Annotated in this window: 55 protein-coding genes (2 of these 55 cut by a window edge); 18 read left to right on the forward strand and 37 right to left on the reverse strand. The window is 63.4% G+C overall.

The features are described from left to right. From mltA to ypfJ, 3 genes are all read left to right on the forward strand, one after another. Positions 1–406 carry the 3' end of a murein transglycosylase A gene (gene mltA, locus A5892_RS02075; RefSeq protein ID WP_064121381.1) on the forward strand. It extends 785 nt beyond the left edge of the window, so the window shows 406 of its 1191 coding nt (coding positions 786–1191); the start codon falls outside the window, past its left edge; its stop codon occupies positions 404–406. Positions 407–749: 343 nt separating this feature from the next. Next, entirely contained in the window at positions 750–1391 is a 642-nt protein-coding gene (locus tag A5892_RS02080) for a YitT family protein (protein ID WP_064121382.1), read from the forward strand. Positions 1392–1472: 81 nt separating this feature from the next. Then, positions 1473–2351: a KPN_02809 family neutral zinc metallopeptidase gene (gene ypfJ, locus A5892_RS02085; RefSeq protein ID WP_064121383.1), complete on the forward strand. Its 879-nt coding sequence runs from the start codon at positions 1473–1475 to the stop codon at positions 2349–2351. Between the two features lie 61 nt (positions 2352–2412). On the opposite strand, the gene A5892_RS02090 is transcribed toward ypfJ, so the two are convergent. Then, on the reverse strand, positions 2413–3417 hold the full coding sequence (locus tag A5892_RS02090) for an ornithine carbamoyltransferase (protein WP_027350942.1): 1005 nt from the start codon (positions 3415–3417) through the stop codon (positions 2413–2415). 254 nt (positions 3418–3671) lie between these two features. Here A5892_RS02090 and A5892_RS20105 point away from each other — a divergent pair, with 254 nt between their 5' ends. After that, a complete protein-coding gene (locus A5892_RS20105) occupies positions 3672–4286 on the forward strand; it encodes a hypothetical protein (RefSeq protein ID WP_150123455.1) in 615 nt (204 codons plus the stop codon). Here A5892_RS20105 and A5892_RS19700 read toward each other — a convergent pair. The 19 genes from A5892_RS19700 to erpA form a co-directional block, all read right to left on the reverse strand. Next, positions 4266–4967: a biosynthetic peptidoglycan transglycosylase gene (locus tag A5892_RS19700; RefSeq protein WP_082890222.1), complete on the reverse strand. Its 702-nt coding sequence runs from the start codon at positions 4965–4967 to the stop codon at positions 4266–4268. The two genes, A5892_RS20105 and A5892_RS19700, sit on opposite strands and share 21 nt — an antisense overlap. Positions 4968–5428: 461 nt before the next feature. Beyond that, entirely contained in the window at positions 5429–7267 is a 1839-nt protein-coding gene (gene glmS / locus A5892_RS02095; protein WP_064121384.1) for a glutamine--fructose-6-phosphate transaminase (isomerizing), read from the reverse strand. Positions 7268–7344: 77 nt separating this feature from the next. Beyond that, complete coding sequence (locus A5892_RS02100) at positions 7345–8115, reverse strand: DeoR/GlpR family DNA-binding transcription regulator (RefSeq protein WP_027350940.1); 771 nt, start codon at positions 8113–8115, stop codon at positions 7345–7347. Between the two features lie 86 nt (positions 8116–8201). Then, the gene (gene glmU, locus A5892_RS02105) at positions 8202–9560 is read right to left on the reverse strand and encodes a bifunctional UDP-N-acetylglucosamine diphosphorylase/glucosamine-1-phosphate N-acetyltransferase GlmU (protein ID WP_064121385.1); all 1359 of its coding nucleotides are present in this window, start codon (positions 9558–9560) and stop codon (positions 8202–8204) included. A gap of 173 nt (positions 9561–9733) precedes the next feature. Beyond that, positions 9734–10156 (reverse strand): F0F1 ATP synthase subunit epsilon, encoded by a 423-nt coding sequence (locus tag A5892_RS02110; RefSeq protein WP_064121386.1) that lies wholly within the window; start codon positions 10154–10156, stop codon positions 9734–9736. Positions 10157–10206: 50 nt separating this feature from the next. Further along, a complete protein-coding gene (gene atpD / locus A5892_RS02115) occupies positions 10207–11583 on the reverse strand; it encodes a F0F1 ATP synthase subunit beta (RefSeq protein ID WP_064121387.1) in 1377 nt (458 codons plus the stop codon). A gap of 77 nt (positions 11584–11660) precedes the next feature. Next, positions 11661–12533: a F0F1 ATP synthase subunit gamma gene (gene atpG / locus A5892_RS02120; protein WP_064121388.1), complete on the reverse strand. Its 873-nt coding sequence runs from the start codon at positions 12531–12533 to the stop codon at positions 11661–11663. Positions 12534–12671: 138 nt separating this feature from the next. After that, on the reverse strand, positions 12672–14213 hold the full coding sequence (gene atpA / locus A5892_RS02125; protein ID WP_064121389.1) for a F0F1 ATP synthase subunit alpha: 1542 nt from the start codon (positions 14211–14213) through the stop codon (positions 12672–12674). A 16-nt stretch (positions 14214–14229) separates the two neighbouring features. Continuing rightward, positions 14230–14772 carry a F0F1 ATP synthase subunit delta gene (locus A5892_RS02130; RefSeq protein WP_064121390.1) on the reverse strand — a complete coding sequence of 181 codons (543 nt, stop codon included), beginning with the start codon at positions 14770–14772 and terminating at the stop codon, positions 14230–14232. Positions 14773–14783: 11 nt separating this feature from the next. Further along, positions 14784–15254, reverse strand: a complete 471-nt coding sequence (locus tag A5892_RS02135) for a F0F1 ATP synthase subunit B (RefSeq protein ID WP_027350933.1) — start codon at positions 15252–15254, stop codon at positions 14784–14786. 82 nt (positions 15255–15336) lie between these two features. Then, a complete protein-coding gene (atpE, locus tag A5892_RS02140) occupies positions 15337–15564 on the reverse strand; it encodes a F0F1 ATP synthase subunit C (protein WP_027350932.1) in 228 nt (75 codons plus the stop codon). A 170-nt stretch (positions 15565–15734) separates the two neighbouring features. Then, positions 15735–16562: a F0F1 ATP synthase subunit A gene (gene atpB, locus A5892_RS02145; protein WP_064121391.1), complete on the reverse strand. Its 828-nt coding sequence runs from the start codon at positions 16560–16562 to the stop codon at positions 15735–15737. A 9-nt stretch (positions 16563–16571) separates the two neighbouring features. Next, positions 16572–16991, reverse strand: a complete 420-nt coding sequence (locus A5892_RS02150; RefSeq protein WP_064121392.1) for an ATP synthase subunit I — start codon at positions 16989–16991, stop codon at positions 16572–16574. A gap of 228 nt (positions 16992–17219) precedes the next feature. Then, positions 17220–18155 (reverse strand): ParB/RepB/Spo0J family partition protein, encoded by a 936-nt coding sequence (locus A5892_RS02155; protein WP_064121393.1) that lies wholly within the window; start codon positions 18153–18155, stop codon positions 17220–17222. Positions 18156–18210: 55 nt separating this feature from the next. Then, positions 18211–18981: a ParA family protein gene (locus tag A5892_RS02160; protein ID WP_064121394.1), complete on the reverse strand. Its 771-nt coding sequence runs from the start codon at positions 18979–18981 to the stop codon at positions 18211–18213. Further along, on the reverse strand, positions 18978–19649 hold the full coding sequence (rsmG, locus tag A5892_RS02165; protein WP_064121395.1) for a 16S rRNA (guanine(527)-N(7))-methyltransferase RsmG: 672 nt from the start codon (positions 19647–19649) through the stop codon (positions 18978–18980). The genes A5892_RS02160 and rsmG overlap by 4 nt, the downstream gene beginning before the upstream one ends. Further along, complete coding sequence (gene mnmG, locus A5892_RS02170) at positions 19649–21553, reverse strand: tRNA uridine-5-carboxymethylaminomethyl(34) synthesis enzyme MnmG (RefSeq protein ID WP_064121396.1); 1905 nt, start codon at positions 21551–21553, stop codon at positions 19649–19651. The genes rsmG and mnmG overlap by 1 nt, the downstream gene beginning before the upstream one ends. 298 nt (positions 21554–21851) lie before the next feature. Further along, a complete protein-coding gene (locus A5892_RS02175) occupies positions 21852–22070 on the reverse strand; it encodes a hypothetical protein (RefSeq protein ID WP_064121397.1) in 219 nt (72 codons plus the stop codon). Between the two features lie 146 nt (positions 22071–22216). After that, positions 22217–22570: an iron-sulfur cluster insertion protein ErpA gene (gene erpA / locus A5892_RS02180; RefSeq protein ID WP_027350924.1), complete on the reverse strand. Its 354-nt coding sequence runs from the start codon at positions 22568–22570 to the stop codon at positions 22217–22219. A 289-nt stretch (positions 22571–22859) separates the two neighbouring features. On the opposite strand from erpA, the gene A5892_RS02185 reads away from it, so the two are divergent. The 8 genes from A5892_RS02185 to A5892_RS02220 all read left to right on the forward strand — a co-directional run bounded on the left by A5892_RS02185 (position 22860) and on the right by A5892_RS02220 (position 31687). Beyond that, the gene (locus A5892_RS02185) at positions 22860–23291 is read left to right on the forward strand and encodes a CopD family protein (protein ID WP_064121398.1); all 432 of its coding nucleotides are present in this window, start codon (positions 22860–22862) and stop codon (positions 23289–23291) included. A 35-nt stretch (positions 23292–23326) separates the two neighbouring features. Further along, positions 23327–24109: a bifunctional hydroxymethylpyrimidine kinase/phosphomethylpyrimidine kinase gene (gene thiD, locus A5892_RS02190; RefSeq protein ID WP_223302772.1), complete on the forward strand. Its 783-nt coding sequence runs from the start codon at positions 23327–23329 to the stop codon at positions 24107–24109. Further along, on the forward strand, positions 24106–24747 hold the full coding sequence (gene thiE / locus A5892_RS02195) for a thiamine phosphate synthase (protein WP_064121400.1): 642 nt from the start codon (positions 24106–24108) through the stop codon (positions 24745–24747). The genes thiD and thiE overlap by 4 nt, the downstream gene beginning before the upstream one ends. Positions 24748–24919: 172 nt before the next feature. Then, entirely contained in the window at positions 24920–26200 is a 1281-nt protein-coding gene (gene hemL, locus A5892_RS02200; RefSeq protein WP_064121401.1) for a glutamate-1-semialdehyde 2,1-aminomutase, read from the forward strand. 172 nt (positions 26201–26372) lie between these two features. Next, on the forward strand, positions 26373–27533 hold the full coding sequence (locus tag A5892_RS02205; RefSeq protein ID WP_064121402.1) for an AAA family ATPase: 1161 nt from the start codon (positions 26373–26375) through the stop codon (positions 27531–27533). A 455-nt stretch (positions 27534–27988) separates the two neighbouring features. Next, on the forward strand, positions 27989–28630 hold the full coding sequence (locus tag A5892_RS02210) for a carbonic anhydrase (RefSeq protein WP_064121403.1): 642 nt from the start codon (positions 27989–27991) through the stop codon (positions 28628–28630). 52 nt (positions 28631–28682) lie between these two features. Further along, the gene (locus A5892_RS02215) at positions 28683–30284 is read left to right on the forward strand and encodes a SulP family inorganic anion transporter (RefSeq protein WP_064121404.1); all 1602 of its coding nucleotides are present in this window, start codon (positions 28683–28685) and stop codon (positions 30282–30284) included. 224 nt (positions 30285–30508) lie between these two features. Further along, positions 30509–31687: an acetyl-CoA C-acetyltransferase gene (locus tag A5892_RS02220; protein ID WP_064121405.1), complete on the forward strand. Its 1179-nt coding sequence runs from the start codon at positions 30509–30511 to the stop codon at positions 31685–31687. A 21-nt stretch (positions 31688–31708) separates the two neighbouring features. Here A5892_RS02220 and A5892_RS02225 read toward each other — a convergent pair whose 3' ends face one another. From A5892_RS02225 to A5892_RS02245, 5 genes are all read right to left on the reverse strand, one after another. Beyond that, positions 31709–33241, reverse strand: a complete 1533-nt coding sequence (locus tag A5892_RS02225) for an amino acid ABC transporter permease/ATP-binding protein (protein WP_064121406.1) — start codon at positions 33239–33241, stop codon at positions 31709–31711. Positions 33242–33333: 92 nt separating this feature from the next. Continuing rightward, a complete protein-coding gene (locus A5892_RS02230) occupies positions 33334–34155 on the reverse strand; it encodes an ABC transporter substrate-binding protein (protein WP_064121407.1) in 822 nt (273 codons plus the stop codon). A 72-nt stretch (positions 34156–34227) separates the two neighbouring features. Beyond that, a complete protein-coding gene (locus tag A5892_RS02235) occupies positions 34228–35274 on the reverse strand; it encodes an isopenicillin N synthase family dioxygenase (RefSeq protein ID WP_064121408.1) in 1047 nt (348 codons plus the stop codon). Between the two features lie 25 nt (positions 35275–35299). Next, the gene (locus A5892_RS02240; protein WP_064121409.1) at positions 35300–36142 is read right to left on the reverse strand and encodes a sugar phosphate isomerase/epimerase family protein; all 843 of its coding nucleotides are present in this window, start codon (positions 36140–36142) and stop codon (positions 35300–35302) included. Positions 36143–36246: 104 nt separating this feature from the next. Further along, positions 36247–37173, reverse strand: a complete 927-nt coding sequence (locus A5892_RS02245) for a LysR substrate-binding domain-containing protein (RefSeq protein WP_064121410.1) — start codon at positions 37171–37173, stop codon at positions 36247–36249. 852 nt (positions 37174–38025) lie between these two features. Between A5892_RS02245 and A5892_RS02250 the strand changes: the two genes are divergently transcribed. Next, on the forward strand, positions 38026–39354 hold the full coding sequence (locus tag A5892_RS02250) for an IS110 family transposase (RefSeq protein ID WP_064121411.1): 1329 nt from the start codon (positions 38026–38028) through the stop codon (positions 39352–39354). Positions 39355–40193: 839 nt separating this feature from the next. Here A5892_RS02250 and A5892_RS02255 read toward each other — a convergent pair. The 3 genes from A5892_RS02255 to A5892_RS02265 all read right to left on the reverse strand — a co-directional run bounded on the left by A5892_RS02255 (position 40194) and on the right by A5892_RS02265 (position 42153). Next, a complete protein-coding gene (locus tag A5892_RS02255; protein ID WP_064121412.1) occupies positions 40194–40460 on the reverse strand; it encodes a type II toxin-antitoxin system RelE family toxin in 267 nt (88 codons plus the stop codon). Then, entirely contained in the window at positions 40444–40695 is a 252-nt protein-coding gene (gene relB, locus A5892_RS02260; protein ID WP_223302773.1) for a type II toxin-antitoxin system RelB family antitoxin, read from the reverse strand. Before relB ends, A5892_RS02255 begins: the two co-directional genes overlap by 17 nt. A gap of 75 nt (positions 40696–40770) precedes the next feature. Further along, positions 40771–42153 (reverse strand): sigma-54 interaction domain-containing protein, encoded by a 1383-nt coding sequence (locus A5892_RS02265; RefSeq protein WP_064121413.1) that lies wholly within the window; start codon positions 42151–42153, stop codon positions 40771–40773. A 179-nt stretch (positions 42154–42332) separates the two neighbouring features. Here A5892_RS02265 and speB point away from each other — a divergent pair, with 179 nt between their 5' ends. The 3 genes from speB (at position 42333) to A5892_RS02280 (ending at position 45215) form a co-directional block, all read left to right on the forward strand. Beyond that, positions 42333–43295, forward strand: coding sequence for an agmatinase (gene speB, locus A5892_RS02270; protein WP_064121414.1), 963 nt, complete (start codon positions 42333–42335; stop codon positions 43293–43295). A gap of 202 nt (positions 43296–43497) precedes the next feature. Beyond that, a complete protein-coding gene (locus A5892_RS02275; protein WP_082890223.1) occupies positions 43498–44286 on the forward strand; it encodes a class II aldolase/adducin family protein in 789 nt (262 codons plus the stop codon). Next, on the forward strand, positions 44283–45215 hold the full coding sequence (locus A5892_RS02280) for a 2-hydroxyacid dehydrogenase (RefSeq protein ID WP_064121415.1): 933 nt from the start codon (positions 44283–44285) through the stop codon (positions 45213–45215). Before A5892_RS02275 ends, A5892_RS02280 begins: the two co-directional genes overlap by 4 nt. 15 nt (positions 45216–45230) lie before the next feature. Here A5892_RS02280 and A5892_RS02285 read toward each other — a convergent pair whose 3' ends face one another. The 9 genes from A5892_RS02285 to A5892_RS02325 form a co-directional block, all read right to left on the reverse strand. Next, positions 45231–45410, reverse strand: coding sequence for a hypothetical protein (locus A5892_RS02285; RefSeq protein WP_064121416.1), 180 nt, complete (start codon positions 45408–45410; stop codon positions 45231–45233). After that, complete coding sequence (locus tag A5892_RS02290; RefSeq protein WP_150123456.1) at positions 45407–45856, reverse strand: M20 family metallo-hydrolase; 450 nt, start codon at positions 45854–45856, stop codon at positions 45407–45409. Before A5892_RS02290 ends, A5892_RS02285 begins: the two co-directional genes overlap by 4 nt. A 4-nt stretch (positions 45857–45860) precedes the next feature. After that, entirely contained in the window at positions 45861–46943 is a 1083-nt protein-coding gene (locus tag A5892_RS02295; RefSeq protein WP_064121418.1) for an arginase family protein, read from the reverse strand. A gap of 37 nt (positions 46944–46980) precedes the next feature. After that, the gene (locus A5892_RS02300; RefSeq protein ID WP_064121419.1) at positions 46981–47817 is read right to left on the reverse strand and encodes a substrate-binding periplasmic protein; all 837 of its coding nucleotides are present in this window, start codon (positions 47815–47817) and stop codon (positions 46981–46983) included. Further along, on the reverse strand, positions 47818–48606 hold the full coding sequence (locus tag A5892_RS02305; protein ID WP_064121420.1) for an amino acid ABC transporter ATP-binding protein: 789 nt from the start codon (positions 48604–48606) through the stop codon (positions 47818–47820). An 18-nt stretch (positions 48607–48624) separates the two neighbouring features. Beyond that, a complete protein-coding gene (locus A5892_RS02310) occupies positions 48625–49290 on the reverse strand; it encodes an amino acid ABC transporter permease (RefSeq protein ID WP_064121421.1) in 666 nt (221 codons plus the stop codon). Between the two features lie 94 nt (positions 49291–49384). Further along, positions 49385–49975 carry a helix-turn-helix domain-containing protein gene (locus A5892_RS02315; RefSeq protein WP_064121422.1) on the reverse strand — a complete coding sequence of 197 codons (591 nt, stop codon included), beginning with the start codon at positions 49973–49975 and terminating at the stop codon, positions 49385–49387. 244 nt (positions 49976–50219) lie between these two features. Then, complete coding sequence (gene astA, locus A5892_RS02320) at positions 50220–51239, reverse strand: arginine N-succinyltransferase (RefSeq protein WP_064121423.1); 1020 nt, start codon at positions 51237–51239, stop codon at positions 50220–50222. A 37-nt stretch (positions 51240–51276) separates the two neighbouring features. Next, positions 51277–52296 (reverse strand): arginine N-succinyltransferase, encoded by a 1020-nt coding sequence (locus A5892_RS02325; protein ID WP_064121424.1) that lies wholly within the window; start codon positions 52294–52296, stop codon positions 51277–51279. Between the two features lie 335 nt (positions 52297–52631). Here A5892_RS02325 and A5892_RS02330 point away from each other — a divergent pair, with 335 nt between their 5' ends. Continuing rightward, positions 52632–54305: a ShlB/FhaC/HecB family hemolysin secretion/activation protein gene (locus tag A5892_RS02330; RefSeq protein WP_082890224.1), complete on the forward strand. Its 1674-nt coding sequence runs from the start codon at positions 52632–52634 to the stop codon at positions 54303–54305. 70 nt (positions 54306–54375) lie between these two features. Beyond that, on the forward strand, positions 54376–56514 hold the beginning of the coding sequence (locus A5892_RS02335; protein WP_064121425.1) for a two-partner secretion domain-containing protein. Its footprint extends 3210 nt past the window's final position; 2139 of the gene's 5349 nt are visible here — the first part of the coding sequence; the start codon lies at positions 54376–54378; the stop codon falls past the right edge of the window.

The following is a 56514-nucleotide window of genomic DNA, read 5'->3' on the forward strand; positions in this document are numbered from 1 at the left end:
GGCGACGATGCCGGGCATCCGTACCTGGGCCAAGTCGCATCCCCAGCAGGTCGAGCAGATGCTCAACGTCAATCCTCGCTACATCTATTTCCGCGAACTGCCGCCTGAGTTCGCCGATCCTCAGCTCGGGCCTATCGGTGCGCTGGGCGTGCCGCTGACCGCGGAGCGCAGCATCGCAGTCGACCCGAGCAAGATCCCCCTGGGCGCGCCGGTATTCCTCTCCACGACTCGTCCCTATAGCAGCGAGCCGCTGCAGCGGCTGATGGTGGCCCAGGACACCGGTAGCGCGATCAAGGGCGCGGTGCGTGCCGACTTCTTCTGGGGACGCGGCGACACCGCCGGCGAAAGCGCTGGGCGGATGAAACAAAATGGCCAGCTGTGGGTGCTCATGCCCAACGCTCGCTGAGGCTGGCACGGAACTTGCCTAAGTTGATTGCTCAATAGTCGCATGCCTTGGCCCGTCCTCGTGACGAAGCCGGACCCGGAGACTTCCGGGTCCGGTTCTTTCTCTCGCCAGCCCACGCCTTTTCAACCGCGTTTCGGCTATCATTACGCCATTGAGCCCCCGCCAGGCATTGCCTTCGAGCTCGAAACGACGATCCACGCGAACCGACTCCCCCACCCCGGAGCAATCGCCAAGGGTCGTCATTCGCCGTCCGCTGCACCAAAAGTGTCCAGGCCGGCAAGCTTCGCAGCGCCATCCCGCTGCGTGACTTCCATCCCCGACTACCCTTCGGGAGATCACGACCATGTTGAATCCGCTTTCGCCCCGCTGGCGATCCTACTTCACCCTGTTCCAGGGCTGCCTGCTCAGTGCGCTCGGCATCCATCTGCTGCAGTCGGGCGGTATGCTGATGAGCAGCACAGCTGGCCTTGGCCTGCTGCTCGAACGGGTCACGGCGCTCGACTTCGCGATGCTGTTCTTCATCATCAACCTGCCTTTCTATCTGCTTGGCTGGCGCTCCCTGGGCCGCGCCTTCACCTTGCGCACCCTTGCCTGCGTCACCCTGCTGTCGCTGCTGATCAAGGCATTCGGCGATTGGCTGCCGCTCGGTGACATCAGCCTGCCGATCGCGGCTATCGCCGCCGGACTGCTACTGGGTGTGGGACTGGCGATGATGTTTCGCGAAAACGCCTCGCTCGGGGGCATCAACATCCTTGCCCTGCATCTCGAACGCAGCCGCGGCTGGCATGCCGCACGCACCACGGCCTGCTGGGATCTCGCCCTGGTCGCCACCGCGATGCTGGTCTACAGCCCCTCGGAGATCATCTTCTCGCTGCTCGCCTTCGCGGTGCTGGCCGTGGTTCTGGCCCATCACCATCGCAAGCAGTCGACCAGCGAGACACCGGCACGGAGTGAGCAGCAGCGGCTCGAGCGCGCACGCGCCTGATAGCGAAAGTATGGAAACGGCGTTTTGCTCCAAGCCTGTTAAACTCAGCTCAAGTTGAGTAGTCATCCGGAGTGGACGCCGATGAAGTGGGACAAGGGTCGTCGTAGCGACAACGTCGAGGATCGACGTAGTGCGGGATCGGGCAGGCGCCTGCCGATAGGCGGCAAAGGGCTGAGCCTTGGCGGCGTTGCCATCGTGCTGGTGGTGGGCATGCTGCTTGGGCAGGACCCGCTTCAGCTGCTGGGCCAATTGATCGGCCAGGAAGGCTACGAACAGAGCCCGCCGACCCAGCAGCAGGTCGATGATCCCGAACAGGCACAGCGGGTCGACTTCGTCAGGGCGATTCTCGGCGATACCGAGGATACCTGGCAGCAGCTCTTCGACGAGCGCGGCGAACGCTACAGCGATCCACGGCTGGTACTGTTCAACGGCGGCGTCGACTCCGCCTGCGGCTTCGCCTCATCGGCGGTCGGCCCGTTCTACTGTCCGGGCGACGACCAAGTCTATCTCGATCTCTCCTTCTTCGATGAAATGGCCCAGCGCTTCTCCGCCGCCGGCGACTTCGCCCAAGCCTACGTGATCGCGCACGAAGTCGGCCACCACGTCCAGAACCAGCTGGGTATCTCACAGCGGGTGCAGCAGCTGAGCCAGAGCGGTGCGCCGATGGAAGGCGCCGACGGCCTCTCGGTGCGACAGGAGCTACAGGCCGACTGCTTCGCCGGGATTTGGGCCAACCGCGCCCAGGCTCGCCACGCCTGGCTCGAGAGCGGCGACGTGGAAGAAGCGCTCAACGCCGCCAGCGCGATAGGTGACGACCGCCTGCAGCGCGAGACCCAAGGCCAGGTAGTACCCGACGCCTTCACCCACGGCAGCTCCGCCCAGCGCGTCGCCTGGTTCCAGCGCGGCTTCAGCGCCGGCGACATCGATCAGTGCGATAGCTTCAGCGCCGACACGCTTTGAGATTCGTGGTGAGCCATGTCCCTCGATCGTTCGTTCCTCACACTCGGGACGAACGGGTTTATCAACCGAGGGAGGCGACCATCACTGCCTTGATCGTGTGCAGCCTGTTCTCAGCCTGGTCGAAGGCGACGTTGGCCGGTGATTCGAACACCGCCTCGGTGACTTCGATGCCATCCGCGAGCTCGGGATAGCGCTCGGCGACCTGCCGGCCGATCGCGGTCTCGGTATTGTGGAAGGCGGGCAGGCAGTGCATGAACTTGACCGCAGGATTGTTGGCCGCGGCCATCATCGCGGTATCGACCCGATAGGGTGAGAGCAGCGCGATGCGCTCGTCCCAGGCCTCGACCGGCTCGCCCATCGAGACCCAGATGTCGGTATGGATGAAATCGACCCCGTCCACCGCCGCCTTCGCCTCCTCGGTGAGCGTGATCCTTGCACCGCTCGACTCGGCAAAGCCACGGCACTGATCGACGAACTCCTCGTCCGGCCACAGCTCGCGCGGCGCGCCGATGCGTACGTCCATGCCGAGCTTGGCGCCGATCATCAGAAGCGATCTGCCCATGTTGTAACGCGCGTCACCCAGGTAGGCATAGCTGATCTGCCTAAGCGGCTTGTCGCAGTGCTCGCGCATGGTCATCACATCGGCGAGCATCTGGGTCGGATGGAACTGCGCGGTCAGCCCGTTGAACACCGGCACGCCGGCATAGCGGGCCAGCTCCTCGACGGTCGACTGCTCGGCGCCGCGGTATTCGATCGCATCGAACATCCGCCCGAGCACCCGCGCGGTGTCCTTGATCGACTCCTTGTGCCCGATCTGCGACGAGGAAGGCTCGATGTAGGTGACCCCGGCGCCTTGGTCGCGCGCCGCCACCTCGAAAGCGCAGCGGGTGCGGGTGGAGGTCTTCTCGAAGATCAGCGCGATGTTCTTGCCGATCAGGCGCTGATTCTCGAGCCCGGCGTACTTGGCGCGCTTGAGATCGATGGACAGGTCGACCAGGAACTCGATCTCACGCCTGTCATGGTGCATGAGACTTAGAAGATGGCGGTTTTTGAGGTTGAAGGCCATGACGCTGTTTCCATGAAAATAGCGAACGATCGCAGCGATTGGCTGCCTCGTTCGTCACCAAGAGAATCCCCGACCATAGCAGGAACCGCGAGCCAAGCGAAGCGCCGGGATAACCTCCCCGCTCGTCCCAGCACCTCCTCCAAAGGGACAATTGCTTTGTACCACAACCATGGTTTATATTCTTCTTTTTTAATACATTTGAAAATTTAATAAAATACTAAAATACTTAAAATTAAAAAAACATGGTGAACTATATGGCTAACCATCTGCTGGCAGGGCTATTCGGATTAGTCGTTGCAATTTTAATTGCACTACTGACGTCTTTTTTGCAACAAAGGAATTGGCGAAATCAAGCTTTAGTAAAAGAATATGATAGAGAAAGAGAATCGGCTATCTCTTTAATAAGTGAACTATCATCTTTATTACATAAGCGTATTTACAGACAGAAGAGATACTTATGGGCTACCCAAAGCCCTAATAATAATCAAGCAGATATTGATGAGTATCGCTCCACACTTCTAGAATGGAACGATAAACTGGGAGAAATTAGTGTTCGATTAGAATACTCTTTTGGAAAAGAAGCCTCTTTGGAGTTGGAAAGAAATTTTCAGCAAGAGTTGGCTTCAATAAATTCTATTATTTATGGTGTTCAAATAGGAAAATCTTCACCACAAAGTCTACATGGGCTTGAAACACGTTTAAACACTCTCACTGGGTTGTCCAATATATTGATAGAAAAATTTCTACTTAGAATCAGATTGATGCGCTTTGCATCCTTCTCTGGTCGAGGAGAAATTAGTTTTCAAAATAGAAGCAATTTGTCACATTTTTACTTATTCCGAAGACTATTAGGAATGACCCAAAAGTGAAAGTGAAAATTCCATTCTTTTTCTAATATTGTAACTCCATCTAGGAGAAATTTTATACGCTTCCGTAAAAAAACGATCTATGTCGCAAATATGCAATAAAAAAATCAAATTTTCAGCAAAAACTATAGACTTAGGCATCGGATAGACTAGTAGACTAGCCACTAATGCAGCTTCTCTTTCATCTAACTCATTGCTTGCTTTCCCAAAGAGACGGTTGCTAGCACTGTCACAACCATTTAGCTTATATCCAAAATATGCGCAGCTTAAATAAGTCCTCAATATTCTAATTTTGTTTACACGATGACTTAACAGCCAAGCCAACATTAATTCATTAAACTTCCTTCCAAAGGTTCTCTCACGTCTATTTAAATAAGTACGAACATATTGTTGCTCTATAGTACTCATTCCACCAATTCTTTTATTTTTTAAGATTTGACGTAAAATCCTCCAAACAGCACGATAATCAATTCCTTTATGTTTAAAATAATATCTATCTTCCAGCGCAAGAACATGTCGTTCCAATACCTGAAGACCATTTGAATATAACAAACTCGAGTCCCATCTAGGTTGCATAGTATCCAGTATTAGTTCATCGAGTGAAATATTAAAAAAGATAAGCCATCCTTTAATATCAAACCAATATTTGGGTTCACCACTGCAATAAGGTATTTTTATTTTCATGTCCTTTTCATTTCCTCAGATCGATAAGAATCTAATTTAAAAGTTATTCCAAAAAATTATTGCCAAGATGCTAAAAATCAATGTTTTTAAGAGTACCGAATTATAGAAAGCATCCTATATCCATCTTTTGTACCAATAAGTTACTCGTCTACTGCACATATGCTAAAAAATACTTTTACACAGCCACCATGGTCGACTAATTCTTACAAACAAGTCCATTCCGCCAAAATTCTGCCGACACTCATAGAGAATGACAACTACGATGCGCTGTCGTTTTGGTAGTAAAGATAGATTTTAGCAGTCTGAATAGGCTGTGAATAGATGTGGTTCATGAATCGATTACGTCCGCTCAGGTAAATCAATCGGTGAAGGACTTGCCATTGTCGGTCAGCACTTTCCTCCCTTGAACAACGCCTTCTCTTTTAAACTTGCAAGCGTCCGATGCCGAGTGGCTATTGCTCTCACTCCACCGTAACGCTTTTGGCCAGGTTACGGGGCTGATCGACGTCCGTGCCGCGCAGCACCGCGACGTGGTAGGCGAGCAGTTGCAGCGGCAGGGTGTAGACGATCGGGGCGAGCAGTTCGTCGACCGCGGGCAGTGCGATCACGGTGACGCCTTCGCTTTCGCGAATTCCTGAGGCTTCGTCGGCGAAGACGAACAGCTGGCCGCCGCGGGTGCGCACCTCCTGGAGGTTCGATTTGAGCTTCTCGAGCAGCTCGTCGTTGGGCGCTACCGCGACCACCGGCATATCGCCGTCCACCAGCGCCAGAGGGCCATGCTTGAGCTCGCCTGCAGGATAGGCCTCGGCATGGATGTAGGAGATCTCCTTGAGCTTCAGCGCGCCTTCCAGGGCGATCGGGAACTGCGTTCCGCGGCCTAGGAACAGTGCGTGCTGCTTTTCGCCGAAGGCGGAGGCGAGCCGCTCGATGGTGGCGTCGAGCTTAAGCGTTCGGGCGATCACCCGGGGCAGTCCGCGCAGCGCTTCGATCAGCCCGGCGGCGACCGGGTCGTCGCCCTGGCGAACCCGGCGCAGCGACAGCGCGAGCAGCATAAGGGCGGTAAGCTGGGTGGTGAACGCCTTGGTCGAGGCAACGCCGATCTCGGGGCCGGCGAGGGTCAGAAGCGAAAGCTGCGACTCACGCACCAGCGAACTGCCGGCGACGTTGCAGATCGCAAGGCTGCCCAGATAGTCACCGCGCCCCTGGGCATGGCGCAGCGCGGCGAGGGTGTCGGCGGTCTCACCGGACTGCGACAGGGTGACGAACAGCGTGTTGCGCGGCACCACCACTTCGCGGTAGCGGTATTCGGAGGCGACCTCGACCTGGGTCGGGATGCCGGCGAGCTTCTCGAGCCAGTAGCGGGCGACCATTCCGGCGTGGTAGCTGGTGCCGCAGGCCACGATGTGAATCGCCTCTATCCGCTCGAACAGCTCCTCGGCGGTGGCGCCGAAGGCGCGCGACAGCGCATGGTCCGAAGCAAGGCGCCCTTCGAGCGTGGCAGCGATCACCTCCGACTGCTCGAAGATCTCTTTTTGCATGAAGTGGCGAAAGCGCCCTTTGCTCGCCGCGCCATCGCCGTGCTCGTAGGTGACCACCGCGCGCTCGACCGGCTGCCCGGTACGGTCGTGGATCTCGAGCGCACCGCCGCGGCAGAGCTGCACCACATCGCCCTCGTGCAGGTAGATGAAGCGATCGGTGACCTGCAACAGCGCCAGCGGATCGGAGGCGAGGAAGATTTCATCGATGCCGACCCCGACCACCAGTGGGCTGCCCTTGCGCGCGCCGATGATCCGCTCGCCCTGGTCACGGTGCATGACCGCGATCGCATAGGCACCATCGAGCCGCGCGATCACCCGTTCGACCGCGGCGAAAAGATCACCCAGGCGAGAGAATTCACGATCGATCAGGTGCGCGATCACCTCGGTATCGGTCTCGGAGGAGAAACGGTAGCCGTCGGCTTCGAGTTCCACGCGCAGAGGCTCGAAGTTCTCGATGATGCCGTTGTGCACCACCGCCAGGCGGCCGTTGGAGAAGTGCGGATGGGCATTCTCCACCGTCGGCCGGCCGTGGGTCGCCCAGCGGGTATGGGCGATCCCGCAGCGTCCGGAGAGCGGTGCCCTGGCGAGCTCGGCTTCCAACGCGGCGACCTTGCCCACCGCCCGCCGGCGTGCAAGCGCGCTTTGGTCATCGAGCGTCGCCATGCCGGCGCTATCGTAGCCGCGATACTCGAGCCGCTTGAGCCCTTCGAGCAGGATACCCTGCACCTGCCGGCAAGCGATCGCTCCAACGATCCCGCACATAGCCCTTCTCCTCGCGCTCGCCCCGGCAATGCAAGGGCGCTTGATGAATCCTGCTTGATCAATGTTCCGAGACGAACTCAGCCCGCCTCGCCAGCTCCTTCGACCACCACCAGTTCGACGCCGCGGGCAGTGATACGCTCGCGCAGCGCTGGTTCGAGCCGGTCATCGGTGATCAGCACGTCGATCGCCTCCCAGTCGAGCTCGAGATTCGGCATTCGCCGCCCGACCTTGTCCGCCTCGGCCATCACCACCACCTCGCGTGCCACCTCGGCCATCACCTGGGAAAGCCGGATCAGCTCGTTGAAGGTAGTGGTACCACGCTCGAGATCGATGCCATCGGCGCCGATGAACAGTTGGTCGAAGTCATAGGCGCGCAGCACCTGCTCGGCGATCTGGCCCTGGAACGAGTTCGAGCGCTCGTCCCAGGTACCGCCGGTCATCAAGAGCGATGGGTGGCTCGGAAGCTCGCGCAGGGCGTTGGCGACCATCAGCGAATTGGTCATCGCCACCAGCCCGAGCACGTCCTCGAGTTCAGGGATCAGCGCCGCGGTGGTACTGCCGCTGTCGATGATGATCCGTGCATGATCGCGGATGCGACGGCGCGCCTCGTGGGCGATTCGCTGCTTGATCGGTGAAATCCGCGCGGGCTCGGCCTGTTCACGGGGGATCAGCGCGGCACCGCCATAGCGGCGGATCAACCGACCGGCATCCTCGAGCAGGGCGAGATCCTTGCGGATGGTCACTTCCGAAGTGGCGAAATAGTGGGCCAGCGCCTCGACGCTGATCTCTCCTTGCTCTTCGAGCAGGGAGAGGATCTCTTCACGACGTGCGGGCGTTCTTCTCGACATGGAATACTCTATCGTAGCCGTGAAAAAAACGGCGTTTCCGAAAGATTATATCTTTCGAACACGCCGTTCAATGTTTCAATTCGAAATCAACCCTTCTTGGGTCGCTGCCAGCCGGTCTTCTCGACCTGGCGGCTGCGGGCGACCACCAATCGGTCGTGCTCCACCGCCTGGGTCAGCGTCGAGCCAGCGGCGATGGTCACGCGATCGCCGATCGTGATCGGCGCCACCAGCGCCGTATTGGAACCGACGAAGACCTCGTCACCGATCTCGGTGCGGTGCTTGTTCACCCCATCGTAGTTGCAGGTGATGGTCCCGGCACCGACATTGGTGTCTCGGCCTATCCGCGCATCGCCGATGTAGCTCAGGTGGTTGACCTTGCTGCCGGCACCGATCCGCGCCTGCTTGGTTTCGACGAAGTTGCCGATCCGCACGCCGCGGGCCAGCACGGTACCAGGGCGCAGCCGGGCAAAGGGCCCGATCTGGCTGTCGCCTTCGATCTCGGCGCCGTCGATCACGCTGTGCGCCTCGATCCGGGTGCCGGGCCCGATGTTCGCATCGCGGATCACGCAATAGGGCCCGACGCTCACGTTCTCGCCCAGGCTCACCTCGCCTTCGAACACGCAGCCAACGTCGATCGAGACGTCGAACCCGACTTCGAGCGAGCCACGCAGTTCGAAGCGGGAAGGGTCGCTCAGCGTCGCGCCCTCGGCCATCACCCGCTCGGCCTGTTCACGCTGAAGCCAGCGTTCGAGCGCGGCGAGCTGAGTCCGGTCATTGACGCCTGCAACCTCCTGGACGTGCTCGGGCTGGGCCGCGTCGATCTCGATACCTTCGCACCGCGCCATGGCGACGATATCGGTGAGGTAGTACTCGCCCTGGGCATTGGCCGAGGAGAGCTTCGGCAGCCAGCGCTTCAGCAGCGCTCCGGTGGTGGCGAGAATACCGGTATTGCACTCGCGCACCCGACGCTGCTCCAAGCTTGCGTCCTTGTGCTCGACGATGCTCGAGATCCGCCCACTCCCATCGCGAATGATCCGTCCATAGCCGGAGGGATCGGCGAGTTCGACGGTGAGCAGATTGAGCCGGTCGTGATCGAGCCCTTCGATCAGTCGCTCGAGGGTTTCGCCCCGGATCAGCGGCACATCACCGTAGAGCACCAGCACCGGGCCGTCGCCCAGCGACGCCAGCGCCTGGGCCACCGCGTGGCCAGTACCCAGCTGCTCGGACTGCACCACGAAATCCAGGCCCTGGCCTGCGAACGCCGACTCGATCCGTTTTGCACCGTGTCCGATCACGACGTGCAGGCGCGCATCCCCAAGCGTTCTGGCTGCGTCTACCACCCTCTGCAGCATCGGCCGGCCGGCAAGCGGGTGAAGGACCTTGGGCAGCCTGGAGCGCATCCGGCTGCCTTGGCCGGCGGCGAGGATCACGACATCGAGGGACATGGATACTCCGCGGAAAATCGATTGAATGGAGAAAGCGCACAGCGATGCGTCGAGCACCGCCGGCCGGGAATGGAGGGATTACACCACAGCGCAGCGACCGGCGGCACGCATCCAAGGCGGTTAAAACGCAAACGCCCCGGCCAAGGCCAGGGCGTCTGGAACGACATCAACGATCAGGACTTGCGGCGCTTGAGCTCGTTGAGGGTGCGAAGCCGCGCGTTGGCCTCGGCGATATCGGCAAGCGCGCTCGAATAATCGAGCTCGGCTTTCTTATTGCCGATCGCCCGCTGTGCCTCGTCGCGTACATGCTGCGCTGCAGCCTCGTCGAGGTCGCGCGCCCGCGCGGCCGTGTCGGCGAGGATCGACACCATATCCGGCTGAATCTCGAGGAAGCCACCGGAGACGTAGAACACCTCCTCCTGGCCACCTTCGCGTGTCACTTGCACCGGCCCCGGCGCCAGCAGGGTCAGCAGCGGCTCGTGGCCCGCGCGAATGCCCAGCTCACCCTCGATGCCGGTGGCGACGACCTGCGAAACCTTACCGGAGAAGATCGCTGTCTCGACGCTGACGATGTCGCACTGGAAGCTGTTTGCCATCTCTGTCTCCTACCGACGCCGCCCCTGGGCGGCGTCGAATGAAGGAATGCTCAGCGCATGCCCTTTGCTTTCTCGATCGCTTCTTCGATGCCGCCGACCATGTAGAACGCCTGCTCGGGCAGATCGTCGTAGTCACCGTCGAGGATCCCGGTGAAGCCGGCGATGGTGTCCTTGAGCGAAACGTACTTGCCCGGTGCACCGGTGAACACTTCGGCGACGAAGAACGGCTGCGACAGGAAGCGCTGGATCTTACGCGCGCGGGCAACGGTCGCCTTGTCTTCGTCGGAGAGCTCGTCCATGCCGAGGATCGCGATGATGTCCTTGAGCTCCTTGTAGCGCTGGAGCACGTTCTGGACACGCCGTGCGACATTGTAGTGCTCCTCGCCGACGACCAGCGGATCGAGCTGACGCGAGGTCGAGTCGAGCGGATCGATCGCGGGATAGATGCCGAGCTCGGCGATCTGGCGCGAGAGTACGACGGTGGCATCGAGGTGCGCGAAGGTGGTCGCCGGCGACGGGTCGGTCAAGTCGTCCGCTGGGACGTAGACCGCCTGGACCGAGGTGATCGAGCCGGTCTTGGTCGAGGTGATGCGCTCTTGGAGCATGCCCATCTCTTCGGCCAGGGTCGGCTGGTAGCCCACCGCGGAAGGCATACGCCCGAGCAGTGCGGACACTTCGGTACCGGCCAGGGTGAAGCGGTAGATGTTGTCGATGAACAACAGTACGTCACGGCCTTCGTCGCGGAACTTCTCGGCGATGGTCAGACCGGTGAGCGCGACGCGCAGACGGTTGCCCGGCGGCTCGTTCATCTGGCCGTAGACCAGCGCGACCTTGTCGAGGACGTTCGACTCCTTCATCTCATGATAGAAGTCGTTACCTTCACGGGTACGCTCGCCGACACCGGCGAACACCGAGAAGCCGGAGTGCTCGACCGCGATGTTACGGATCAGCTCCATCATGTTGACGGTCTTGCCGACACCGGCGCCACCGAACAGACCGACCTTGCCGCCCTTGGCGAACGGGCAGACCAGGTCGATGACCTTGATCCCGGTCTCAAGCAGCTCGTTGGAGGCTGCCTGGTCGGCATAGCCCGGCGCGCGGCGGTGGATCGACATCCGCACTTCCTCACCGATCGGACCGGCTTCGTCGATCGGTCGACCAAGCACGTCCATGATCCGGCCGAGGGTCTGGGTGCCTACCGGCACCTGGATCGGCGCACCGGTGCTGGAGATCGGCAGGCCGCGCTTCAGCCCTTCGGTGGATCCCATCGCGATCGCGCGCACGACGCAGTCGCCCAGCTGTTGCTGGACTTCGAGCACGGTCTCGGTGTTGTCTACGTTGAGTGCATCGTAGACCTTGGGCACGTCTTCGCGGGGAAACTCCACATCGATGACAGCGCCGATGATTTGTACGATATGTCCGCTCATCTGGTGTCCTCTAAACCTGCAATTCTGTCATGCCGCCAGGCATGTCGAATGATCCATGGGCGGCGTCGCCTTCGGCATCAGACCGCCGCGGCACCGCCAACAATCTCGGAGATCTCTTGGGTGATCGCCGCCTGACGCGCCTTGTTATAGGCCAACTGCAGGTCGCTGATGATTTCACCAGCGTTGTCGGAGGCATTCTTCATCGCGATCATCCGAGCCGCCTGCTCACAAGCGATGTTCTCGACCACTGCCTGATAGACCTGTGATTCGACGTAGCGCACCAGCAGTCCATCGAGGATCACTTTCGGATCCTCAGGCTCGAAGAGGTAGAACCAGCTCCCCTTGCTCGCCACCGGCGCTTCCTCAGGGTTGGCCTCGAGCGGCAGCAGCTGACGCACGACCGGCTTCTGGGTCATGGTGTTGACGAACTCGTTCGCCACCACCACCAGCCGATCCAGCTTGCCTTCGTCGAAAGCGTCGAGCATCACCTTGATACTGCCGAGCAGGGCACTGACTTCGGGGGCATCGCCCAGGCCCGACTTGGAAGCCACCAGCTCGCCGCCGTACTTCTTGAAGAAGCTCGCGCCCTTGCTGCCGATCGCGCAGAACGCCACCCCGATTCCCTGATCGTGGTAGCGCTTGGCTTCGCTCAGCGCGGCCTTGAACACGTTGACGTTGAGACCACCGCACAGCCCACGGTCGGTGGTGACGATGATCAAGCCAACGCGCTTGAGCTCACGCTGCATCAAGTAGGGGTGGCGATAATCCAGGTTCGCATCCGCGGTGTGGTAGCACACCTCGCGAACCTTGCGCGCATAGGGCTGACTCGCCGTCATGCGCTCTTGAGCCCGGCGCATCTTCGACGCAGCGACCATCTCCATCGCACTGGTGATCTTCTGCGTGTTCTTGATGCTGCCGATCTGTTGCTTGATCTCTTTTCCGGCTGCCATGGCGATCTCCTGTACGAACCCGGAAACGTGTTGCTTGAGGCTTGAACCCGCCGCGCCACGTTCGCTGGCGGCGTCCGGAGCGATCCGGCACGCCTCCTTAGAGCATCGGGGGGCGCATCCGCGCCCACCTAGCCTTGCTTAGTTGCGGGTCGCCTTGAAGCTCTCGACGGCTTCCTTGAGACCTTTCTGGATCTCGTCGTCGTAGCCGCCCTTCTGGTTGATCTTGTCCAGCAGCTCGGCATGCTCGGTGTGCATGTACTCGAGCAGATCGCGTTCGAAGACCAATACGTCGCTGACCGCCACGTCGTTCAGGTAGCCTTCGTTGGCGGTGTACAGGGACACCGCCATTTCAGCGACCGACATCGGTGCGAACTGCTTCTGCTTCATCAGTTCGGTGACGCGCTGGCCGTGCTCGAGCTGCTTGCGGGTGGCTTCGTCGAGGTCAGAGGCGAATTGCGAGAACGCCGCCAGCTCGCGATACTGCGCGAGCGCCAGACGCACGCCGCCGCCGAGCTTCTTGATCGCCTTGGTCTGCGCCGCGCCACCGACACGGGAGACCGAGAGACCGGCGTTGATCGCCGGACGCACGCCCGAGTTGAACAGGTTGGTCTCGAGGAAGATCTGGCCATCGGTGATCGAGATCACGTTGGTCGGAACGAACGCCGAAACGTCGCCGCCCTGGGTCTCGATGATCGGCAGCGCGGTCAACGAGCCGGTCTGGCCTTTCACTTCACCCTTGGTGAACTCTTCGACGTACGCGGCGCTGACGCGCGAGGCACGCTCGAGCAGACGCGAGTGGAGATAGAAGACGTCGCCGGGATAGGCTTCACGACCCGGGGGGCGCTTGAGCAGCAGCGAGATCTGGCGATAGGCCCAGGCCTGCTTGGTCAGATCGTCATAGACGATCAGCGCGTCCTGGCCGCGATCGCGGAAGTATTCGCCCATGGTGCAGCCGGCGTAGGGTGCCAGGTACTGCATCGCGGCAGGGTCGGCGGCGCCGGCGGCGACGATGATGGTGTGATCCATCGCGCCGTGGTCTTCGAGCTTACGCACCATGTTGGCGATGGTCGACTGCTTCTGGCCGATGGCCACGTAGACGCAGACGACGCCCTTGCCTTTCTGGTTGATGATCGCATCGATCGCGATCGCCGACTTGCCTACCTGGCGATCGCCGATGATCAGCTCGCGCTGACCGCGGCCGATCGGCACCATCGCATCGATCGCTTTGAGACCGGTCTGCACCGGCTGATCGACGCCCTGACGCCAGATGACGCCGGGTGCGATCTTCTCGATCGCATCGCGCTCGGTCGCCTTGATGTCGCCCTTGCCATCGATCGGATTACCGAGCGCGTCGACCACGCGGCCGATCAGCTCGGGGCCGACCGGCACTTCGAGAATGCGGCCGGTGCACTTGCCGATCATGCCCTCGGTGAGCATCTCATAGTCGCCGAGCACCACGATGCCTACGCTGTCGCGCTCGAGGTTGAGCACCATGCCGTAGACATCGCCAGGGAACTCGATCATCTCGCCGTACATGGCGTCGGTGAGCCCATGGACGGTGACGATGCCGTCGGCGACGCTGACGATGGTGCCCTCGTTGTGGGCTTCAAGACCGGCATCGAGCTTTTCGATCCGGCTCTTGATGATGTCGCTGATTTCGGAAGGATTCAGTTGCTGCATGCCATGTCCCCTGACCTCAGGCGTTCAGACTGCTCTCGAGCTGCGCCAATCGTCCGCGCAGCGACCCGTCGATGACGGTATCGCCTGCATGGATGATGACACCGCCGATCAGCGAGCCGTCCACTGAAGTGGTGATAGAGATTTCACGGTCGAGGCGCTTCTTGAGCGCGTCGGCGAGCTTGCCCTGCTGCGCATCGCTCAAGGCAAAGGCGCTGATGATTTCGACCTCGACGCGGCGCTCGTGCTCGGCGCGAGCAGCCTCGAACTGTTCAAATATCTCGGCCAGCGCCGCCAGTCGCCCGTTCTCGGCGAGCAGGGCAACGAAGTTGGCGCCCCGAGCGTCGAGCTGGTCGCCGCAGAGTTCGACGATGATTTCCGCCGTGCGGCCCGGCGCGTGACGCGGATCTTCGATCACGCTTTCGACGCGAGGATCCAGAACCACCCAGGCGAGGAGCTCGAGCATCTTCGACCAGTTGCTCAGGTCACCCTGCGCAACCGCCGTTTCGAAAGCTGCCTTGGCGTAAGGCCTGGCGACCGTAGCGGGATTCGACTGTGCCATGAAATCCTCCCTCAGAGCTCGGCGGCGAGCTTGTCGAGAAGATCAGCGTGCTTCTTCTCATCGACGGAGGACTCGAGGATCCGTTCAGCACCCTGCACGGCGAGCGACGCGACCTGCGCGCGCAGCGCGAGCTTGGCGCTCTGCACTTCCTGCTCGATCTCGGCGCGGGCGCTGTCGATCATTCGCTGACCTTCCACCCGCGCGGTCTCGCGTGCTTCCTCGATCATCTTGTTCGAGCGCGAACGCGCTTGCTCGACGATCTTGGCTGCCTCGTCACGCGTCTCGCGCAGGATCTGCTCGGCTTCGGCCTGGGCGCGGTCGAGTTCCTGCTTGGCACGATCTGCGGCATTGAGACCTTCGGCGATCTTCTTCTCACGCTCTGCGAGCGCACTGGAGATCGGCGGCCACACGTACTTCATGCAGAACCAGACAAAGATCGCGAACGAGATCGCTTGTCCGATGAGTGTCAGGTTGATGTTCACAGGCGAGTACCTTTGACAATTCGTGGTGACCGGAATCGTGAGAGCCGAGCCAGCTGGTTAGAACCCGCCCGGCACTGGCGGATCAACCAGCGACGACGAAGATCAGGTACATCGCGATACCGACACCGATCATCGGCACGGCGTCCAGCAGGCCGGCCATCAGGAAGGTACGAGTCTGGAGCAGGTTGCTCAGCTCAGGCTGGCGAGCGGTGGACTCGAGCAGCTTGCCACCGAGGATGGCGAAACCGATACCGGTGCCGAGCGCGCCGAGACCGATCATGATCGAGGCAGCGATGTAAATCATTTCCATGGTGAGGCTCCTGTAGATAAACCAAGGTTGGGTCGGTTCAAGGGTAAGTGCAGATGCGTCCAGTCACCGAGGCATCGCGCACGACGTCGATCGATCCAGCGCCCCGGCGCAGAGTGGTCGGCGTCGGCCAGACCGGACTGCGCCACGCGGCGCGAGCTCGATGATTCCTTTTAGTGTTTCTCGTGGGCCTGGCTCAGGTAGACGATGGTCAGCATCATGAAGATGAAGGCCTGCAGGGGGATCACCAGGATATGGAAGATCGCCCACGGCACGTCCAGCGCCCATTGGATCCAGAACGGCAGCAGGGCGATCAGGATGAAGATCACCTCGCCGGCGAACATGTTGCCGAACAGTCGAAGACCCAGAGAGAGCGGTTTGACCAGCAGTCCGATCAGTTCGAGCACCAGGTTGAACGGCACCAGCGCCCAGTGATTGAACGGGGTGAAGGCCAGCTCGCGAGAGAAGCCGCCGATGCCCTTGATCTTGATGCTGTAGTAGAGGATCAGCGCGAAGACGCTCAGCGCCATGCCCATGGTGACATTGGGGTCGGCGGTCGGCACCGGCTTCATGTACTCGACGCCGAGCAGGGCGGCGATGCTGGGAATCAGGTCGACCGGCAGGAACTTGATCGAGTTCATCAGCAGGATCCAGACGAAGATCGTCAGAGCCAGCGGGGCGATCAGATTGCTATTGCCATGGAAGGTGTTGCGTACCAGGTCACCGACGAAGACCACCGCCATCTCGACGATGTTCTGGGTACGCCCCGGCACACCGGTGGTCATCGACTTGGCGACGCGCCGGAAGAGCCAGAGGAAGGCCACGCCGATCAGGATCGACCAGAACATCGAATCGAGGTGAATGGACCAGAAGCCCATCGCCTGGACGTCAGCGCTGCTGTGGGCCAGTGACCAACCGCGTTCCGGGTGCAGACCAAAGGTCAGATTCTGGAGGTGGTGATTGATGTATGCCGATGATGCTGACGATTCGCTCGCGACCATTGATCTGCCTCAAATCCGGCGGCTAACCAGCCCGCGCAGCAGCCAGGGGGCTAGCCAGTGCGCAAGGGAGGTCGCCACGTAAGCACAAAAGAACGAAGCTGGGTTTGAGGGGGGCACTAGCGCGAACACGATCGCGAAGAGTGCCACCGTCAAACCGAACTTACCCGCTGCCGCACGGTAGAGCGTGCCGACGGAACCTTGCGAGGCACGAGCCGAGTAGACACGCGAAAACTGCCAGGCGAAATAGAAGCAGGGAATCACGCTGACCAACGCACCGGAGAACGCGCTGAAAGCGGCCTGTTGGTCGATCGCAAGCAACGCGACCAGTGCCGCCGCCATTCCCACGGCCGACTGAACCGCCACGATCTTGAACGGCAAGGTGTCGCGCGGCTTTCTTTGGCGATGTACCGCGGAACTCACTCGCTGCATGATGTCCAAGTACTCGACTGTCTTTCCGGGCGGCGCCTGGCGCTTAGAATGCGCGCAAGCCAAGGTTCGGCTTCAAAATTCCGGCGAATTATAAGGCGCGCACAGATGCGCTTCAATGCAATGTTGGTCGGAAGCCCGTCTCTTGGGCTTGATTTAAGCCCGCTGAGCACTGATTCCGGCAAATCTGCGGCAAAATGCCGCAGTCCAAAGATCAAACTTCCCATCACTTCAGCGAATGTGGGCGAGTATTCCGTCCAGCTCGTCGAGGCTCGAGTACTTGATCAGTACCTTGCCCTTGCCGGATGCACCATGATCGATCTTCACGGCGGCGCCGAGCAGCTCGCCGAGACGGTTCTCGAGCTGGGCGACATCCGCCGTGCCGCGGGACTCCTTCGCCGGCGGCGATAGCAGCCGACGAACCATCGACTCGGTCTGGCGCACGGTGAGCCCGCGAGCCACCACGTCGCGAGCGGCGTGACGCTGCCGCGCACCCTTCAACGGCAGCAGCGCCCGGGCGTGGCCGACGTCCAGCTCGCCACGCTCCAGCATGCCCTGCACCTCCGCCTCCAGCGCCAGCAATCGCAGCAGGTTGGCCACCTGGGCGCGCGACTTGCCGACCGCCTCGGCGACCTGCTGCTGGGTAAGAGCGAACTCGTCGATCAGTCTCTTCAGCGCCAGCGCCTCGTCGATCGCGCTCAAATCCTCGCGCTGGATGTTCTCGATCAGCGCCAGCGCCAGCGCGGACTCGTCGTCCAATTCCCGAACCACCGCCGGAATCACCTCGAGCCCGGCGAGCTGCGCCGCGCGCCAGCGACGTTCACCGGCGATGATCTCGTAGCGCTGGCGCTCGCCCTTACCGGCGAGCGGGCGCACCACGATCGGCTGCATCACGCCACGGTGCTTGATCGAGGCGGCGAGCTCATCGAGCCGTTCGCGATCGAATTCCCGTCGGGGCTGGTAGCGGCCGCGGCTCAGCGCGCCGAGCTCGAGCCGCAGCAGTCGCTCTGCGTGCTCGTCCTCCGAGCGGGGGGAAGCATCGACCGGAGCTTCGGCTGGATCGGCATGCCGCTCATCGACGCTCACCTCGTCGAGCGGCGTACGGCTGCGGCCCCGCGCGCCGATCAGCGCATCGAGCCCGCGTCCCAGTGCGCGCTTGCGTGTCATGCGAGATTCCCCTCTGCGGATGCCGGCAAGGCAGGCGTGGACGAGACATGGCGTTTCATAGCGAGAGCCTTTTGATCAGCTCCTTGGCCAGCACCCGATAGGCGTGGCTGCCGCGCGAGAGCTTGGCGTATTTGGTCACCGGAAGACCGTGGCTCGGCGCTTCCGCGACGCGCACGTTACGCGGGATGGCGGTCTTCAGCAGGTCGTCGCCGAAATAGTCGGAGAGCTGCTTGCTGACGTCCCGGGTGAGGCTGATGCGATTGTCGTACATGGTTCGCACAATGCCATGAATGGCCAGGGTCGGATTGATGCTCGCTCGCACCTGCTCGACGGTGTCGAGCAGCGCCGAGAGCCCTTCGAGGGCGTAGAACTCGCACTGCAGCGGGATCAATACCCCGTCCGCGGCGGTCAGGGCGTTGACCGTGAGCATGTTGAGCGACGGTGGGCAATCGATCAGCACCACGTCGTAGTCGCCGCTGACCTCGTCGAGCGCCTTGGCCAGGCGCCGTTCACGATGCTCGAAGTCGAGCAGGCTGACCTCGGCGGCAGTGAGGTCGCCATTGCCGGGCAGCAGGTGATAGCCCGCCTTGGGGCAGCGCACGATCGCCTCACGCGCGCTGATCTCGCCGAGCAGCACATCGAGGGCGCCGCCGTTGGGCAGGTCGTGCTTGTCGACCCCGCTGCCCATGGTGGCATGGCCCTGCGGGTCGAGATCGACCAGCAGCACCTTGCGCTTCAGCGCGCCGAGGGCGGCAGCGAGATTGACCGCCGTGGTGGTCTTGCCCACACCGCCTTTCTGGTTGGTCAGCGCGATGATCTGGGTCACGAAGCTGTTCCTTGCTGATCGAGATGATGCTCCGGCGCGAGCCGCAACAGGTGGCGCGCGCCCTCCTCGCCAGGTACCGCGAGGGAGATACGCTCACGGATCACCACACCAGCGGGAGCCCGCTCCTCGTCGACCTCGCGTCGGCCTTTCATCGCCAGCCACTCGCCGCCGGCACCGAGCAGCGGACGGCTCAAGGCGATGAAATCGTCGAGCGAAGCAAAGGCGCGGCTGACGATCTGGTCGAATCCGTGCGCGTCGGTGAAGGCTTCGATCCGCTCGTGCACCGGATGCACGTTGGCGAGACCCAGCTCGAGCACCGCCTGGCGCTGGAAGCGCACCTTCTTGCCGTTGCTGTCGAGCAGGGTGAGTTCCAGCGAAGGATCGAAGATCGCCAGCACTATCCCGGGCAGTCCGGGGCCTGCGCCGACATCGAGCACTCGAGGACCGCGTACCCACGGCACGATGCTCAGGCTGTCGAGCAGGTGGCGTTTGATCATCGCCTCGGGATCACGCACTGCGGTGAGGTTATAAGCGCGGTTCCACTTGTGCAACAGGGCAATGAAACGCAGTAACCGATCACGGCGATCCGCATCGAGTTCCAATCCGAGCCGGGCACAGCCCTGGTCGAGCAGCGCCCCGAGCCTGGGCGCGTCGATCGCTTCCGCCATCAGGCACGCTCCTGGGCGTCGATCCCGAGCGCTCTGCGCTCGCGTTTCTTGAGCTGGATCAGCAGAAGCGATACCGCGGCCGGCGTCACCCCAGAGATCCGCGCGGCCTCGGCGAGCGTACGCGGCCGGGCGCGATCGAGCTTCTGGCGGATTTCGCTGGAGAGTCCGTCGATCCGGGCATAGTCGAGATCCATCGGCAGCAGGGTCTGCTCGTGGCGCTTGAGCTTGTCGATCTCCTCCTGCTGGCGATCGATATAGCCCTGGTACTTGGCCTGGATCTGCACCTGCTCGGCGACCGCCGCGTACGCCACCGGGGCGTCGCCGCGCTTGAGCCCGGCGATGTCCTGGTACTCGAGCTCGGGACGTTTGAGCAAATCGAGCAGGCGCTGTTCGCGGGTGAGCTCGCCGAGCTTCGCCGCCAACCGCTCGGCCTCCTCGGTGCGCGGGTGGATCCAGGTCGAGGCGAGCCAGGCCTGCTCGCGTCCGATCGACTCACGCTTGGCCTCGAAGGCGCGATAGCGCGCATCGTCGACCAGACCGAGCTCGCGGCCCTTTTCGGTCAGGCGCAGATCGGCATTGTCCTCGCGCAGCAGCAGCCGGTATTCGGCGCGCGAGGTGAACATCCGATAGGGCTCCTGGGTACCGAGACGAATCAGGTCGTCGACCATCACCCCGATGTAGGCCTCGTCGCGGCGTGGATACCAGCACTCCCGGCCTTGCGCGCGGCGCGCGGCGTTGAGCCCGGCAAGCAGCCCCTGGGCACCGGCCTCTTCGTAGCCGGTGGTGCCGTTGATCTGTCCGGCGAAGAACAAGTTCTCGACGAAGCGGGTCTCGAGCGAGTGATGCAGGTCGCGTGGATCGAAGAAGTCGTACTCGATCGCATAGCCGGGACGAGTGATGTGCGCCCGTTCCAGGCCCTCGATCGAGCGCACCAGGGAAAGCTGGACGTCGAACGGCAGCGAGGTAGATATCCCGTTGGGATAGAGCTCGTGGGTGGTGAGGCCTTCCGGTTCGATGAACACCTGGTGGCTCTGCTTGTCGGCGAAGCGATGGATCTTATCCTCGATCGACGGGCAGTAGCGCGGTCCGATTCCCTCGATCACCCCCGAATACATCGGCGAGCGATCGAGGTTGGCACGAATGATCTCGTGGGTGCGCTCGTTGGTGTGGGCGATGAAGCAATCGACCTGCCGCGGCTGCATCGCGCTGGTGCCGATGTAGGACATCACTGGGGTCGGCGTGTCGCCCGGCTGCACCTGCATGCGCGAGAAATCGACGCTCCTGGCGTCGATTCGCGGCGGTGTACCGGTCTTCAACCGCGCCACGTTGAACGGCAGCTCACGCAGCCGTGCCGCCAGCGCGGAAGCGCTGGGGTCGCCTGCGCGGCCACCGCTGTGGTTTTCGAGCCCGATGTGGATCACCCCACCGAGGAAGGTGCCAGTGCACAGCACCACCGTCTCGCCATGAAAGCGAATCCCTGCCTGGGTCACCGCGCCGCGCACCTTGCCATCCTCGACGATCAGATCGCTGACCGCCTGCTGGAAGATCGAAAGGTTCGGCTGGTTCTCCAGCATTTCCCGGATCGCCGCCTTGTACAGCACTCGGTCGGCCTGAGCGCGCGTAGCACGCACCGCCGGCCCCTTGCGTGAGTTGAGCACGCGGAACTGGATCCCGGCGCGATCGGTGGCCAGCGCCATGGCGCCACCCAGGGCATCGATCTCCTTGACCAGGTGGCTCTTGCCGATCCCACCGATGGCGGGATTGCACGACATCTGGCCGAGGGTCTCGACATTGTGGGTCAGCAGCAAGGTGTCGACGCCCATGCGAGCGGCGGCGAGCGCGGCTTCGGTTCCGGCATGGCCACCGCCGATGACGATGACGTCAAAGCGGTTGGGGTAATCCACGGTAGTACCTCGAAAGACTGTCGGGGCGCTGGAGCATGCCGGAGAGGGTCGATCCTGCCGTTTGCGTAAGGCGCAAGGCATGCGGTGCGCTGGGGATTAGGCCGCGCATTATAGCGCGCCTGTGGGTAACCGTCAGGGGTTTTCCACACCTCGCTTTTGACCTTGGATTCATTTACTAAACAAAAATAAGAAAAAGGATTTATTTAAAGAAGTTTTGTTGTAGTAGTGACTATTGAGTAGCGATTTTTCTGTGGAAAACCAACTTTTATCCTTTTCATACAGAAAGTTAGGCTGTTCGCTACTGCGATGGAAAGTGGCGGACCGGCTGGGTGCGACCGGTGTGCGGCCTGTGGACAAAATGCATGGTTGTCCACACCCCGAGTTGTGCCCCTGTTTTCAACCGGCGCATACCCTGCTTGTCATCGTTTTCGTTCACGTCCACGTCAAGCTGGTGCGCGGCCAGCGCTGCCGTGGGCTGCAGGCCGATATCGGGGGTCAGGAAAAAAAACTTGTCCACAGCCGGATATCCGCGGATTCCGGGCTGCGCTGGATCGAGCCGACGAAAGTAGGGCGTCTTGAGGCGCTGAGTCTTGAGAAGCTAAGAGAGAGAAAGGCGAGGAGACACGACGCGGGCATTGCGCCCGCGTGATGAACAAGCGGGGATCAGACGGTGAAGGAGATCCCGCAGCCGCAGGTGGTGGTGGCGTTGGGGTTCTGGATCAGGAAGCGGGCACCGGCGAGGCCTTCCTCGAAGTCCACCGTTGAACCGACCAGGTACTGGTAGCTCAACGGATCGACCAGCAGCGAGACGCCGCCGTTTTCGATCACGGTATCGTCTTCCTGAACCTCGTCGCTGAAGTCGAAGCCGTACTGGAAACCGGAGCAGCCGCCTCCGGTGACGTACACGCGCAGCTTGAGCGCGGGGTTGTGCTCTGCTTGCGCCAGTTGGCGCACCCGCGCCGCGGCGCGATCGGTGAGGATCAGCGGAGTCGGGATGAAGGTTTCGGCGCCACTCATGCGTAGCCTCCTGGACAGGTGGTGCGATGGCGGTGGGCGGACGTCGCTGCGGCCTCATCCATCGCAGAATGGGAGATAGTGTAGCATTTCGCCGCGCCGGCTGGCGTCATCGTGGCCGCTGGGCAGGGCGCTTTCCGTTATGATGACGAAGCGTGCAGCCCATTCGTCGTCGGCCGTGTTCGCGGGTCGAGCGAGCGGGCGCGGCAAGTGCGTTGAATTTCAATAAGACCGGCGGTATGCCGGCGTCACTGACCGTTGGTGCTGGACCGATACTGGATTGGGAGTCCGAATGACCGCTTGGCTTTTGGCATTGCACATCCTGGCGCTGATTCTCTGGTTCGCAGCGTTGTTCTACCTGCCGCGTCTTTTCATCTATCACGCCTACGCGCTGCGCCAGCAAGACGAGCAGGGCGCCCATCGCTTCGAGGTGATGGAGCGCAAGCTCTACCGGCTGGCGATGAACCCGGCGATGATCGTCACCCTCTTGCTCGGGATTTCGCTTGCGTTGACCAATCCCGGCTACTTCCTCGGCTCGGCGTGGTTCTACGTCAAGCTGGTACTGGTGGTGCTGCTGATCGGTTATCACCATATGTGCCTCGGGCTGATGCGCCGGCTGCGTAGCAATCAAGGTAAAAAGCCGATGTTCTACAAGATCTTCGCCCTGGTTCCGGTGGTGATCACCGTAGTGGTGGTGATCCTCAGCGTGGTGCAGCCGTTCTGAGCCGCTCATTCGACAGCCGCCCACGGCCGCCGGCGGTGCTGGTGTTCGCCGGGCTCGATCCGAGCAATGGGGCTGGGCTCGGCGCCGACCTGGAGGCGATCCGCGCGGGCGGCGGCTGGGCGCTGAGCGTGCCCACCGCGCTGACGGTGCAGGATACCCACGATGTCGCGCGGGTCGTGCCGGTCGATCCTGGCTACCTGCTCGAGGCGGCGCTGCGGATCAGTGCCGACGTGCCCGTCGCGGCGGTCAAGGTCGGGCTGCTCTCGAGTCTCGGCACCCTCGAGGCGCTGCTATCGTTTCTCGATCTCCATCCCGGCCTGCCGCTGGTGGTCGATCCGGTATTCAAGGCCGGAGGTGGCAGTGAGCTGTCGGGGCAGGCGCTGATCGCCGCCTGCCGGCGCAGGCTGCTGCCGCGGGCGACGATCACCACGCCCAATCGTTGCGAACTCGCCCGACTGGCCGGTGAATACGACGACGATGTCTCCCGCGCGATGGCGCTCTGCGCCGAGGGGCCGGCCGTGCTGGTCACCGGCACGGATCCGCTGCCGGGAGAAACCGCTGGTGAAACGATCGAGCACGTGCTGCATCGCGCAGGTTCCTTTCCACTTCGATGGCAGTGGCCTCGGCTGCCGGGCCGCTACCATGGCTCCGGCTGTACGCTGGCCTCTCGGCTGGCGGTGGCGTTGGCGACAGGCGAGTCGCTCGAACGCGCTTGCGAGATCGCCCAGCGCTTCACTTGGGATGCGCTGGCCGCGAGCCACGCCCTTGGCGGCGGGCAGCGGCTGCCGGAACGTTGGCCTGCGAGGAGGGCGCCTTGAACCCAGCGCATGGCAAGCAGTACCGGGATTGGCGCCGGGGCGTCTACGCGATTACCGACAGCGGGCTGACCCCGGACGACGAACGACTCTTCGCCGCGGTCGAGGCTGCGCTCGAAGGCGGCTTGGCGCTGCTTCAGTACCGCGACAAGTCGAACGACCAAGTCCTGCGCGAACGCCAGGCACGCGGGCTCGCAGCGCGCTGCGCCGCCCATGGGGTGGCGCTGATCATCAATGACGATCTGGCGCTCGCGGCGCGGCTGGGAGTCGGCGTTCACCTCGGCCAGCAGGATGGCTCCATCGCTGCCGCCCGCGCGCTGCTCGGCGAACAGGCGATCATCGGTGCGACCTGCCATGCGAGCCTCGAACTCGCTCGTCGCGCCCGCGACGAAGGCGCGAGCTATCTCGCCTTCGGCCGCTTCTTCGCTTCACGCACCAAGCCAGAGGCGCCGCCGGCCTCGCTCGAGCTGCTCGGCCAGGCGCGAGCGCTGGGGCTGCCTTGCGTTGCGATCGGCGGTATCGATCACAGTAACGCCGCCATCGCGCGCCGCGCCGGCGCGGATCTGATCGCGGTGGTGCACGCGGTATTCGCCGCCGATGATCCGGCTCGCGCGGTGATCGGTCTGCGCGAAGCCCGCTAGGGCGGTTTTTCGCCCTCCGCACTCTGTGCGAGACTGGCGGATAGCATGGCGTACCCGTCCTGGTCTCTGCGGTATCGTGGTCGGCGCCGATAGCGCAGGGATCCCGCGGCCACGCGCTTGGTGTTGCGCCGCCACAGCTTCATTCTCCAGCCAACATTTGCAGGAATCGACGATGACCACCTCCCAGCAGCTCTTCGATCTCGCCCAGCGCCACATTCCTGGAGGGGTCAATTCGCCGGTGCGCGCCTTCAAGGGGCTCGATCGGGCGCCGGTGTTCATCGAGCGTGCCAAGGGCGCCTATCTGTATGACGTCGAGGGCAAGCGCTACATCGACTACGTCGGCTCCTGGGGACCAATGATCACCGGGCATGCCGATGCCGACGTGCTCGCCGCGGTGCGCGAGCGTCTCGATGACGGCCTCTCCTTCGGCACCCCGACCGCGATCGAGACCACCATGGCGGATTTGATCTGCGAGATCATGCCGTCGGTCGAGATGGTGCGGATGGTCAATTCCGGCACCGAAGCGACGATGTCGGCGATCCGCCTCGCCCGCGGCTTCACCGGGCGGGACGCGATCGTCAAGTTCGAAGGCTGCTACCACGGCCATGCCGATTCGCTGCTGGTCAAGGCCGGCTCCGGCGCCTTGACCCATGGAGAGCCGAGCTCCCCTGGCGTGCCCGCTTCGCTGGCCGAGCATACCCTGACGCTCAGCTACAACGATATCGACGCTGTGCGCGAGCTGTTCGCTGCGCGCGGCGGCGAGATCGCCTGCATCATCGTTGAACCCGTGGCCGGCAACATGAACTGCATCCCGCCGCTGCCAGGCTTCCTCGAGACCCTGCGTGAGGTCTGCGACGCGAGCGGTGCGGTGCTGATCTTCGATGAGGTGATGACCGGCTTTCGCGTCGCGCTCGGTGGTGCCCAGGCGCATTACGGCATCACCCCCGACCTGACCTGCCTCGGCAAGATCGTCGGCGGTGGCATGCCGGTTGGCGCCTTCGGCGGCAAGCGCGAGATCATGAGCAGAATCTCGCCGCTCGGCCCGGTCTACCAGGCCGGCACGCTGTCGGGTAATCCGCTCGCGATGGCCGCTGGGATCACCCTGCTCGGCAAGGTGCGCGCCGAGGGTTTCCATGCCGCGCTTTCCGCTCGAGCGGCCGAGCTCTGCGAGGGTCTCGAGCGGCTCGCGCGGGAGGCAGGGATAGCTCTGCTGACCCACCAGGTCGGCGGCATGTTCGGGCTGTTCTTCACCGACCAGCCGGCGGTCGACGACTTCGCCGCCGCCACCGCCTGCGACACCGAGCGCTTTCGGCGCTTCTTCTCGCTGATGCTCGACCAGGGGGTCTATCTGGCACCATCCAACTACGAAGCCGGGTTCATCTCCAGCGCCCATGGCGATGCCGAAATCAGTGCGACCCTACAAGCGGCGGCGAAGGCTTTCGCGGCGCTCTGAGCGCAAGGCGCTGAAAGTGGCGTTGGTCGAAAAGGTGGTTTGGAAGCGATGGCCAGGAGGGAGTCGCGGACGCGCTTTTTCGATAGACTTGATCCATCGGCGCGTTGCGTCTTAGACATCCATCTCGACAGTCAAAGGCCGCCAGGGGCCTATCCCAGCCAGGAGCTAGAACTTGACTCAGCCTTCGCGCCAGCCTTTGTTCGAGGCTCTCCACCGTCACGGCGTACTCGATGCCGAACGCCTTACCGAGGCCGATCGGCTCGATTGCGACCAGCTGATCGAACTGTGCCACCAGATCGCCGAACGCATGCTCGCCCAGCGCGACCGGCCCAAGGCCGTGGCCGAACCGCCCTACCAACGTCTCGACCAGGCGATGCTCGCCTCGCTCGAGCGCCTCTGCGCGCATCCCGCCACCGGTGCCTACGCGGAAGAACTCGAGCAGCTCGGCTACTGGGCGGTCGAGGCCTTCGCGCGGATGCACGGCGCGCTCGAGAAGCGCCGCCAGCTCGGCCTGAGCGTGCCGGTCGGCGAAGTGGTCGAAGGCGATGTCTGCCTCGAACTCGTTGCGGTCTGCTGCGACATTCTCACCCTCGATGGTCTGCCGCTGGCCAACGAAGTGGTGGATCGCTATCTCGAAGGCTGCGGTGACTTCGAGATGATGCGGCTGTTCGACTATGCCGCGGTCTACTATGCGCTGCGTCGTGCCGAAGAGGTGGTCGACCAGCCGCTGGCGCTGCGCCGCTACATCGAGACGACCATCTACATCGCCGAGTTCCGGGTGCCTTACCTGCTGCTCGGGGTGGGGGTGATCGGCAGCGGCAAGAGCCGCTTCACTCAGGCAGCGATGCGCGAGCTCGCCGGTATCCGGGTACGCTCCAACGTCGAGCGCCAGCGATTGCTCGACGAGCGCGCCGCTGCCGGCTTGCCGGTGCTCGGCGAGTACGACCCGGAGATCACCGCTGAAACCTATGCGCGGCTGGCGAAGATCACCGGCGCCCTGCTGGAGGCGAGCTACCCGGTCTACATCGACGCCACCTGCCTCAAGCGCGAGCAGCGTGACCTGCTGCGCAACGAGGCGCAGTCGCGTGGATTAGCGACGCTGATGGTCAATTTCCAGGCCGACCGCGCGACGCTCGAGGCGCGGATTTCCCGCCGCTCGAACCGTCGTCAGGAGCGCCCGGAGGTAGCATTCAAGGTGCTCGACGAGCAGCTCGCCCAGTTCGAGCCGTTCGAAGAGGATGAACGGATCCACCTGATCCAGCTCGACACCACCGCGCGCGACGCCAACGTCACCCTGGTGGCGCTGATCCGAGAGCACCTGCGGCTGAGCTGATCCCGCTGATTTTTCTTAAGTTTTTCCGCCGTTTTCGATCCGTCAAGCTCCGCTAATGAGGAAATGTCCCAGGCACTTTGGGACATTTCCTCAGTAGAGTTATTAACGGCGCGTATCGATAGGTTTCAATATTTATATCGGCTCTTTCTTGTGGATTTATTACTTAAATATTTTATCAGTAAAATCATTAAGTTATGACAAATTAAGTTTGAACAAAAATTAGCTTTACAAAAAGATCGACTCCCCTTCATGACAGTGATGAAAACGCTAATCACGCCTTAATTTCTGTGCGACCAAGGTCGTACTAGCATGATCCTTCCATAGGTTCTTGGACGAAAGCATCGCTTCCCAACCACGTTGCCAACGGCGAATTCGTGCGACCCAGAGATCGGGCCTGCGCTACCGGATTTCATCGCGAACGTCGGACCGACCCTATTTCCAAGGAGAGCCGAGTCATGGACTTCATCGATCGATTGCTGCTTGAGAACCGTGCTTGGGCGCAGGAGAACCGCGCCTATGACCCCGAGCTGTTCGAACGGCTCAGCGCCGGTCAGTCACCCCGGGTGCTATGGATTGGCTGCGCCGACAGCCGAGTGCCGGCAGAGCAGATCTGCAACGCCGAGCCGGGCGAACTGTTCGTCCATCGCAACATTGCCAACGTCGTCGCCGAGGGAGACAGCAGCCGCAGCGTGCTGGAGTACGCGATCGAGGTGCTCCAGGTCGAGCACATCGTGGTCTGTGGCCACCATCGCTGCGGCGGTATCCAGGCCGCCCTGAGCCCGGAGGAGACCGGGCTGCCCCACGTCGATCGCCACCTCGAACCGATCCGGCAGCTGCGCGATGCCCATGTCGACACGCTCCACCCCCTCGCCGAGCGAGACCGCGTGACCACGCTCTCCGAGCTCAACGTTCGAGCCCAGATCGAACTGCTGGCTCGGCTGCCATTGATCAAGAAGGCCCACGAGGAGAAGCGTGGCCCGACCCTGCACGGCATGATGTACGCATTGGAAAGCGGCCAGCTGCGCGAACTGGTGCGCTGGCCGCCGGGCTCTACACACAGTTTCATGACTTCTTCGGCCATGGCGCTCAGCGAATGAACGTCGTCTCGTCCTATCGTTCGTTCATGGCCGCGCGGCAAGGAGGCTTTCGATGAGTGATACCCAGGTCTTGCCTGATCACCCGTTGCGCAATCTGAAATACGATCTTCCCGCTGGGATCGTGGTGTTCCTGGTCGCCATTCCGCTGTGTCTCGGCATCGCCATGGCCTCTGGCGCACCGCCACTCTCTGGTCTGCTCGCCGGCATCGTCGGTGGCCTGGTGGTCACGCTGGTCAGCGGTTCCGCGCTGAGCGTCAGTGGCCCGGCCGCGGGGCTGGTGGTGATCGTGATCGCAGCGATAGAGAGCCTCGGCTTCGACGGCCTGCTGATGGCTACGGTGATCGCCGGGGTATTGCAGATCGTCTTCGGCTACCTGCGCCTCGGTCGAATCGGTGCCTTCGTGCCCAGCTCGGTGATCAAGGGCATGCTCGCGGCGATCGGTCTCATCCTGATCGTCAACCAGCTGCCGCTGATGGCCGGCATCGCCCAGGACGCCGAAGTCGGTCTGTTCGATACCGCGCTGTTCGAGCAGGGCTCCGGCCTCGCGCTGACCATCGCGCTGGTCTCTCTGGCGATCCTGCTGCTGTGGGAGCGTCCTTCGATCAAGGGCTCCGTGCTCGGGCGCCTGCCCGCGCCGCTGGTCGCGGTCGTGGTCGCGGTGCTGATCGACCGACTGATGCCGGCTAGCCTGATGGCCCCGCTGGGCGATGCCCACCGTATCGGCCTGCCGATCGACGCGATGGGTTTCGCCGGGGCGAGCGAGTTCCTTGGCCAGCTGCAGATGCCCGCGCTGGACCGGCTGCTCGACCCCGAGGTCTACATGGTGGCGGTGACGCTGGCGCTGATCGCCAGTCTCGAAAGCCTCCTGAGCCTCGAGGCCGTCGACAAGATCGACCCGCAGCGGCGTCATTCACCGCCGCACCGCGAACTCAAGGCCCAGGGCGTGGGCAACGTGCTCAGCGGCCTGATCGGTGGGCTGCCGGTCACCGCGGTGATCGTGCGCAGCTCCGCCAACGTCCAGGCCGGTGGGCGCACGCGCATGGCGAGCCTGGTGCACGGCCTGCTGCTGCTGGCGAGCGTTGCCTTGCTGGCGCCGATGCTCGAACTGATGCCGCTGGCCTGTCTCGCAGCGATCCTGGTCCATACCGGTTACAAGCTGGCCAAGCCGGAGATGCTGGTCGAGCAGTACCGCAAGGGCTTCAATCGCGTAGTGCCGTTCGTCGCCACGGTAGTCGGGGTGATGGCGATGGACCTGCTCAAGGGCGTGCTGGTCGGCATACTCTGCGGGCTGTTCTTCATGATCCGCGCCAACTATCGCCGGGCGGTCTCCTTCACCCAGGAAGGGCATCATGCGCTGTTGCGCTTTCGCACCGACATCTCGTTTCTCAACCGCGAAGAGGTGCGTAGCCGGCTCGAGCGGGTGGCGGCAGGCACCTATCTGATCATCGACGCACGCCAAGCCAACCACGTCGATCCCGACATTCGCGAAGACATCGAGGCATTCGCGCGCAACGCCCCCGCGCGGGGGATCAGCGTCGAGCTGCGCGATGTCGGCGGTCTCTCCGCGACCTTCCCCGCCGATCCTGACGTGCTGCGTGAGCTCGAAGATCCCTCTTCGACAGCCTCGACCTCCCCCCAGCGCGCCTTCGGTTGAACCTTGCCCCCGCCCAGCAGGGCGGGGGCAACGCCTGGTGTTTGCCCTGTCGAGGCGTCGTCCATCCCCTTTTCCCGCTGGCCCGAACGACCAAGGTCTACTTCTGGGGTCGCTCCAGGGAGTGCAAAGCTCATTGGTTAGAGTGGCGCAATCCTTACACTGCCCAGCGAGGCGCAGCTGCGCGCTGCCACCGGCTGCGAAATCCTGACCTAGAGGAGCGAGAGATGAACGATGTGGTGATCGTTGCCGCGACGCGCACCCCGATCGGTGCCTTCCAGGGCGCGCTCGCCGGGGTATCGGCGATCGAGCTGGGTACCACCGTGGTCCGCTCGCTGATCGAGCGCAGCGGCATTGCGCCGGAGCAAGTCGAGGAGGTGATCCTCGGCCAGGTGCTGCGTGCGGGCCTGGGCCAGAATCCGGCCCGTCAGGTCGCGATCGGTGCGGGACTGGCCGAGTCGGTGCCGGCGCTGACCGTCGACAAGGTGTGCGGTTCCGGGCTCAAGGCGATCCAACTCGCGGTCCAGGCGATCCGTCTCGGCGACGCCGAGTGCGTGATCGCGGGCGGCATGGAGAGCATGAGCCGTGCGCCCTACGTGCTGCCCAAGGCGCGCCAGGGGCTGCGAATGGGCCATGGCGAGCTGCTCGACAGCATGATCAGCGACGGCCTGTGGGACGCCTTCGGCGACTACCACATGGGGATCACCGCCGAGCACCTCGCCAGCCGCTATGGCATCGGTCGCGAGGCGCAGGATGCCTTCGCGCTGGAATCCCAGCGCCGTGCCCAGGCGGCGATCGAAGCCGGGCGCTTCGAGGCCGAGATCACGCCGGTGGAGATTCCCCAGCGGCGCGGTGGGTCGCACTGGGTGACGCGCGACGAACAGCCGCGCGCGGATATCGACGCCCATGCGCTCGCTCGGTTGCGCCCGGCGTTCGATCCCAACGGCTCGGTGACCGCCGGCAACGCCTCCTCGCTCAACGACGGCGCCGCCGCGGTGGTACTGATGAGCGAGGCGCGCGCCCGCGCGGCTGGCCTGGCGGTGCTCGCCCGAGTGCAAAGCTACGCCTCGACCGGGGTAGACCCGGCGGTGATGGGGATCGGCCCGGTGTCGGCCACCCGCCGCTGCCTTGAGAAGGCGGGCTGGACGCTCGACCAGCTCGAACTGATCGAGGCCAACGAAGCCTTTGCCGTCCAGTCGCTGGCGGTGGCCCAAGAGCTCGGCTGGGACCTCGGGCGGGTCAACGTCAACGGCGGCGCGATCGCCCTCGGCCACCCGATCGGCGCCTCCGGTGCCCGGGTGCTGGTCACCCTGCTCCACGAGATGGGGCGTCGCGGCGTCCACCGTGGCCTCGCCACCCTGTGCATCGGCGGCGGCCAGGGGATCGCGATCGCCGTGGAGCGTTGAGCGCGGCGTCCCGGGGGTGGGTCATGTCGATCCACCCGAAGACACGGCGGCTGGGCCGATGAAGGCGCTGATCCGTGGGTCGATTTCGCCGCTGCGGATTTTCATTGGCGGTGCGTCGAGGTGAATCTCGCCGTCTTCCATGAACAGGATGCGATCGGAGATCGACATCGCGAAGGCCATCTCGTGGGTGACGATCACCATCGTCATGCCTTCCTCGGCCAGTGCGCGGATCACCTCGAGCACCTCGCTGACCCGCTCGGGGTCGAGCGCCGAGGTCGGCTCGTCGAACAGCATGATCTTTGGTGCCATCGCCAAGGCCCGTGCGATCGCCACCCGCTGCTGCTGGCCACCGGAGAGCTGGTGCGGGTACTTCTCGGCGTGGGCGAGCATGCCGACCTTGTCGAGCAGCGCCAACGCCTGCTGGCGTCGCTGGGTGGCATCCAGGCGGGCGTGGTAGCGCGGTGCCAGGGTCAGATTGTCGACCACGCTCAGGTGGGCGAACAGGTTGAAGCTCTGGAACACCATGCCGACTTCGAGGATGCCCTGCTGGAAGCGCCCACCGTGGCGCTCACCGGCGGTGATGAAAGACTCACCGAACAGCACCACTTCGCCGACATCGATCGGCTCCAGCCCGTTGAGTGCGCGAATCAGCGTGGTCTTGCCCGAGCCGGAAGGGCCGATCACCGAGATCACCTCGCCCGTTGCGACCTTGAGATCGATGCCCTTGAGCACTTCATGGCTGCCGTAGCGCTTGCGCACCTGATTGAGTCGCAGGGCATCTGGCTGGCCGGTGTTGCGCGCCTCGCTGCTTACCGCCGGAGGACGCGGGAGCGAGGCTCTGAGCGCGGCGAGCCGATGTTCGTCGAGCGTCCCAGGGGTGCGCGTACCGACTTCCAAGCGCCTCTCGAGCCGTTCGAGCAGGCCGCCGAACACGGTGACGATGCCGACGTAGTAGATCGCCACCGCCGCCAGGGTCTCCATGATCATGAAGTTCTGGGTGTAGAGCCGCTGGCCGACCATCAGCAGCTCAGTGAGCGAGATCACCGAGATGATCGAGGTCAGCTTGACCACGGTGATGTATTCGTTGATCAGCGTCGGCGCCGACACCCGCAGCGCCTGGGGCAGTACGATCAGCCGCTGGATGCCGAGATAGCGCAGCCCCAGTGCGTGGGCCGCCTCCCGCTGGCCCTTGGGCACCGCGAGCAGGCCGCCGCGATGGATCTCGGTCATGTAGGCGGCCTCGGTGACCACCAGGGCGACCAGGCCTGAGTAGAAGGGGCTTGAAAGCACGACCCCGGTGGCTGGGAATATCTGCGGCAGGTTGTAGACGAACACCACCAGCACCAGCAGCGGCACGCTGCGGAAGAACCAGACGTAAAGCCCGATCGGCACGCGCAGGAGCCTGTAGGTGGACATCTTGCCGAGCGCCAGCGGCAGGCCGATCGCGAGGCCGAGCGCCCAGGAGAGCGCGCTCAGCTCGATCACGGTGAGACTTGCCCGCCAGAAGGCGGGCATCGAGAACAGCGAAACGAAATAGCCCCAATCGAACAGCATCGCGAACTCCCGGACGCGTCATGGGAAGGCGCCCGCAGAGCGGGGCGCCAAGGGTAGGCACACGGCGGTGGGCGTGCGCCCCGCGTCGATGCTCAGCTCTCGGTGGGCGGTTCGAGGCCGTACTGGTCGAGCAAGGCCTGGTAATCGCCGCTGGCCTTGAGCTCGTCGAGGGCGGCGACGATGGCGTCATGCAGTGCCTGGTCATCCTTGCGCAGGAAGATGCCGATGGTCTGTGGATAGATCAGCTCGGTGGTACTGACCTCCACCCGGTCCCGAGTGCGCTCGGCGATCATCAGCGCAGCGCCGCGAATCTCCATCTGCGCCTGGATGTTGTTCGAGAGCATCGCCTGGGTCGCCTCGGGGGCGCTGGCGAACTCCTGGATGTTGATCGGGCCGTGGCCGTTGGGCACGCAGTACTGCTCCGACAGCTCGCCGAGCTGGGCGACCCAGGTGGTGCCCTGCTGCAGGCCCACGCTCATGCCGCAGAGATCCTCCGGCCTGGTCGGCGGGTTTTCGGCACCCGCCCGGACCAGGATCGCCGCACCCGTGCGACCATAGGGAATCGCCTGGGCCTGTTCGAGCCGCTCGGGAATGATGTACATCCCCGATATCACGGTGTCGAAGCGCCGCGCGCCGAGGCCCAGCACCAGTCCGGCGAAGCGGGTATCGATGAATTCGACGTCGGTGCCGAGCTTCTGCGCCAGCAGCCGGGCGAGGTCCGGGTCGAGGCCGACCACCTCATCGCCATCGTAGGACTCGAAGGGAGGGTAGGTGATGTCCATGCCGACCTTGAGCGTGCCGGGCTCGAGCGTTGGCGCTTCGGCCTGGGCCGGCGACAGGGTCAGCGAAGCGGCCAAGCCAAGGCTCACGGCCGCGCAAAGCTTGCGTATCTGACGAAACGGGATTGAGGGCATCTCTTCACCTTGTTGTGATTGGCTCTGGTGATTACGGCTCGGTGGTCGTTCGGGCGGTGCGGACGAAGAACTTCAGTCGTTCATCGATTGCTGCTTGAGATGGCCGAAGCTCGATGGCTTGCGCGAGCGCTGCGGCAGGCTCAGCTCGCCGGCCTCGACCTTGCGTTTTAGGTACTGGTAGGTCTGCAGGGCTTGGGCGTACATGTGCTCACCGATCGCCATCGCCTCGTAGCGGCGCTCGCCATCGTTGAACTGCGGCAGCGGTTCGATCCGGGTGTGATAGTCGCAAGCATAGAACAATGGGAAGGAGTAGCGCTCCTGGCTCACCTTGCGCACCCGGTGGGCGGTGGCGACGAAGGCACCGTTGGTCATCACCTCGAGCATGTCGCCGATATTGACCACGAAGGCGCCTTCGATCGGCGGCACGTCGATCCAGCTCCCCTCGGCATTGAGCACCTCGAGCCCGGGGTTGTCGGCGAGCAGGATGGTGAAGCACTCGTAGTCGGTGTGCGCGCCGATCCCCGGTGCGTCCTCGGCGTCGGCGTTGAACGGATAGTGGATCAGCCGCAGCTTCGACGGCGGCGCTTTCGCCATCTCGTCGAAATAGTGCTCATCGAGCCCGAGGGCCAGGGCGAAGCCCTGGAACAGCTTGTGCCCGAGGGTGAAGACCTCGTCGTAGTAGCGGCTCGCCGCCTCGCGGAAGCCGTCGAGCGGCGGCCACTCGTTGGGGCCGAGCAGCGGCGTGCCGCCGAGCACCAGCGGGTGGTCGGCGGGTACTTCGAAGCCGATGTCGAAGGCCTCCTTGAGATCCGGTACGCCCTTGCCGTAAACCTCTTCACCGCGCGGCACGAAGCCCTTGTGGGTCTTCGAGGCGCCGATGTAGTCGCGCATCTTGGTCTCGAGCGGCTGGGCGAAGTACGCCTTCGTCGCCTTGCGCAGCCCCTCGATCGTGGTCTGTGCCACCGGATGGCCGACGACATAGAGGAAGCCAATCGCGCGAGCGGCGTTGCCGAGCGCCTCGGCGACCTGCAAGCGATCCTCCAGCCGGTCGCTGTAGAGCCCCGAGATATCGATCACCGGGACTCGATCGAAGGCGGTGACGGTGGATGTCGTACTCATGTGGGTGTGCTCCTGGTCGCGTGGGTCAGGCTGAATGGGCGTGAGCGAAGTGCTCGCGCTCGCAGCGGGCCATGGCCGCATTGAGCTGGTCGAGATCGGCGATCGGCGCGTCGGTGAACGGCAGGTGGTGGAGATAGCCGTCGGGGCCGAACTCCGGCGTCAGCGTGGTACGGGTGAAACCGCGCGCGCGCTGTGCCTGCCATACCGCTTCCCAGTGGCGTTGGTGGAACGCGAGGAAGCGGGCGTACTCCGGTGCCAGCGGATGCGGCACTTGCGGTCCCTGGTCGTAGCCGACCCGTGCCTGGATGTGGTCGACCCGTTCGACGAAGGCACTGAGATCGTCGAGCGGATCGTCGAGCAACCGCTCGCAGCACACCACCCAATGGCTGATGTCGCTGGTGAAGCGCAGCCCCGGCAGCTGGCGGATGAGCTCGAGGGTCAGCCATGGCGTAGCAAGCGAGCGCGCGCGATGGGTCTCGAAGCCGAAGGCGATGGGCTGGCCCGCGAGCAGCTCGAGCGCCCGGCCGAAGAACTCGACCTGGACGCCGAGCGGCCAGCGATCGTTGCCGACCAGCAGGTTGAGAAAACTTGGCGCGAGCGGCGTCGCGATCTCGATCCTCGCGGCGAGGTCCGCGAGGTGGCGCGCCGGGGTGTCCGCCTGACGGGGCACGATGTCGTCGGAGGTGAACAGCACGGCGATGTAGTCGAGCCCTTCCTCCTCGAGCAGCCTGCGTGCCTCGCGGCGCGCGTCGGGCGACGAGGGCGGGCGGGCTTCGAACCCCCCGAAGCCCCCGGCGCGCAGCTCCGGCAACGCCTGGGACCAGGCGCCCCGATGACCCCAGAGGGATTTGAACAAGCTCAGCTGCATACAGGGCTCCCGGCGTGGCGCTGGTGATCGAATAGCGCAATAGATAGCGTCAGGAGCGGGCAGGATTCAAAGCAAAAGATTTGGCCTGAATAGTTGAATTTTTCTCAAACGTTTGGCGTGGGTGCCGCGCTGAACCGCTTGCGGGTGCGCTCCAGCCGCGACTCGAGCCAATCGACGAATACGCGTGCGCGGGGATTGTCGAAGCTGCCCGCCCGGCCGACCAGGTAGTAGCCGTACTGGGCGCGTACCGCGGTATCGAACAAGCGCACCAGACGGCCACTGCTCAGGGCGTCCTCGCAGACGAAGACGTCTCCCAGCGCGATGCCGGCGCCCGAGGTCGCGGCCTCGAGCGCCATCGAGGCGTTACCGAGGCGATAGCCGCGTTCGAGATGGGTGAGTCGAGCGCCAGCCGCCGCGAGCCAGCGCTTCCAGTGGCCGCCCTGGTCCTCGTGCAGGAGCCATCCCCCCTCGACCTCATCGATCCGGGTGGGCAGGGAGCGACCGCGAAAGAAGCTGGGGCTGCACACCGGGAACATCTCGAAATGGGTCAGCAGTTGGACCTCCAACCCCTCCCACTCGCCGGCGCCATAGACGATCGCGAGCTCATACTCGTCATCGACCGCCTGCGCGCGGTCCAGATTCAGCGGCGTCAGCTCGAGGCTGATTTCACCGAACACCTTGCGCAGGTCGTGCAACTGGTGGGTCAGCCAATGGTTCGCCAGGGCCGGCGCGCAGGCGATCTTCAGCCGTCCCTCGACCGACGGCAGGCCGAGCTTGAGGGTGCTCTCGGTGAGTAGCTGGAACGCCTCGCGAACCTGGCGGGCATAGACGGTGCCGCTCTGGCTCAGCTTGAGCGCACGCCGGTCGCGTTCGAACAGCGCCACCCCGAGGCGCTCTTCGAGCTGGCGAATCTGATGGCTGATCGCCCCCGGCGTGACGCAAAGCTCGGTGGCAGCCGCGCCAACGCTGCCCAGGCGGGCCAGCGCATCGAAGGCGCGCAGCGAATTGAGCGGAGGCAGGGCTCGACGCATCGGAACTCCTCGCACGGAAAGACTCGATCCTGACGCTTGCGGCGGTATTTGTCAGTTATGGTCGACTGGATCCATGTCTGGCTGGCCGATACCAAGCGCCGGCGAGGAACGAGCCGGGTCGAACCACCGCCTCATCGCCGCCGCGCGATCCCTCGACTGGCGCCCCTGATTGCCGAGTGGGGGCTCGACCTTGGCGCGTATGGGCACCGCTCGGGACGAACGGGTTGGAAGTTGGCGCGAAGGCCCAGCATCCCCGGCAGTTCGTGGAAAGCGCCCGAGGCCCCTTCGACTCGCTTCGCTGCCGAGTTGGGGCTCGATCTTGGCGAACATGGGCGCCGCTCGGGATGATCGGGGAGAAGGAGTGGCGCCGACCTGTGGCCCAACCCCATCCGTTCGTGGTGAGCCGGGCCTTCGCCGACTTGAGCCATCTTGCGAGCCATCATGGAGGCCCGTGTCGAACCACGGCCGCGCCGCCGCGCGATCCCTCGACTGGCGCCCCTCATTGTCGAGTGGGGGCTCGATCTTGGCGAACATGGGCGCCGCTCGGGATGAACGGGGAGAAGGCGTGGCGCCGACCTGTGGCCCAAACCCCGTCCGTTCGTGGTGAGCCTCCTGTGCCATCGCGATGGCACTGCGCATGGACCTTGAACCCGAGTAGCATGGCTGTGTTGCCGCAAGCAGCGTGGCCGCATGTCTTTTGGTGCCGGGTGCCCGGTGGTGAGAATGGCTCTGGTCGTGGGCTGCTGCGCATTATGGTGAGCCTGGCTTCCCGTTGGAAAGATTTGTCTTCCCAGAACACGACCGGGCTTGCGGTAACCCTTTCTCCATCGACCCGTTCCCAGGAGCTATGAGATGGCCCACTTACCGGTATTGGATCCATTGGCAGCCTTCGTGGATGTCGGCAGCGAGCAGATGTATGTGTCGATTGCCGGAGGGGAGCCGAAGGTATTCGGCACGTTCACGGCACAGCTGCATGAGCTACGCGACTGGCTGTTGTCGCAGAAGGTGAAGTCGGTGGCCATGGAGGCCACGGGGATCTACTGGCTGCCCCTGTACAGCGTGCTGGAAGCCGCGAAGCTACAGGTGCTGATGGTCAACGGTAAGCACACCCGCAATCTGCCGGGTCGCAAGACGGATATGAAGGATTGCCAGTGGGGAGCGACGTTGCACGCGCACGGACTCTTGCGGGCAGGCTTCGTGCCCCCAGCCGAGATCCGGCGCTTGCAGGATTACCTGCGATTGCGTCAGGACCACATCACGCTGGCCGCAGGGCATGTGCAGCATCTGCAGAAGGCCTTGGAGCGGATGAACATCAAATTGCACGATGTCATCAGCAACCTGGTGGGCCGCAGCGGCATGGCGGTGATCCGGTCGATGCTCGAGGGTGAACGCGATCCTGAGCGACTGCTGGCTTTGTGCGACGTGCAGATCCGCCAGCAGAAGGCCGAACGGATCAAAGCCTCTCTGCAAGGGACCTGGGCCGAGGAGCATCTGTTCGCGTTGCGCCAGGCGCTGGAAAGCTGGGAGCACTACCAGCGTTTGATCAGAGCTTGCGACCAACAGATCGAAGCGGTGCTCCGTTCGATCGACGTCGATCCTCCGACGTCGCCGCCGTCCAAGGCGCACAAGCGAGGCGGTGCCAATGCACCCCAGATCGATGACCTGCATCCGATGCTGGTGGCTCTGTGTGGAGGCAATGATCTCACCGTGCTTCCCGCCCATACGGACTACAGCGTCCTGCAACTCATAGGTGAAGTGGGAACCGACCTGACCCAGTGGCCGACCGAGAAACACTTCACCGCTTGGGCCGGGCTGGCCCCCGGGAGTCATCAGAGCGGTAAGCGCCAACGCTCGGCCAAGCGCAGGCGTAATCGTGCTGGGCGCCTGTTTTGCGTCATGGCCCGCAGCCTCGCTCGCAGCAAACACATTGCGCTGGGCGGTTTTTACCGTCGGATGGCGGGTCGCCGAGGTGGATTGATCGCCAATATCGCCCTGGCGCGCAAACTCGCGGCGCTGTTCTGGCGCGTCATGGTCAAAGGATTGGACTATGTCGAACACGGACTCCAGTACTACGAAGCCCAGGCGCTGGAAACCAAACAACGTTCCATGCGTCGACTCGCCAAGCAGCTCGGGTTCTCCGTGACGCCCATCCAGACTGAAGCTCAAAATGCTTCTGCCTGAAAGTTGAGGAAGAACGATATGACGACCGCCCAATCTCCCCCCTGATCATCCCCCTGTCGAGGAAAACTCGGAGGGGGTTCATGGAAAGCCGGGCCTTCGCCGACTTGAGCCATCTTGCGAGCCATCATGGAGGCCCGTGTCGAACCACAGCCTCACCGCCGCCGCGCGATCCCTCGACTGGCGCCCCTCATTGCCGAGTTGGGGCTCTATCTTGGCGAACATGGGCGCCGCTCGGGATGAACGGGGAGAAGGAGTGGCGCCGACCTGTGGCCCAACCCCATCCGTTCGTGGTGAGCCGGGCCTTCGCCGACTTGAGCCATCTTGCGAGCCATCATGGAGGCCTGGGTCGAACCACGGCCTCATCGCCGCCGCGCGATCCCTCGACTGGCGCCTCTGATTGCCGAGTTGGGGCTCTATCTTGGCGAACATGGGCGCCGCTTGGGATGATCGGGGAGAAGGAGTGGCACCGACCTGTGGCCTAACCCCATCCGTTCGTGGTGAGCCGGGCCTTCGCCGACTTGAGCCATCTTGCGAGCCATCATGGAGGCCCGTGTCGAACCACGGCCTCATCGCCGCCGCGCGATCCCTCGACTGGCGCCCCTCATTGCCGAGTGGGGGCTCGACCTTGGCGCGTATGGGCACCGCTCGGGATGAACGGGGAGAAGGCGTGGCACCGACCTGTGGCCCAACCCCATCCGTTCGTGGTGAGCCGGGCCTTCGCCGACTTGAGCCATCTTGCGAGCCATCATGGAGGCCCGTGTCGAACCACGGCCGCGCCGCCGCCGGCTGCGCCTTGCTTGGGCGAAGCAAGCGAGTCACCCGGGCATCAAGGAAGAAGATCAGTCGTATACCTGCCGACGGTGGGCCACTCTGAGTACAAGGATGGTCAAGACGTGATCATCGAGATTGCAGACGATCCGATAGTCACCTACCCGGTAGCGCCATAGGGTGGAGAACTGGCCCTTCAGCGGTTTGCCGAGCTGGCGCGGGTCGGCGATGGTCATCAGCCGCTGCTCCATATAGGCGCGGATGCGTTGTCTGGTTTGCGGGTCCAGCCGACGGATCTCCTTCTGGACCGAGCTGGCGTATTCAACCTTCCACTTCATGCCAGAACGCTTCGTGGCTCAGGGTCTCCTCCTCACCCTGACGGATGCGCTCCAGGGTGCGCTCCGCCAGATAGACATCTTCCAACTCGTCGAGGTTGTCTTCGATCAGCTTGCGCAGATAGAAGGCCTTGGAGCGTCCGGTGGCCTCGGCCAGGTGGTTCAGGCGTTGTTCCGTCTCGATCGGTAGGCGAATGCTAGTGGCCATGTCATGCTCGAAGTCAATGAATACATGCATTCAATGTATCCTTTTCTGGTCTTCGGTGATAGTGCTTGTGCGTTTCACGAGGGCGGGCCGCATCGCCTCGCTCTCTCACTCATCGGCATCCGGACGCTTGGCGTTGAGCCCGTACTTGGCCAGTTTGCGCACCACGCTCGGCTGGCTGATGCCGAGACGGCGAGCGATGGCGCGGGTGCCACCGCCCTGGGCAAGCGCGCGTTCGAGCAGCCGGCGCTCGGTGGTGTCCAGGGCGGTGGCGAGATCGAGGCTGTCGGTCTCGAGCTCGTCGAGCACGGGTGGCGGGGCTGGGTCGGCAGTCGGCGGGGAAGAGGGCGCGAGAGCCGTGTCTCCGGCGAGGCAGAGGCGTTCGAGGTGGTTTTCCAGTTCGCGTACGTTGCCGGGCCAGGCGTGGCTCATCAGGTAGCCCCACTGGCGTGCGTCCAGCGACAGGTCCAGGCCGTAGCGCTGTTTGAGCCGCGCGCGCTGGCGCTCGACCAGGGCGGGAATCTCCTCGCGCCGCTCGCGCAGCGGCGGTATCCAGGCGGGCACTACGTTGAGCCGGTAGTAGAGGTCGAGCCGGAAGCGCCCTTCTTCGACCTCTCTGGCAAGGTCCTGATGGGTCGCGACGATCAGCCTGAAGTCCAGCTGGCGCGCACGGGTATCGCCCAGGCGCATCACCATGCCGTCCTGGAGCACCTTGAGCAGTTTGGACTGCATGCCGAGACCGAGTTCTCCGATCTCATCGAGGAACAGGGTGCCGCCGTCGGCCTGCTCGAGCAGGCCCGGCTTGCCCTGGCGTGCGGCGCCGCTGAACGCGCCAGGTAGATAGCCGAACATCTCCGACTCGAACAGGGTCTCCGGGATCGCTGCGCAGTTGACCTCGACGAACGGGCCATTGGCCCGCTCGCTCTGGCGGTGCACCTGTCGGGCCAAAGTGGTCTTGCCGACCCCGGATTCGCCGAGCAGCACGATGCTGGCGCGGGTGGCGGCCACCCGCGCCAGCAGTGTCACTAGCCGGCGCATCGCTGGGCTCGAGGCTTCTATCCCCTCGAGCGTCGGCGGCTGTTCGGGTTCGCGCAGTTGCGCATCGAGCTGGCGCTGGAGCTCGGCGTACTCCTGCTCGAGGTCGGTGAGGTCGCGCGAGCGGCTGATCACTCGTACCAGCCTGCCGTCGACTCGCACCGGATAGGCTTCGGCGAGCACCCGCCGTCCGGTGGGCGTGGTTTGCAGCACCTGCTCGGCGTGCTGGCTCGCCAGTACCTTGCGTGTCACCGAGGGGGCGAACACGCCCTGGGCCTCGAGCGCATGCACGTTGCTTTCGCTCAGCGCCTGCATCGACAGGCCATAGACCGCGCAGGCGCTAGGGCTTGCGCTGAGAATCCGCCCGCTGGCGTCGGTCAGTACCAGGTGATCGTGCGAGGCCTCGAACAGTACCTCGAGCGTCGCACTGTCGATGGATGCTACGGTGGTCGGCATGGCACCTTCCCGGTGATTCGATTCATTATTGGATCGGTGATTCATCAACGTATCGTTAAAACCCCGTCGCTGATACATTTTCGCATCGTTATCTTCATAACTTGTTGATTTTAAAATGTTCTGAAATTGGCACGCTTCCTGCTGGATAAGAACAACAAGACCAAATACAGGAACCTGCCATGACCGCTTCGACCTCCCACGGTTTCAACCAGCCGCTCGGTGGCAATGAAATGCCGCGCTTCGGCGGCCCGGCGACGATGATGCGCCTGCCGACCCAGACCGATGCCCGCGGGCTCGACGTCGCCTTCGTCGGCATCCCGATGGACATCGGCACGTCCAACCGCCCCGGCACTCGCTTCGGGCCGCGCCAGATCCGCGACGAGTCGCGCATGCTGCGCCCATTCAACATGGCCACCCGGGCCGCGCCGTTTCAGTCATTGCAGATCGCCGACATCGGCGACGTGCCGATCAACACCTTCGATCTGAAAAAGAGCGTCGAGATTATCGAGCGCCACTACGATGGGATTCTCGCCCATCCCTGCGTGCCGCTGACGCTGGGCGGCGATCACACCCTGACCCTGCCGATCCTGCGGGCGATGGCGAAGAAGCACGGGCCGGTCGGGCTGATCCACGTCGACGCCCACGCCGACGTCAACGACCAGATGTTCGGTGAGAAGATCGCCCACGGCACGCCGTTCCGGCGCGCGGTCGAGGAGGGCTTGATCGATCCCCAGCGAACGGTGCAGATCGGCCTGCGTGGCACCGGCTACGCCGCCGATGAGTTCGATTGGGGCCGCGACCAAGGCTTCATGGTGGTGCCCGCCGAGGCGTGCTGGCACAAGTCCTTGACCCCGCTGATGGCCGAGGTCCGCGCCAAGCTGGGCAGCGGGCCGGTCTACTTCTCCTACGACATCGACAGCCTCGATCCCGCCTACGCCCCGGGTACCGGCACGGTCGAGATCGGCGGGCTGACCATTCCCCAGGCGCTGGAGACCATCCGTGGCGCCCACGGGCTCGAGATCGTCGGTGGCGACCTCGTCGAGGTCTCGCCGCCTTACGACCCCCACGGCCAGACCGCGGTAGTCGCCGCCAACCTGCTGTTCGAGATGCTCTGCATCCTGCCGGGTGTGAAGCGCCGCTAGCCCGCTCGCGTTTTCCACCACACACCGATATCGACGAATGAGGCCAGTGGTGACTGCGCTGTCGCTTTCGATCAGCACACCTTGCTCGTCGCCTATGAGCCGCTGGTTGGCGGTATGCTGGTGCCACTGCTCGGCGCGCTGTTCAGCATCATCCAGCCGGACCGGGGGGCCAAACCATCGCTAGTGACCAAGGAGAGGCATCATGAGTGCCGAATTCACCTTCACCCCGCAGGCTGCGCGGCTGCGCGAGCGGGTCGGTGGCGCCGAGTGGGAGGCGCGCTGCCAGCTCGCCGCGCTCTATCGGCTCATCGCCTACTATCGGATGACCGACCTGATCGACACCCACTTGACGCTCAGAGTGCCGGGTGAGCCTGATCACTTCTTGATCAATCGCTATGGCGTGCCGTTCGAACGCATGCGTGCCTCGACCCTGGTCAAGATCGATCACGAAGGGCGGGTGGTCGACGCGCTCGAGCCAGGAGCGAAGGTCAACGTCGCGGGCTTCGTTATCCACTCGGCGATCCACGCCGCGCGACCCGATCTGGATTGCGTTATCCACACCCATACCGCCGCCGGGATGGCGATAGCGGCCCAGGTCGAAGGGCTGCTGCCGATCACTCAGCATGCGCTTAAGTTCTACGGCCATCTCGCCTATCACCAGTACGAGGGCATCGCGCTGGACATCGCCGAGCGAGCGCGCCTGGTCCGCGATCTCGGCAGCCACAATGCGATGATCCTGCGCAATCACGGGCTGCTCGCCGGTGGTGCTGACGTCGCCTGTGCGTTCATGGAGATCTACTTCCTCGAACGTGCCTGCCAGGCCCAGGTCCAGGCCCTCGCGGGCGGGCGGCCGTTGAACCTGCCGAGCGAGGAGGTATGCCGCCATACCGCCGAGCAGTTCCAGGATGAAGGCGAGCAGGAGATCGCCCAGCTTGCCTGGCAGGCCGCGCTCGAGCTGATCAATGATCAGCGCGAGGACTACTGCTCATGACCCGAGTCGCACTGGTTGGCCGCGGTGCGACGCTTTCGTCGCTCGCAGCGCGGCTGCCGCGAGTCGATCCCTCGCTCGAGGTGGTGACGCTGGCGCCGGGGGAGGCGCCCGATGATGCCGAAATCGCGCTGTGCTGGTATCCGCCGCCGGGCAGTTTCGCCCGGCTGCCCCGGCTGCGGCTGGTCCATTCGATCGCCGCTGGTTGTGATCACCTGCTCGCCGACCCGAGCCTGCCGGCGCAGGTGCCGGTATGCAGAATGGTCGACCCCGACCAACGCTTGGGAATGACCGAGTTCGTACTCTGGGCCGTGCTCCACTACCACCGTCGCCTGGATCAGGTATTCGCCGATCGCGCCCGCCATCGCTGGCACTGGCCGGTGCAGCGCGAGGCCAGTGGCTGCAGGGTCGGGGTGATGGGCCTCGGCGCGCTCGGTGCCCACGCCGCCCAAGCGCTCGCGGTCCAGGGCTTCAGCGTGCGCGGCTGGGCGCGCAGCGCCAAGCACCTCGATGGCGTGGCCTGCTTCGCCGGCGAGGAGGCGTTCGACGCCTTTCTCGACGGCCTCGATATCCTGGTCTGCCTGCTGCCGCTCACCGAGGCGACCCGCGGCATCCTCGGCCGCGCGACCTTCGCCCGCCTCGCCCGGGATGCGGCGGTGATCAACCTGGGCCGCGGCGAGCACCTGGTTCGCGATGATCTCCGCGCCGCCCTCGACCAGGGCCAGCTGCGCGGCGCGCTGCTCGACGTCTTCGAACGCGAGCCGCTGCCCGAGGATGACCCGCTGTGGCGGGATCACCGGGTGATCATCACCCCGCACATGGCCTCCGCCTCAAGCCTCGACACCATCGCCGCCCAGGTCGTCGCCAACATCCACCGGCTCGAACGGGGCGAGGCGCTGCTCAACCGGATCGATCCGTCGCGGGGCTACTGAGCGGCGAGGTTCGACTCAGTCCTGCTTGTCGAGGGCCCAGAACACCGGCACCGGCGCTTCGAGCACGCCGCTGAGCACGTTGCGATACGCCGCCGCGGTCCTGATCTCGCTCTTGTGCCAGGTAGTGACGAAGATGCTCCAGCCGCCCTGGGCCGGCCGCGCGGTGCGCGCGGCACTGGTTGGGGAAGTGCTCATCGAAGCGGCGGGCGTTGACCATCCGCCTCGGCCAGCGCTCGTTCGCACTCCACCGCGAAATGCAGCGCCGCCCGGCCGGCGTCGAGCCTGGGTTCTTGCTCGATATGCGCCTCGAAATAGGCGAGGTAGCGCTCGCGCTCGAGCGTCTCTGGCTGCCGCCCGTCGAGGCCCACCCGCGTGCATGCGTCGAGCCAGCCGCCGCCGGGAACGCTATCGAGGTGGGAGCCGACTAGCACCGCCTGGGTGACACCGGGCATCCGGCCGTGGACGTTGCCGACCGAGTCGAGGCGCGGCTCGAGCCCGACCTGTGACATCCGCTCCATCAGCCAGCGCCGGGCCGCCATGTCCGCGTCCGAGAGCGCGATACGCGTAAGCCCCGCGCCGCTGGCGCCGATCTTCGCCAGCGCCCGCAGATCGTTGATCACGTTGTCGGTGACGATCTTCATCGGCTCAGGCTCCGCGCGCTCCATCCGTGGCCGTCGCCTTGCGCATCGCAAGGCCTGCAAGGAAGTAGGTGATCGCATAGACGATCACCCGGTACATCACCGCCGAGCCCGGCGGAATGCACAAAAAAGAAAGCCCGGCGCAGCCTCTTCTGCCGACCTCATGAGCGATGCGAATCGCCTCGTAATCGGTCATCCCGATCGGTTCGGCCAGCTCGCCGAGCAGGTCGCCCTCGGCCGGCCCGGCGCCGCCCAGTACGTCCATGTCGAAGTGGGCATATACCGCGTCGGTGCCGCTCCAGGCCTGGTCGAGGTTGTCGATCACCCCCTCGATCCCGAGCTCGGTGCGGATCTTCCACATCGGCATGAAGTTGCAGCCCTCGCGGACGAAGCGCCTGACCACTTCGGGGTCTTCGAGCATGCCGCGCTCGCCGATTTCGACCAGGTTGGGAATGCTGAAGTTGGGGCAGTCGCGGTAGAGCTTGTCCTTCCAGTTGGTCGAGCCGGCGATGTGCGGGCTCATCGTTGCCCAGTCGTAGGGCCACGCATCCCAATGGGTATCGAGGCTGACCATCCCGATCGGCCCGGCGTGGCGCTCGGCGACCGGACGGCCGATGGCGTAGGAGGCGCAAGGTGAGTTCTGCCCGACCACCAGCGGCACCGCGCCCGCGTCGAGCGCTGCCCGGACCTTGCGCTCGACCGCGGCCTGGGCCTCGAGGATGCGTTCGACGGTGCCTTCGTAGCTGGCCTCGAGCGGCAGATCGACATCGCCGTAGTCGACGACCTTGAGGTGCTCGAAGATGTCGAGATCGAACTCCTGCACGTAGCCGCCGCGATAGCGTATCGATTGCTGGCGGATCCTGGTGGTGGCGGTGAGCCAATCGGCCTTGTCGACGCCGCTGTACTTCTTGCCCCATCCGGCGGCGAAAGGTGCGCCGATGATGACCACGTCAGCGCCCTCCAGGTCCTCATCGCGAATCGCATAAGGCACGCCGAGGAAGGTCGGCATGTCTTCCCTGATCCTTGGGAAGTGGGTACTGCGCCAGTGCTTGCCGGCAAGGGTCTGTTCCCAGCTGGGGTAGTGCGGCATTTGGTGTTCTCCTCATCGCAGTTCGGGGTGATCGCAGTCAAAGGCTCGCCGGGAAGTCGCGTAGGTTGGGCTGGTCGACGAAGCGTCCTCCCTCCAGGTAGGCGCCGACGATGCGGTCGAGCTGACCCGACATCAGCAGGTCCTGGAGAGCGATGTCGAATACGGACTTGAGCGCCGAGTTGCCCTGCTTCACCGTCCAGGCGATCGGCAGGAAGAACACCGGATCGTCGGCGAACAGCACCTTGACGCTGGGCTGCTGCGCGGCGAATTGAGAGGCCGTGAAGGCGTCCTCGAAGCTCACGTCGGCACGCCCCGAGACCACCTCCATGAAGCCGGCGGTAAGGTTGCCGGTGGCCAGGGAGACCAGCTGGGCCTCGGGGATCGAGCGGCGGACGAAGTCCTCGGCGGCGGTGCCTTGGATCACCGCGATGCGCACGCTGGGATCGTTCATCTGCTCGATCGAATCGAAGCGGGTGTCGTCCTTGCCGACCATCGCCACGCTGCCGAGGTAGAAAAGCGGACGGGTGAAGTCGACCGCCATCGCGCGTTTGACCGTGGCGAAGGTGGCTGCGATCGAAACGTCGAACTGATCCGACTGCAGGCCGGCGACGAAGTTGGCCCAGGTGGTTTCGATGAAAACCGGCTCGACCCCCATCTGGTCGGCGATGTTGCGTGCGATATCGACGTAGAAGCCGGTCAGCTCGCCGCTGCGTGGGTCCTTGGCCGTGCCTGGCGGCGAGGGCACGTAGCCGATGCGCAGCTCGCCTCGTTGGGTGATTCGGGCGAGCTCACCCGCCGCCTGCGCAGGCGCGGCGCTGGCGAGCATGGTCAGCACCATCAGCGCGGTGGTGAAGAGAAGATTGAGGCGTTTCATTCAGCGGGCTCCGTTATGGTTGTGGTGGCCGTGATGACGCAGTACGCGGGCGAGGAATGCCCGTGTTCTTGGGTTTTCCGGTGAGACGAACAGCCGCTCGGGGGCGTTCTCCTCGACGATCCGGCCGTCCTCCATGAACACCACGCGCGTTGCGACCTCGCGGGCGAATTCCATTTCATGGGTGACGATCAGCATGGTCATGCCTTCCTCGGCGAGCTGGCGCATCGTCGCCAGCACTTCGCCGACCAGCTCGGGGTCGAGCGCCGAGGTCGGCTCGTCGAACAGCATCAGGCTAGGGCGCATCGCCAGGGCGCGGGCTATCGCCACGCGCTGCTGCTGCCCGCCGGAGAGCCTGGAGGGACGCTGGTCGCGTTTGTCGAGCAGGCCGACCTTGTCGAGCAGCCGCTCGGCCCGCTCGATAGCGCTCGCCCTGGGTTCATGGAGGACCTGTGTGGGGCCCTCGATCAGGTTGTCGAGCACACTCATGTGGCCGAACAGATTGAAGTTCTGGAACACCATGCCGATGCGCGCGCGCTGGCGGTTGATCACTCGGTCCGAGGCCTCGCGGCGTTTGCCCGCTGCCTCCCGGTAGCCGACGCACTGGCCCTCGAAGCGCACCTCTCCTTGCTGGTAGGGCTCGAGGAAGTTGATGCACTTGAGCAAGGTGCTCTTGCCCGAGCCGCTGGGGCCGATGACGGCTACCACATCCTTGGTGGCGATCTCGAGGTCGATCTCGTCGAGCACCGTGTGCGCGCCGTAGGCCTTGGTCAGTCGTTTGATGCTGAGCACGATGAAGCCTCCCAGGGGTCAGGCGCTTTGGCGCATGCGGTTCTCGAGTCGCCTGGATAGCCAGATCCAGGGGAAGGTGATGATGAAGAAGACCAGCGCAAGGAAGGTGTACACCTCGAGCGGGCGATAGATCGTGGCGATCAGGTTGTTCGACTCCTGCAGCAGTTCGTAGACGGCGATCATCGAACCCAGGGTCGAAAGCTTCATCAGGTTGGCGAACTCGTTGATGAACGGCGGGATCATCTTCTCGATCGCCTGCGGCAGGATGATTCGCCTGAGCATCTTGATGTAGGGCATGCCGATCGCTCGGGCGGCCATGAACTGGCCACGGTCGACCGCGTTGATCCCGGCGCGGACGATCTCAGCGATGTAGGCGCCGGAGTGGATGCCGAGTGCGACGATGACCGTGGCGGTGGCGTCGAGCTTGAAGCCGAACAGGATCGGGAAGCAGTAGTAGAGCCAGACGATCTGCACCAGCGCGGGCGTGGCGCGGAAGAATTCGACGTAGATCGAAAACGGCAGGCGCAGCCACAGCGAGCGCGCGGTGCGCATCACGCCCACCGGCAGCCCGATGAGAAGGCCCAGCACGGTGGCGCCGAGCGTGATTTCGAGCGTCGCCAGCGCTCCTCGAGCGAACACCGGCCAGTAGTCGTAGATGAGGTGGAACTGCCATTCGTACTGCATCGATGCGTCCTCGCGTTAGTTGTCGTTGTCGCTTGGAGGGCTGGGTATATCGATGGACTGGCTCTGGGCTTTGCTCTACTCGAAGTGGTGGGAATCAGAAGGTGGCGGGCGTATTGACCCAATGGATCCGCGCGGTGCCTTCGCCAATGTTCTCGTAGCCATGGGGCTCATGGCTCGAGAAGTGGAAGGCGTCGCCGCGGTTCAGCACGTGCGCCTGGTCGCCAAGGGTGAGCAGGATGGTGCCCTCGAGCACGTAGCCGACCTCCTCGCCGATGTGGTTGATCTGCCCATCGCTCTTCGCCCCGGGCGGGATGATATGGATGTGCGCCTGGAGCAGGCTGCCGCGCGATGCGCCGTCGAGCCGTTCCAGGCGCACGCCGTTGGAGGGATCGAACTCCGAGACCAGGCGCTCCCCCTGCCGCAGTATCGGCCCGCTTGCCGAGGCCGTACCGATCAGATCGGAGACGTTGGTGTTCACCGCCATCGCCAGGCGATGCAGCATCGCAAGCGATGGCATCACCAGGCCGCGCTCGACCTTCGACACCTGGCTTTCGGAACAGTGGGCTTTCTCGGCCACCGCCTTGAGCGTCAGCTTGTGCGCCAGGCGCGCATGGCGCACTCGCGCGCCCAGCTCGTCGCCGTCGAGATCGGCGAAGTGTGCCGACCCGGTATCGGTAATGCTCATCGATAACTGCCTCGCGCTAACTGAATGACGACGGCATAGAGACGGTTTCCTTCCAGGCAAGTGAGCGCCAGCTGGGGAAAGTCTTGTATGCCCAGTCAAGTAACTTGATTTTAGTGAAAGCAATCGTCATGCCAGGATGAGATGCCCGGTGATCCGGCGCTTTGCAGAGGTATCGAGCTTAAAAACTGCACGGTCTTGGCGCGTGCACGGGTGGGGAGTGGGCCGATCTGGCGCGAGGCGGCGCTCAGCGTCGGTCGAACAGCTCGACGGCGCGCACCGACGCGCCGTCGTCCAGGGCAAGCGCGAGCGCGGTGGTCGCATCGACCACCAGGCTGCCCTGCTCGAGCTTCGCCGGGGCGGCGGTGATCCGGCAGTCGGCGAACCGGCGGTTGTGGAGCAGCCACGGCACTGCGTCTTCACCCGCGGGGCCGACCCTGAGCGGCACGGTGATACTCTCGCGCACGCTGCGCAGGCCTGCGATATCGCCCTCGAGCACGGGACCGGCATCGAAGATGTCGACGTAGCCCGAGTAGCGCAGTCCCTCCTCCTCGAGCATCTTGAGCGCAGGCGCGGTATGGCGGTGCACCTTGCCGATCACCGCCTGTGCCTGCGCCGAGAGCATGAAGGTGTAGATCGGCAAGCGCGGCATCAGCTCGGCGATGAACGAGCGCTCGCCGGTGCCGGTGAGGTAGTCGGCGGCGGAGAAGTCCATCGCATAGAAATGGCGCCCGAGGCTCTCCCAGAAGGGCGAGATACCGCGCTCGTCGCTGACCCCGCGCATCTCGGCGATCAACCGCTCGCCGAAGTGGTCGAGGAATTCGGCCAGGAACAGGAAGCGGGATTTCGATAGCAGCCGGCCGTTGAGCCCGCGCCGATGGTCGGGGTGAAGGAACAGCGAGCAGAGCTCCGCGCATCCGCACAGGTCGTTGGACATGAACAGGATCGGCAGCCGGCTGGTCACCCCGAGCGCGCTCGAGGCGCTGACGCTGAGCCCGACCCGATAGTTGTACCAGGGCTCATGGCTGCCGACCGTGGCCTCGATGCCGCACATGCCGACCACTTCAGAACGTTGGGCGTCCTCGAGCACGAACAGATAGTCGGCTTCTTCACGTGGCACCCGGCCCGCGAAGCTGGCCTCGGCCGCCTCGACCCGCTGGGCGAGGCGGTGCTGGTCGGCGGGCAGAGAGGTCAAGCCGGTGCCGGCACTGCGGGCAAGCCGCAGCAGCGCATCGAGATCCTGCTGGCGAACCGGGCGGACGATCATCGCGCGCGCTCCTTTGGTGGGGTGCGGTACTGGCGGCTCATGCGACCGTCAGCCGGTCGCCCGGCGCCAGGCCCAGTGCCGCGGCGCTCTGCGCATCGAGCCGGGCCTGCCCAGGGGCGAATTCGTCGATCGCGGCGAACATCGCGCGAAAACCGGCCAGCCGGGCGTTGCTGATCAGCCGCTCGGGCGCGCGGATCGATGCTTGCTCTATCTTCATCAGTTCCAGCGTGCGCTTGGCGCAGAGGGTACGCATCCGCGCGAAGCGCCCGACCAGGCTGGGCCCGGTGTCGAAGACATCGAAATAGCGGCTCTTCTCCAGCCCCTCCTCGAGCAAAAGCCGCTCGGTGGCGCGGGCGCGAGGGTGGCTGACCCCGATCGCCTCGCGCACCGACGCCGGCATCAGCGACTCATAGAGCGGATAGAGCGGCAGCAGCTCGGACAAGAACAGCCGATCACCACGGCTGCACAGCTGCTCGGCGCGCTCGAGCTCGACACCAAAGAAGTGCCGCCCGATCGCCTCCCAGAAGGGAGAACGGCCGCGCGCATCGACCATACCCGGCAGCTCTGCCACCAATTCATCCGCGAACCGCCCCGGATGGCAGGCAGCGAACGCCAGCCGCCCACGCAGCGCCAGTTCGAGCAATGGCGGGTCCGTGGTAACCAGGTGCTGACGGGTCAATCGCGTAGCGCCAGCGAGGTCGTGACAGACGCTCAGCGCACTCGCCCGGCTGCGCTTGTCGAGCGCGACCGACGCATGGACGAAGGTATCCCGGCGCAGGCTGTAGAACGGCTCGATCCGCTCACCCACGTCCTCGAGCCCGGCGCAGCCCACCGTCTCGCCCGCCAGCGTGTCGAGCATGAACAGATGAGTACCGCCGCGCTCGTCCCCATCGAGAGCGAAAGCCCTTAGCGAGGCCTCGAGCAACGCACCGAGCCGCTCGTCATCGCCAGGCAGCGCATCGACCCCGGGACTCGCCGCCGCTTTGAAACGCCCGAGCGCCGGCAGATCGGCCTCATCGGCCGGGCGCAGCAGGTAGCGTGCAGGCGATGCGCTCATCGAACGGCTCCTGGGCTAGGGGATGAATCATTCTCGCCGTTGCTGGCCGAGAAGGGGTGTTCACCATTTTAGGCCGCGCGAGGTGACGTGCGTCCATTCTCCATCTCTCTCGTTTGGAATGAATCGCACTCGAACTCACACATGTGCTTGATGCACTTGGCAATGTTGGCGTGAATGGCGGCGTGAGGATTGTATAAGGCAGTAACGAAATGTATCCTCTAGCACTTTAATGAGAATGTTTCTCTTTATGGTTGCTCGCTAGGATCCATCCTCCGCTAGCTTGGCGGTAGCGTTACTGCTCGATCTCCCTTCTGCTCAATTGATGGAATCACCGCATGTCGAATCGTATGGCCTCTTCATCGAGGGGGATGGCGCTCGCCTGTTTTTTATCGGCCGTGGCAAGTGCAGCGCACGCCCAGACCAGCCCCATCGACCAGGACATCATCGAGCAGCGCCAGCGATCACTATTGGATGACGCGCGTCGGCAGCGCGAATCGCTGCAACGGAGCATCGAGATCAACCCCGAGGCGACACCGATGGAGGCGCCTGAGGGGGCTCCTTGTTTCACCATTCAGCGCTTTGAGTGGCGCGGCGTCGATCACCTGCCGGAAAGCCGGCGACGAGAATGGAGCGACCCGCTTCAGGGTCAGTGCCTGAGCGTTGCACAAATGCTCGAGTTGGCACGTGTGGCCAGCAATGAATACATCGCTCAAGGGTTCGTTACTTCGCGGGTCATCGTTCCCGAGCAGGACGTCAGCGACGGAGCACTGGAGCTGTTGGCGCAGGAGGGTCGCATCGAGGCCATCAGCCTCGATGGCGAACGATCGGCGAATCTTGCCGCGCTGTTTCCCGGCCTCGTCGGCGCGGTGCTGAATCTGCGCGATATCGAGCAGGGCATGGAGCAGATCAACCGGCTACCGTCCCAGCAAGTCACCATCGACATTCAGCCAGGGACGCGTCCTGGCCACTCGATCATCGAGCTGCATCGCGTCGAACGCAGGAAGCCAGGGCGGCTGGACCTTGGAATGGACAACAGCGGCCAGGAAAGCACCGGCGAGACCCAAGCCTGGATAGGCCTCGCCCTCGATGCCCCGCTAGGGTGGTTCGATCAGTGGACGCTCGATGCGGGACATGACACGGACCTTGCCACCAGCCGGCGCAGCCGCAATGTGTCGCTGGGAACATCGCTGCCCTATGGCTACTGGACGTTCGGCTATGGCTATGCCTGGAATGATTACTTCCAGGATATTCATCTCGGCCAAGGCAACTGGCGGTATCGCGGGGTGAGCCAGAGCCATCGTGTGCAGCTTGGCCGTGTGCTCTACCGCGATGGCCGGCAGAAGCTCGGCATCAGCGCCGCGCTCAGCCGACGGGATACCAAGACCTCGCTTGCCGGGCAGCGCCTGGAGGTGAGCAGTCCCACGCTCACCACGCTGTCGCTTGGCATGAGCTATGCCACGACCTGGGCCGGCGGCTATCTGACGCTCTCCCCCGGCGTTTCCCAGGGGATCGATGCCCTGGGCGCTACCGGCGCACGACAGCCTGGGATGCCCTCAGTGACCGCTCGCAAGGCCACGCTCTCGGCCAGCTTCTTCCGCCCGTTAGCGCCCAGGCTGGACTACTTCACCTCTCTCTATGGCCAGGCCACCGCCGACGACCTTTATCCCAGCGAACGGATCGCCATCGGTGGCGAGTACTCCGTGCGTGGTTTCAAGGCGCAATACCTGACCGGCAACCGAGGCGCCTACTGGCGCCACCAACTGGACTGGACGGCCCAGCCTCTGCCTGTGCTGGGCGTGCCGACCTTCACCCTAGCCATGGATGGCGGCTGGATCGAGCGAGAAACCGAAAGAGGGGAAGGCGGTAGCCTGCTCGGGACTGCCGTATCCCTGTCGTTGCACGGGACCCGGCTGCGGCAGTCACTCACGCTGGGCAAGCCGCTGATGCATCCACACGGTATGGCGGTGGACCCCTGGGTCAGCTATTGGCAGCTCGCACTCAGGCTATGAATCGCTGCGTTCGCAGCGGCAAAAAACCAAAACAGAAAAACCAATTAGAAATCGCAGGGAATCGTCATTCATGAATCTCAATACCCGTCTGCGCCAAGCCACCAGCTGGGGGCTTGTCTGCGTTTTCGTATTTCAACCGCTGGAGCCTTTGTGGGCTGGCGGCATCACTCCGACCGATACCCGGACGACGATCATGCCACATGGCGACGTGCCGGTGATCGACATCGCCGCGCCGAACGGTAGCGGTATCTCACACAATCGCTTCAAGGAGTTCAACGTCGGCGAACAGGGGGCGGTGCTGAACAACGCTACCAGCGCCGGACAATCTGCCCTGGCCGGCGAGTTGGGGGCCAATCCTCGGTTCAATGGTGAGGCGGCACAGCTGATCATCAATGAGGTGACTGGGAGGAGCCGCTCCGAGCTCAATGGCCAGCTCGAAGTGTTTGGCGATCAGGCGAACCTGATGATCGCCAACCCGCGCGGCATCACTTGCAACGGCTGCGGCTTCGTCAATGCACCAGGGGTGACCCTGACCACCGGCAAGCCGACGCTCGACAAGCAAGGCGCATTGAATGCGCTGAGTGTCCTAGGAGGCACGATCACGATCGGCGAGCGTGGGATGGACGCTGGCGCCCAGGATTACGTCGAGTTGATCAGTCGCACCGCTGATCTTCAGGGAAGGCTGGAGGCGCAGCAGTTGAATGTGACCTTGGGCACCAACCAGATCGACTATCAACAGGGTACGACCACGCCGATTGCTCAGGAAGGTAACAAACCAGCACTCGCGATCGATACCAAGGCCCTCGGAGGCATGTATGCCAACCGTATCCGGTTGATCGCCAGCGAAGAAGGCGTTGGGGTCAATCTGGGCACTGTGCAGAGTCGTACCGGCGAGATCACCCTGGATGCCAACGGCACACTGCGCGTTGCTCAGACCAGGGCGCAGACGGATCTCAACGTGCGTGCGGCGCAGCTAGTGGTCGCGAGAGAAGGCTCCATCGGTGCGAACCGAGACATCACACTGGTCACCCCGGAACTGGACAATCAGGGCCGGATCGTGGCGAAGCGGGATATGCGTGTGCTCGCCGAGCGCGTCGATAACCATGGTGATCGCGCGCTGCTGCAAGCGAGGCAAAATCTATGGATACAGGGTGATGCGCAAGGAGAAAAGAGCGCCGAGATACTCAATCGGTCGGGCACGATCAAGACCGAGAAAGGGGATTTAGTGATTCGGGGGGAGGTCGTCGAGAACGAAGCGAAGGAAAAAGACAATAGTCGCTATGAGGATGTTATCGATAGTCGTGGTATGTCGAGCTATACGATTCAGGAAGAGGGTCTCGCAGAATATCAGATAGATGCCATACCCGATAATCTAAAAGCGTCGTTCGAGGGTGCTACACACTTCGTTACCTATAGGGGTGATCAGTTCTGGGAGCCCGATCGGACCGATGACTGGATGGATCCTGATGGACCTCCTCCCTTGCTAGCGAGCACCTATGTCCTAGAAAAGAATGAAAGGATCCTGGACCATGTGCCGAAGAAGAGAGCGATGATCGCCTCAGGTCGGCATCTTTATATCAATGCGGATCAGCTTATCAATGATGCCAGTAGCGTCACTGCCAAGAAAGATATTTACCTTGCGGGAAAAAAATTTTCTAATATCACACGGACCGAAGGGCAGATAGGAACATTCGGTAGTTATGCTCCGGTGGAGGGACCGGCTTATCGTCATGAGGGCGTGGTTGAGGTCTGGAATCCTCTGGTTCTTTACCCCGCAGAAATCATAGCGAAAGGAAAATTGGTCGCAGACTTTCAAGACGCGATTAATATCGAAACGCCGATCCCGGCTAATGCTGAAAGATTGAGAGAAATCGTCAGTGAGGTGGATGATCCATTCTCACGAGGGACGCAGTGGGAAGAAGAGTATCGATCCCCGACATCACTTTCGGCCGCGCAGATAGTGCTCAACAGCGATAATATCAAGTTGACGAGTACCCTTCAGGCGGACGACACCCTCAGCGTTATTGCCGGGAACGACATAACGCTCGAAAAAAACCTCGTAAAAGCGGGTAATGAGATCATTCTCTCCGCCCTTCGTGGCATCACGGTAGATAGTGGTGAACTGGAGGCAAAAAGCGTTTCTCTGTTGACACGTCAAGGAGACATCAGTTTAGTCAGTGATCCTGTCGTCAGGTATCTCGATATCGAT

Source organism: Halotalea alkalilenta, from assembly GCF_001648175.1.
GTDB classification, from domain to species: Bacteria; Pseudomonadota; Gammaproteobacteria; order Pseudomonadales; family Halomonadaceae; genus Halotalea; species Halotalea alkalilenta_A.

What these genes read in the sequence shown, in the direction of transcription:
- A5892_RS02080 (WP_064121382.1), top strand. Translation starts at nt 750, where the DNA reads ATGTTGAATCCGCTTTCGCCCCGCTGGCGATCCTACTTCACCCTGTTC.
- ypfJ (WP_064121383.1), top strand. Translation starts at nt 1,473, where the DNA reads ATGAAGTGGGACAAGGGTCGTCGTAGCGACAACGTCGAGGATCGACGT.
- A5892_RS02090 (WP_027350942.1), bottom strand. Translation starts at nt 3,417, where the DNA reads ATGGCCTTCAACCTCAAAAACCGCCATCTTCTAAGTCTCATGCACCAT.
- A5892_RS20105 (WP_150123455.1), top strand. Translation starts at nt 3,672, where the DNA reads ATGGCTAACCATCTGCTGGCAGGGCTATTCGGATTAGTCGTTGCAATT.
- A5892_RS19700 (WP_082890222.1), bottom strand. Translation starts at nt 4,967, where the DNA reads ATGAAAATAAAAATACCTTATTGCAGTGGTGAACCCAAATATTGGTTT.
- glmS (WP_064121384.1), bottom strand. Translation starts at nt 7,267, where the DNA reads ATGTGCGGGATCGTTGGAGCGATCGCTTGCCGGCAGGTGCAGGGTATC.
- A5892_RS02100 (WP_027350940.1), bottom strand. Translation starts at nt 8,115, where the DNA reads ATGTCGAGAAGAACGCCCGCACGTCGTGAAGAGATCCTCTCCCTGCTC.
- glmU (WP_064121385.1), bottom strand. Translation starts at nt 9,560, where the DNA reads ATGTCCCTCGATGTCGTGATCCTCGCCGCCGGCCAAGGCAGCCGGATG.
- A5892_RS02110 (WP_064121386.1), bottom strand. Translation starts at nt 10,156, where the DNA reads ATGGCAAACAGCTTCCAGTGCGACATCGTCAGCGTCGAGACAGCGATC.
- atpD (WP_064121387.1), bottom strand. Translation starts at nt 11,583, where the DNA reads ATGAGCGGACATATCGTACAAATCATCGGCGCTGTCATCGATGTGGAG.
- atpG (WP_064121388.1), bottom strand. Translation starts at nt 12,533, where the DNA reads ATGGCAGCCGGAAAAGAGATCAAGCAACAGATCGGCAGCATCAAGAAC.
- atpA (WP_064121389.1), bottom strand. Translation starts at nt 14,213, where the DNA reads ATGCAGCAACTGAATCCTTCCGAAATCAGCGACATCATCAAGAGCCGG.
- A5892_RS02130 (WP_064121390.1), bottom strand. Translation starts at nt 14,772, where the DNA reads ATGGCACAGTCGAATCCCGCTACGGTCGCCAGGCCTTACGCCAAGGCA.
- atpE (WP_027350932.1), bottom strand. Translation starts at nt 15,564, where the DNA reads ATGGAAATGATTTACATCGCTGCCTCGATCATGATCGGTCTCGGCGCG.
- atpB (WP_064121391.1), bottom strand. Translation starts at nt 16,562, where the DNA reads ATGGTCGCGAGCGAATCGTCAGCATCATCGGCATACATCAATCACCAC.
- A5892_RS02150 (WP_064121392.1), bottom strand. Translation starts at nt 16,991, where the DNA reads ATGCAGCGAGTGAGTTCCGCGGTACATCGCCAAAGAAAGCCGCGCGAC.
- A5892_RS02155 (WP_064121393.1), bottom strand. Translation starts at nt 18,155, where the DNA reads ATGACACGCAAGCGCGCACTGGGACGCGGGCTCGATGCGCTGATCGGC.
- rsmG (WP_064121395.1), bottom strand. Translation starts at nt 19,649, where the DNA reads ATGGCGGAAGCGATCGACGCGCCCAGGCTCGGGGCGCTGCTCGACCAG.
- erpA (WP_027350924.1), bottom strand. Translation starts at nt 22,570, where the DNA reads ATGAGTGGCGCCGAAACCTTCATCCCGACTCCGCTGATCCTCACCGAT.
- A5892_RS02185 (WP_064121398.1), top strand. Translation starts at nt 22,860, where the DNA reads ATGACCGCTTGGCTTTTGGCATTGCACATCCTGGCGCTGATTCTCTGG.
- hemL (WP_064121401.1), top strand. Translation starts at nt 24,920, where the DNA reads ATGACCACCTCCCAGCAGCTCTTCGATCTCGCCCAGCGCCACATTCCT.
- A5892_RS02210 (WP_064121403.1), top strand. Translation starts at nt 27,989, where the DNA reads ATGGACTTCATCGATCGATTGCTGCTTGAGAACCGTGCTTGGGCGCAG.
- A5892_RS02215 (WP_064121404.1), top strand. Translation starts at nt 28,683, where the DNA reads ATGAGTGATACCCAGGTCTTGCCTGATCACCCGTTGCGCAATCTGAAA.
- A5892_RS02220 (WP_064121405.1), top strand. Translation starts at nt 30,509, where the DNA reads ATGAACGATGTGGTGATCGTTGCCGCGACGCGCACCCCGATCGGTGCC.
- A5892_RS02225 (WP_064121406.1), bottom strand. Translation starts at nt 33,241, where the DNA reads ATGCTGTTCGATTGGGGCTATTTCGTTTCGCTGTTCTCGATGCCCGCC.
- A5892_RS02230 (WP_064121407.1), bottom strand. Translation starts at nt 34,155, where the DNA reads ATGCCCTCAATCCCGTTTCGTCAGATACGCAAGCTTTGCGCGGCCGTG.
- A5892_RS02235 (WP_064121408.1), bottom strand. Translation starts at nt 35,274, where the DNA reads ATGAGTACGACATCCACCGTCACCGCCTTCGATCGAGTCCCGGTGATC.
- A5892_RS02240 (WP_064121409.1), bottom strand. Translation starts at nt 36,142, where the DNA reads ATGCAGCTGAGCTTGTTCAAATCCCTCTGGGGTCATCGGGGCGCCTGG.
- A5892_RS02245 (WP_064121410.1), bottom strand. Translation starts at nt 37,173, where the DNA reads ATGCGTCGAGCCCTGCCTCCGCTCAATTCGCTGCGCGCCTTCGATGCG.
- A5892_RS02250 (WP_064121411.1), top strand. Translation starts at nt 38,026, where the DNA reads ATGGCCCACTTACCGGTATTGGATCCATTGGCAGCCTTCGTGGATGTC.
- A5892_RS02255 (WP_064121412.1), bottom strand. Translation starts at nt 40,460, where the DNA reads ATGAAGTGGAAGGTTGAATACGCCAGCTCGGTCCAGAAGGAGATCCGT.
- relB (WP_223302773.1), bottom strand. Translation starts at nt 40,695, where the DNA reads ATGCATGTATTCATTGACTTCGAGCATGACATGGCCACTAGCATTCGC.
- A5892_RS02265 (WP_064121413.1), bottom strand. Translation starts at nt 42,153, where the DNA reads ATGCCGACCACCGTAGCATCCATCGACAGTGCGACGCTCGAGGTACTG.
- speB (WP_064121414.1), top strand. Translation starts at nt 42,333, where the DNA reads ATGACCGCTTCGACCTCCCACGGTTTCAACCAGCCGCTCGGTGGCAAT.
- A5892_RS02275 (WP_082890223.1), top strand. Translation starts at nt 43,498, where the DNA reads ATGAGTGCCGAATTCACCTTCACCCCGCAGGCTGCGCGGCTGCGCGAG.
- A5892_RS02280 (WP_064121415.1), top strand. Translation starts at nt 44,283, where the DNA reads ATGACCCGAGTCGCACTGGTTGGCCGCGGTGCGACGCTTTCGTCGCTC.
- A5892_RS02285 (WP_064121416.1), bottom strand. Translation starts at nt 45,410, where the DNA reads ATGAGCACTTCCCCAACCAGTGCCGCGCGCACCGCGCGGCCGGCCCAG.
- A5892_RS02290 (WP_150123456.1), bottom strand. Translation starts at nt 45,856, where the DNA reads ATGAAGATCGTCACCGACAACGTGATCAACGATCTGCGGGCGCTGGCG.
- A5892_RS02295 (WP_064121418.1), bottom strand. Translation starts at nt 46,943, where the DNA reads ATGCCGCACTACCCCAGCTGGGAACAGACCCTTGCCGGCAAGCACTGG.
- A5892_RS02300 (WP_064121419.1), bottom strand. Translation starts at nt 47,817, where the DNA reads ATGAAACGCCTCAATCTTCTCTTCACCACCGCGCTGATGGTGCTGACC.
- A5892_RS02310 (WP_064121421.1), bottom strand. Translation starts at nt 49,290, where the DNA reads ATGCAGTACGAATGGCAGTTCCACCTCATCTACGACTACTGGCCGGTG.
- A5892_RS02315 (WP_064121422.1), bottom strand. Translation starts at nt 49,975, where the DNA reads ATGAGCATTACCGATACCGGGTCGGCACACTTCGCCGATCTCGACGGC.
- astA (WP_064121423.1), bottom strand. Translation starts at nt 51,239, where the DNA reads ATGATCGTCCGCCCGGTTCGCCAGCAGGATCTCGATGCGCTGCTGCGG.
- A5892_RS02325 (WP_064121424.1), bottom strand. Translation starts at nt 52,296, where the DNA reads ATGAGCGCATCGCCTGCACGCTACCTGCTGCGCCCGGCCGATGAGGCC.
- A5892_RS02330 (WP_082890224.1), top strand. Translation starts at nt 52,632, where the DNA reads ATGTCGAATCGTATGGCCTCTTCATCGAGGGGGATGGCGCTCGCCTGT.